Origin of the sequence: Paenibacillus prosopidis, from assembly GCF_003337375.1 — a bacterium.
Classification (GTDB): Bacteria; Bacillota; Bacilli; order Paenibacillales; family Paenibacillaceae; genus Pristimantibacillus; species Pristimantibacillus prosopidis.
Window position 1 is genome coordinate 57,672 of record NZ_QPJD01000008.1, and the last position, 57,671, is coordinate 115,342.

Sequence of the window (57,671 nt, forward strand, 5' to 3'; positions counted from 1 at the left end):
TCCCAGAAAGGCGAGAGGCCAGTCGTCTTCATGGCTTCCTCTTCGGCTGTGAGCGGCTGGTAGCTGCCTGTCGGCAGCATCCGCTCGTTCAGCTCCCAGCGCTTGCCGGTTGTGAGCGTGAACCGATAATCGTCGGATGTGCTGTTCGGCGCGAACGGCGCGTTGATCGCCGTATGGAAAGCGATCATGCAAGGCATAGCGTCCGTTCCTTCATTATGAACGGACACATGCTGAAGCAGTCCAGCGTCGTTTAACGAATAGCGCAGCTTGATCGTAAAGCGGTGCGGCAAATACTTGTAGATCGGATGGTTTTCATCGATCGAAATTTTGAGCGAAACGTAGCTCTCTGTTTTGTTGCTGCCAAAATCCTCGACGCTCCATGCTGCCGTATGAAAAAAGCCGTGCAGATGGTTGCCAGTCTTAGCTTCATTAACAGGGAACGTATACGTTCTACCGTTCCAAGTGAAAGTGCCGTCCTCGTAACGGTTAGGAGGGAATAGAACAGGGATGCCGTGAATACCCGGATTCGCTCTGAAGCCATCCATCTCGCCCGCCGAAGGCTCGCGTAGAAACGTATAGTTGTTTTCTTTATCGCGGAATGCGATAAGGTTGGCACCTACTGCCTGCAGTACCGCAGCTTCATAAGCGCCCCACTGCAGCCAAACGGCTTGCTCGTCATGGAAAGATTGTTCGAATGCTTGTCCTTGCGTAGACATAAAAATCCTCCTAAAAAGTTATGTAGTGCAGCTTGGTTTGTAAGCCTATTCAACCTAAGAATAGCAGGACGCGGCTAAACAAACAACCGCCCTATTCCATATTTAGTGGAAATAAGGCGGTTCGTTGTTCACTATGGTGTAATACGTAAATCCTTATTCATCGACCGTTGCGAGAAAAGCTGCTGGATCACGTATTGCTTACGGCGATTGACCGAAACCTGCTTCGATTCGGAGATGTCCGATCCGAAGTAAATAGTGCCGCCTGCAATCGTTTTGATTTTGCCAATGTTAATGTAACAGTTGGAGCTAATCTGATAGAAGCTGCTTTCATTCGTGAGTTGCTGAAGCTGTTCGGCAGTCATTCTCTTCTTTATATTATAGTTTCTGCCATGGAAGCTTACGAGTCCTTGCATACCGATCTTGAAGTAGAGCACGTCCGACTCCAGCTCGAAATCCTCATATACGTTCCGTTCGCTCATTACAACATTCACCATCTCATTTTCCCCCTTTAGAAATGTGAACAGCATAATTGTTAGCGCTTACATTGTAACATGTCACAATAGGATTTGTGAAGTCTTTTAAAAAAAAAAGTAATTGTTTGCTGAGGCGGCATATGCTATGGTCACTTTAATGCCAAAAAGAAAGAAGGTTGAGGGTTAATGAACATACCAAATGGACAGCCGCCGTTCAGCGGGATCCTGTATGTAGGATCGTACGGAACTGCGGAAGAGCCAACAATTCACGTATGCACCTTCGACGGGAATACAGGCGAGTTAGCCATTATTCAGCGTGTAGCAGGTCTCGAGAACGCTTCATACTTAACGCTCCATCCTAAGGGGCATCGCTTATATGCGGCAAGTGAAACAGAATTGACGGGCGATGCAGGCGGAGGCTCTGTTGCGGCATTCGAGATCGATGGTGCAACAGGTCTGCTTCATACGACTAGTAACCGTTTGCTTACTCATGGCGCTCATCCTTGCTACATTAGTACGGATAATTCAGGTCAGGCTTTGTTCGCGGCTAATTACACTGGGGGAAACGCAGCTTTACTGCCGCTTACGGCGGAAGGGGAACTGGAGGCCGCTGCATCGGTGCAGCAGCATGCAGGCGAGCTGGGCCCGAATACAGCAAGGCAGGATGCGCCGCACGCTCATTGCATTATACCAATGGGCGATTCTGAATTTGTATGTGCAGCAGATTTAGGAATCGATGCGATCGTCATTTACAGGTACGATGCGGATCGCCGCACTTTAAAGCAGCATGCGAGCTGTAAGGTGCATCGCGGCGCCGGACCGCGGCATCTCATCTTTCACCCGCAGCTGCCGGCAGGTTATGTCATGAATGAGCTTGATTCTACGATTACGTTATTAAAAGTTGATACGGAGCTTGGAAAGCTGACGGCTGCTCAATCGATATCGGCGCTCCCGGCAGCTTTTAAGGGTTATAACGATGCGGCTGACATTCACCTTGCGCCGTCAGGACGTTATTTGTACAGCTCGAACCGAGGTCATAACAGCATTGCTGTATTTTCGGTTGACCAATCGAGCGGTGAATTATCGCTTATACAGCATATGGACTGCGGCGGTGAGTCGCCCCGCAACTTTGCCATTACGCCGGATGGCCGTCATTTGCTCGTCGCTCATCAGAAGACGGGAAACATCGTTGTATTTGACGTCAACGTAGAAAGCGGATTGCTAACGTTAACGGACTCTACCCTCCAACTGTCTAGTCCTGTATGCATTAAATTCGCTAGACCCGTATCGCCAGCATAAGCCTTCATAGGAAATGGTGTATATTCGTAGTGAAAGGCAGGTCCTTTTAAAATGTCAACACAACTTTCGACCGTTGGTACGAAGTCGGAGGCTTTGAAAATTGCAACCGTATACGCTATATTAATCGCCATTAGCTCCGTGCATTTGATGAATGATATGATGCAGTCGGTCGTAACGGCTTTGTTTCCGGTTCTTGTTGATTCGCTGCATCTTAGCTTGGCGCAGATTGGCTGGATTGCTTTTACGCTAAATATGACCTCGTCTGTCATGCAGCCTGTAGTTGGCCTGATTTCGGATAAAAGGCCGGCTCCCTGGATGCTCCCGGTTGGCATGGTTTCCAGTATGCTAGGTATGGCGGGGCTTGCTTTTGCTCCGAATTTCTACTTGGTATTGCTTGCGGTTGTATTCGTTGGACTCGGCTCTGCGGTGTTCCATCCGGAAGGCTCGCGTGTCGTTCACCTCGCTGCCGGCAACCGGCGTGCCTTCTCCCAGTCCATTTATCAAGTCGGGGGTAATTTCGGACATATGCTTGGGCCCCTTATGACAATGGTTATCTTTATTCCCTTTGGCCAGAAAGGCGCAATATGGGGGACGTTGCTGGCGGCTGCTGCGATTATTATCCTGATGAAGGTAGTACCGTGGTATAAGGCGCATCTTGCTATTCATGATGGAAAGCTGCAGCAAAAGAAGGCAGCAGGCCATGCTAAAGTTGTACTTGCGCCAAAAGTCGTTGCATTTGCGCTTGCCATCCTGTTTGCGATCGTATTCGCCCGTTCCTGGTATGCCGCGGCTATAGGTAACTATTATCAGTTTTACGTTGAGGATACGTACGGATTAACTATAAAGGCTGCACAGGTTCCATTGTTTTTATTTTTGGCTGCCGGTGTTGCAGGAACGTTCTTCGGGGGAATCATGGCTGACCGGATCGGACGCAAAAAAATGATGCTCATCTCGATTCTCGGCGCTGCTCCGTTTGCCCTTGTGCTGCCACATCTGCCCCTTGCATGGGTGTATCCATTAATCGTATTGCTTGGTTTTATCCTGCAATCGGGATTTTCGGTGAGCGTAGTATACGCGCAGGAGCTCATGCCGGGGAAGGTCGGAACGGCCTCAGGCCTTATTACAGGTCTTGCTTTCGGTATGGGAGGGCTCGGTGCAGTGGTATTAGGATATATGGCGGATGCATATACACTCGGCTTTGTAATGGTTATGTGCAGTGTTTTGCCGTTGATCGGTTTGCTTGCTATCTTACTGCCGAAAGACCGGCGGGAAGCGGCTTAAGGGAATATCGATTAATACTGGCAGCTTTGAGGATTATTCCTTGAAGCTGTTTTTTGTGCGCTCGTTAAAATTGTATTGTAAAATAACAAACAAAAATATATAATGTCTATAAAATAAGCAAACATATTTTAGAGGTGTTTATATATGGAGTTGAATGAACGTTTTTGGTCGTCATCAATAGACGAGCTGAAGCAAGGTTATGTATATGATGAAGCGGCTAGGATGTATTATTGCCTCATTTGCGGTGAAAGCTTCGAAGAAGGGGAAGTATTCCATTTGGAGAAAGCAGGACGCTGGTACGAAGCACGCAAATATGCGGCTTATCATGTACAGCACGCACACGGCTCAATGTTCGATTGCTTGCTCGAGCTCGATAAGAAAGCGACGGGACTAACCGATTTGCAAAAGGAGCTCATTCGCGGCTTTGCCGATAACCTGTCCGACGGTGAGATGATGCAGCTTACGGGTGTTGGCAGTGCATCGACCATTCGAAACCACCGGTTCGTTCTGAAGGAAAAGGCGAAGCAAGCGAGGCTGATTGTTGCCATTATGGAATTGATGGAGCAAGGCGCTGTCACAGCTCCTCGATTCGTGCCCATTCATCGCACAGCAACGCAGGTGGACGATCGGTATGCGATTACGGAGGATGAGTATGCGAGCCTGATTAAGCAATATTTTCCGAATGGACCGGAAGGTCCCCTTGCTTCCTTCCCGCGCAAAGAAAAACGGAAAATCGCTGTGCTGCGGCATATCTCGTCATATTTTCAAAGCGGAAAGATATACAAGGAGAAGGATGTAAACGAACAGCTAAGCCGGTTTTTGGTGGATGATTATGTGACGCTGCGCCGCTATTTGATTGAGTACGGGTATTTGGACCGCAAAGATGATGGCAGCGAGTATTGGGTAAAGGAGCTGGGAGGGGAAACGGGTGAGTTGGATCGGCCAAAGGAACAGAAGCAGGAGCAGAAGCCGGATCAGCAGGAGAGTAAGGTTGAACGAAAGGGTGGGCACAAAATGGAGAAAGCGCAGCGTAAGCAGCTGACGTCGGAGTATCAGGAACGCGAACGGCTAATGGGTGTATTTCAGATTACAAATAAAGTAAATGGACGAATATATATCGGCGGGTCAACCAATTTGGATGCAGTGTGGGGAAAAGAGCAATTTCTTCTAAATATCGAAGGACATACGAACAAGGATCTGCAGAAGGAATGGAAGGAGTACGGCAGTGAAAATTTTACATTTCTCATCCTGGAGACCGTTAAATTTGACCATCAGGTTCGGTATGATTATAAAGATGTTTTTGCTGCAGAAGGCCGTCAGCCGATCGATATGGTTCGCCAGTATAACCGGGAAGTAGCGGCTCTAAAGGAACAATGGCTGGAGAAGCTGCAGCCTTTCGGGGAGAAGGGCTACCATCGTAGGGATGACGAGGTCAAGGAGTAAAAAGTTTTTGGTACAAAAGATTAGTTAAGGGAGAGTGTGTATTGACATGTCAGCTAAAGCAGTGACAGGAGCGGGAGAAAGCTTGCTCCGCAACAAGTTTTTTCAAACGATTTTGTTATCGAACGTATTGTTACAAATCGGGATTTGGGTGCGCAACTTTGCTATTTTGATGTATGTGACCGACAAGACGAACCAGGATCCGTTTGCCATCAGCTTGATGGGCTTCGTAGAGTTTTTGCCGATTTTCGTATTCTCGTTTATCGGAGGAACGTTCGCAGATCGGTGGAAGCCACGGTTAACGATGATCTGGTGTGACTTTTTATCCGCCATATCCGTATTTGTTGTGCTCATTACGTTAGTTTACGGCTCGTGGCATATGGTTTATCTTGCGACGTTTGTATCGGCGATTTTGTCTCAGTTTTCACAGCCTTCCGCGATGAAGCTGTTCAAGCAGCACATTCCGGCCGAACAACTGCAATCTTCCATGGCGATGTTCCAATCGCTTATTGCTATCTTTATGGTGATTGGGCCTTCGCTGGGCGTTATCTCATACCAAAAGTTCGGTATCGAGATTTCTATTGGCGTGATGGGCGTCGCGTTTCTATTGTCCGCTGTCGTCTTATTTCGTATCCCTCGCGACCGCGAGGTGGAACGGACGGAAGCGATGGTTGAGCGCAGGTTTAAACAGGATCTAAAAGATGGACTCATGTATGTATGGCGTAGTCCGGTGCTGAAGTCGCTTGGCGGAGTGTTCGCGCTTGCCGGAACCGCTGTCGGTATTGCCCAGACGTTAGGCTTGTTTATTGTATTGGAGCGGCTAGGTCAGCCTAAAGAGTTTTTGCAGTATTTAATGATGGTTAACGGGATTGCGATGCTCGTCGGCGGCGGGGCGGTTATGGTCATAGCCAAAAAAGTTTCGCCCCAAAAGCTGCTTGCGCTCGGCATACTGCTCAACTCGTTATGTATGGTCGGGACGGGATTATCGACGAGCGTTCCGCTTACGCTAGGGCTGCAGTTTATGGCCGGACTGGGATTTCCTTTGATCCATATCGGCATTAGCACGATAATTTTGCAATGGTCGGAGGAGTCGTTCGTCGGACGGGTGAACGGCGTGCTGAATCCGATGTTTATGGGGATGATGGTCATTATGACGCTAGTTGCCGGTCAGTTAAAACTCGTTTTCCCATTGGTCGGCATTTATAGCGTCGCCGGATTATTCATGTTCCTAGGCTTGCTGCTGCTCATTCCGTTATTTAAGCATAAGCCGCTTATCGTGCAAAGCGAAGGTTAGATTAGGTTAAGTTAAGTTAGTTAGTGAAATGTTAGCGAAGCACACTGGGGGAGATTGACAGATTGGCCGGTGTGAAGTAACATCATTGTAGTTGAAACGAAGTATAGCGAAGCACGCTTATACCCTCGGTAGAGGGAGGGGCGTGCTTTTTTTGTTGTCTCGGTATGCCTTCGGGGGGAGCGGCATGCTGATGAACAGAGGTGGTTTTTGTCGAAAAAATGCAGATCATGGAAATGGAAAGCATGAAAAAAGAAGGGAAAAGGAGCTGCGGGCAAGAAATGGTATAAAGTTCCTGTGAATATTGAATCAAAGCCATATTGCAGGCTTGATATGCGTAACGAGAAAGAAGCAGGGAGTAGGGAGTAGGGAGCAGAGAGCAGGGAGTCGAGGGATTCGCGTGCAGCAGCATGGCTGAGAATAGCGGGAAATAGAAGGGCACGGCACTGAATAGCAGGGTATGGTGGGGAATGATGGGAAGTGGTTGTTAGTTGCAGGAAATGACGGGGATACGCAGGTAATACTCCTTTTATCATGGATTTCATACAGGGTAGGAGAGGTATCGAGATTTTAGGCTAGGTTATATTGGATTTTGTACAGTAAAAACGCCTGTTTTGATGCTTATTGATTCGGATTGGGAGTTAAATCGAGTTCTTTATTGCAAAAATCCAATATAGCCTCTGTAAAAGTGAATTCAAGTAGAAAGTTACTACAAATATCCAATATAACTACACAAAAATTAAATGGGGAGTGGTTTGATATGAAAAAAATAGTACAAGCATTTATGGTAGCAGCGTTGTTGGTGTCTATGTTGGTAACGACGCAGGTGGCTGTTGGTGCGGCAGCTTTTACGGATACGAAGACACACTGGGCAAAAGCAGAAATTGATGCGGCCGCTGCCCAAGGCTGGATCAAAGGATATACCTCTGCGAGCTTTAAGCCGGATGCGGATATTACTCGTGCGGAGTTCTTGAAATCGCTTGTCGCTGCTATGAAGTATAAGCTCGAGGACACAGATACGCCGTTTGAGGATGATAAAGGTTGGTTTCGTGCATATATTGCGACGGGATTGAAGCAGTCAGTTATTAAGATCGGCGAATACAAGGAACTTACTTTCGAACCGAACCGCAAAATAACTCGCGAAGAAATTGCTCGAATGACTCTTCGCGCCGCTGGAAAAGACAAAGAAGGTGTCGCATTTGGATACCTTGCAGTAGCTAAACAGATAAAGATCATGAGTGGCTACCCCGACGGCACGCTTGGCGGCAACAAAAACGCGACTCGTGCAGAGGCGGTTGTCATGATTACAAATACGCTGAATTATATCAATCTGCCTGTCTCTGTAGCTTATCCTAAGTCGGAAAAAGAATTAAATACTTTGATTCATTCACTGCCGAGTTTTAAAGGCAACACTATGATAAGCCGCGGATCTGTAGGCATCAACTCAAAAGGCACGGATGTATTTGAAGATAATACTATATGGATTGAATATGATAGCTCATTAAAACAGACTTTTATCTTCATCTATGAACCAACAGATGCAAACAAGGCTATAGTTAAAGATCTACTAAAATTTTATTATCCTATTTCTTATGAAAAAGCTTATAGCACTTATATTAAAATTAATGGAATGGACTACAAGAATTCAAATATAACTACAAAGTATGATGGACGCACATTTGAGGGATATAAAGGAAATAGTAATAAGACCGTCGGTATAGTGATCGGGGCGTGAAGAAATTGAGAATTAGGTACAAGAAAAACCTTTTAATTTTTGTATCAGTAATGCTTTTGATCTTATCCATACCCTCATATACGAATGCGGCAACGAATTGCCCTGCTCCAGCTGAGTATAGCGCTCTGGCAAAAGAATATATTGAATTCTATAATATTCCACTAACAGATTCAAAAGGACGGGCATTAAATGAGAAGTTTCTTTTAAACCAATCTAACATAGGTTCAAATGTCATCGTGTACGGTTGTCCATCAGATATAGATCCTGAAACGCAAGATTTAAAAAAAGGACAATATCGCTTCCTCGGATGGGATTATGAGGGGAATTTATATCGTAACTGGATGTTTGAAAGTGACTCTAACGTTACAAAGAGTGTAGCCAAAAACTGGGTTAAAGAACCTTGGAAAACAACGACAGGTAGGGCTAAAAATATTGAACCTACATTGTTATCAAAACATCCTGACGCAATAGCTTGGCTAACGGAAATGAAAGATCCATACGGCTATTCAAAAACCTTCTTAGAGAGCTACAACAAGTTAAAAGGTACTAGTTGGACAGGGGAGACACTACTTGATTATGTCATTATCCAGCAAGCACGAACGAAGTTTTCTCCAGGCGTTGTTCAGATGTGGAACATATGGCAGCCTGACGGATCTTGGTGGTATGAAATTTTCACGATTCCAGCGGAACAACTTGCACCACCACCCGAAAAACCCGATCTTCTCATTATTGATCCGCTAGTTGTTCAAAGCGATGCTTGGGTCGGTGACTCTGTTCCTGTCAAAATAACGACAAAAAACCAAGGCAAAGAAAATAGTGGGCCATTTACCGTAGGTATATTAGGCACAAGTATAAAGTCAGAGGTTATATCTAATGTTCCTCCGGGTGCGATTAAAACTGTAACAATTAATGTAACTTCCTCCACAAGTGGAATCAAAAAATTTACTGCTATGACCGACTTCGGGTTAGCGGTTACCGAATCGAAAGAGGACAACAATACCAAACCTTTTCAGATCGCATTTAACAAAAAAAATGAACCAACTACTCCTGTCGCCATCATAAGTCACCTTGAAGGGGATCATCGGACTAAACCTGCGTTAAATATTAAACCGTTAGACGATCCGAAGCTGGATGATCTCCTTTCTTATTCGCCAGGAAAAGAAGCAATTACAGTACGAGAGTGGAAGTTTAAAACTCCTGCAGGAGTAACGTATAATAAAAAACCTGCTGCCAAGGACTTCTCAGCTGAAGGTGATTATCTTGTAGAATTGCGTGTTACGAATAGTGCAAACAAGGTGTCTGAATGGGCTGAGCTTATCATACATGCTGCTGCTGAACCTTTAGAGCCTCCCCCAACTCCTTCAACCCCCGATCTTAAAGCGGATATAGAATTTCAACCACCTGTCATTGTAGCAGGGGAAACGTCTTCTCTAATCAATCACTCAGACGGTCTAACAGGATACACATGGAAATTCTCAGACAATCTTACACAAGTGCTCCCGAACAATACCAATTTCGAATTTATAAATACGACTTACTTGGATCCTGGTAATTATAGTGCTGAATTTACGGCCACTGACGGAGTAGGATCTAAAAGGGATACAGCTGTTCTCCAAGTAATCGATCCTAAACCAGTAGCTGTTGTAGCTGGTATAACACGTGTTATACAAGGAAGAGACCTTGCGTATCCGCACCATCTTTTAAATTCCTATACGCCTCTAGAGAATAGGGGAGTGACAATTGACTTTAGTAAATCTGAAACTAGATATAAAAAGCTTACGGATGCTTCCTATACGGATGGATGGTTTACGAATGCGCCAGCTGATTTAGGCGAGTATAGTATCGAAGGTAAGGTTTACGATTCAACGGGAAGAGTGAGTGATTGGGGAACTCTCATTTTAGAAGTAATTCCTGACGCACCTCCAACAATTGAAGTGATTGCTCCCGAAGAGGCCTACCGCAACAATGGCTTTATGCTTTACATCGATGCCGAAAGCCCCGATGGAGATATACTAAAGACGCTAATTATCGAGGAACGATATGACCAAGATGGTGATGGCAATTTTGATGAAGAATCTTGGATCAAGTTGTACGAAGGTGATTTTAAAACAACTAATGCTCTAAACTATAACAAAGTCGGAAAAAGACAATATCGAGCTTCAGTAACAGAAGATTACGGTATGCAAGGCAATTCTGGCATAGCTTCTACCGACATTTTAAACTATGCCCCTGAAGTTAACTTTAACGCATTCGGTGTTACCCAGCAGCCAGGGCAGGGAGAAGATAGTGGACCGCCTGTCACAAACTATACATCTTCATCCATCTTCCGTTCTTGGACACTTAAAAAGCCATATATGGGAGGCAGCGGAGATAAGCTAGGCTGGAAAGCGGATACGACAACGATTGCGACAAAGAACGCTGTTATGGCTAACTTTGCAGTAGGTTATCCAAACTCAGGAAACGGACCGAATTCACGGACAAAATTCCAACTGGCTTCTGATATAGTAGGCAAACCAACATGGAAGCTAACAAATGGATCTTTAATTAAAACGGTTTTTGCCGGAAGCCGTCTTTACTCCTATTCTCAGACCTATGCTGCACCTACACGAACGTTTCATTTTACTGAACATAACGCGGTTACTGGTGAAATATTAAGAACGTTCTCAATTGTTACCGATGATGTCTTAACCTTTCTAAATGTGGGACCAGACGAAACGTTTTACTTTTCAGATCGAACTAATTATCCATCCAATCTCGATCTTGTGAAAATTGCAGCTTACGATAAATACGGCGTGCGTAAGGATGAAATTTCATTCTACCGCTCAGCCGGCTCACAAGATGCTATAGGGACGAATATTACCTTTACTGAAATTTCTCCAGACGGTCAATCTATGTATATCGGATATAGACAAGCTTATGGCGTAACTGATACTTGGGGAGATTTTAGTATGGAGCTTCGATTCTACAAATATTCCTTAAAGGATAAGTATCTGGTTTGGGAGGTTTCGGGTGAACGTGAGTACCGTGGTTACTATTCAAATATAAATATGACCTATGGTACTAAAGGTGATGTTTATTTTACATATAATTTTCAAGATCGTTATGCTAACAGTCTGCAAAGTCTCAGAGGGTACATCACTCAAGTTAGAGCTAATGGCGTTAAGAGTACGGTTAACTTAGGAGGTGCGGCAGGATTATCTCATGCTTCCGTTTCCGATGATGGGAATTATGTTTTCGTCAATTATGTACAACTGAGTAATAGTGATGAATATGCGAACGTTTTATTACATGCTATTCAAAGTTCAACCTACAGTGACGGCAGCCCCTACTTTCAAACAGCGTATGCTCGAAGCGTCGTTACTTCTCAAGATGATTGGGGACATGGCTATTCTGAAGTGGCTTTAAACGCTAACCCTTTGATTTTTAGTGATACGAATATTTATAGTCAAGGTAGGGTTGTCAGTTCTTATAATCTTTTTTTTAACCGGTGGGGGAATCAAATTGGCACTTGGGTTAATGCAGGGGCTTCAGCAAACGTAGGGAAAATATTTGCAAACTCAAACAGTGAGATCATTTTTCCTGTATTTAATCCTGTAGGTTTAACGAGTTATAGTGATTTCAATGCGCCAAGAAAAGTTACGGCCACTTTGTATAACGCAACGAAACTTAGTGCTATCACGTCTAGTCCCGAAATTGGATTAACGCCAGTAACTTGGCAGGAGTATGCTGCAGATTATGCAACGCCTATTTTGCCTGATGGATCACTATTTGTTTTTTACGATAGGTATGTCATGCCTTTTGTCTCAGCAAGCGGAACAGGCGGGCTAAAAGGGATTAACGCTGATACCGTTGAAATCTTGAATGACGATTGGGGCGGTTTACTCTACGATGCCGGAAGTATAATGAAAAACTATGCATTGGAGTTTAGCGCAAGTATCAACGATGCTAAAAATGCAAAAATCATAGGTGCAGGCTTCCAAATTCAAAATGAGAAGAATATGTACGCTATGGAGTGGAGCAAAGACACATTATCCTTGTATCGTGTAGTAAATGGTGCTAAAACATTGTTGAAATCAGCGCCTATGACGCGTAATGCTTTTACTACGTACCCGGTCAAAGTAGAGTCTGTAAATGGTATTCAGAGGGTTTATGTCAATCACTCGAAAGTTTTAGAGGTTGCTGACAGTACTTACTTAAAGGGCTCTGCTGGGTTAATGTCACTGGGACAGCCTAATACGGCATTCTCCAATGTGAAGAAAACGAATTACGGCGATACTTTCACGGAAGAGACGTATGAATCCGTACTCGTAAATGATCCAATCTTCTATGACAAGCTATTCAAGGATGTTGAGAACGATCCGATGGGTACAGAAGAATGGAGCTACAGCCATAATCCAAATTTCTTTGAAAATCCGGAAGGGCTGAGTACCTTCAGCGGGAAAACGTTTGGAGCAACCGTAAATGCACTTGAGAAAGCAGGCGTGTACGAGATTACCTTCCGTGCAGAAGACAATCCTGGGTTGTCAGCTTATCGGAAATGGTCAGAGCCGGTAAAGAAATTACTGTATGTGCATCGCAGGCCAGTTGCGCAGCCGGACGTTAGATTTACAGGCAAAGTGTTTGCAGAAGGTGAGTCACTTGACTACGAGACCTACGATACGTCTTATGATCCTGATATTGCGCATTTTTTGTCGGACAAGGTATTCCGAACACGTTGGTCTGATGAATCGGCTTGGACAGCAGGTAAGCGACAGTACTATAACCGTCCAGGTGTAGAGCTGATCGTACAAGAGCAAGTCAGAGATATTCATGGCGCTTGGTCATATTGGGGACAGTACATCGTTTATAAAGACGCATTACCTGCAGTGAACCAAACAAAGCCGGTCATGACGATTACTTATCCAAGCGGTACGACTGCAGCTGCTCCAACTGTGCTTGCCACAGAGCCTGCCATTACATGGACGTATTTTGATGCGGAAAAAGATCCGCAGGACATGTTCCGGTTATCCTTAAATTACGCGAATACGAATGAGCTGGCTCTTTATTTGGAACTTGAAGGGTCGGCAATGAATTACACGATGCTGAAAGGCAGCATTATTCCCGGCCGAGTCGTGAAGGTGCAAGGGCAAGTGTATTCCGCAGGCGTTTGGTCTGATCTAAGTAACATTCGCTTTTTTGTGCTGGATCTGCCGCCGGAGACGCATTTACTAACGTTTAACGGTAATGATGCAGCAAATCCCATATTTACGAATAGAAATCGTCCGCAGCTGCGCACGTTTACCGTCGATCCGGAAAATCATCCGATTGCCGCGATTGATTATGAGGTATTTCAAGGCTCAAACGGGGCAAAAGTAATCGATACGAACTCAGCAACAGCATCAGCAAGCTACACATCTGCGGCGCTGGCTGAAGGGCTTCATTACTGGAGAGCCAGAGCGAATGACAGTTATTTGTGGGGCCCGTATTCGGATAACGGATTTTTCTTTGTTGATACGGTTAAGCCCGCCGATGTGGATGAGAAGCTAGAAATTGAACCGACGGCGGTAACGGTAAAATTCAACGGATTTAGCGATGTTGCGCCATCTTCGGGACACGCAACCCGGACCTTTTATTTGCAGAAGGTGAATGCGAACGGCAGTGTAACCAACATCGATTTGAACGGTGACGGTACGGCCGAATACAGTACGTCGCTAGCGCTTAACCGGCAATCCTATCGGGTTGCCGGATTAATACCCGGTCAAGAGTATCGACTGACGGTTCTGGATTACGACATTGCCGGCAACGAGGGGCATTTTACCTATATCTATTTTGTCACCAACCGGCCGCCAACAGCAGATTTCGATTGGTCGCCAAAGCCGTTGTATGAAGAAGATACGGCGACATTTCTGTCGGATGTAGATGATCCAGATGGTGATACACTTTCGATTAAGTATGAAATAACGAGTCCTGCCGGGGAGAAGAGCAGCTTTTCGTATATGTTGGACGCACCTGATTATCCGCCAAGGGGTCCTATTTTGAGGATGGTCAGGGCGGGGACATGGACTATGCAGATGACGGTTAGCGACGATATTGCGGAACCGGTTATCGTGACAAAGACTGTTCAAGTACTCCCTCTCACCGTTATCGGATATGTGAAGCATACGGAGCTTTGGGACCAGCATCGCAAGGATTTTAATACGAAAAAAAGCGGCAATGCAGATTCACCGCGCGGTTATTCTGTTTTCTGGGCCGGCGAGAAGTTTATGCTGGAGGCGGATACAACGGTAACGGGTACGACTACGAGAGCCGAGCGTGTGGAAGTGCAAATGGATACTTATTCTTCTACTCTAGTCGCGATTAATACAGCTCATACGAAATGGAAGGGCGAGATGTGGGACGCCGATTTTGGGCAGCTGGCGAAGGGGAAGATTACCTTTACGTTTACCGCCTATTACAATAATGGAGCTATCAAAATAGATACCGTAGACGTATCGGTAGATGGCCAAACATTGGAAATCGCCGGCGTTCATCGGGTTCAGTGACAGATTCCACGCAGCATAGATTCTTGGAATGGACCAAGTGTTTGCAAGATGTAAAATTTATTGAGGCAAGTTCATTAAATAATGAGCTCAGCCTCATTATTTTTTTTGTATTAAAAAGATCGTGAAAAAGAGTGAGGCAAACCTCACTTCCCATGAAGCCAGGTTCACGGCGAATGAGGTTTGCCTCACTAATTCAGTAATTGGAGCAAATAACGAGCAAATTAGTGAGTTTTACTTCACTAAATAGTGAAGTTGCCTCACTCAGCGCTATGCGGCGGAGTAATCATCAGCAAGCGAAGCTCTCAGCTCTTGATCTTCAAGAAAAACTTGCTTATCGCGTAATACGCAGCACCGCGCACGGCGGACTGATCCTGCAGCTCAGCGAACAGGATTCGCATCCGTTCGCGGTGATACGGCAGCGTGCGCCGGTCAACCGCCGCCTGCACGGCAGGCTCCAGCCATTCGGCGGCGCGGCTCATGCGGTTGCCGATGATAACAACGTTCGGGTTGAACACGTTGACGATATTGGCGATGCCCGCACCTAAAAAATCGCCAATCGACCGGATCAACTCGCGCACGCGCTCATCGCCATTCTCAGCCGATGCGAGCAGCTCCTCCAAGCTGTCGAAGCCGAGCAGCACTGCGCGCTCCAGCAATGCATTTTCCGAAGCATACAGTTCCCAACAGCCAAGGTTGCCGCAGCTGCATGGCTTCCCGTCGTACTCGATCGACAAATGGCCGAGCTCGCCGGAGAAGCCGGAAGCGCCCTTGTACAGCTCTTTATTCAAAATAATTCCGGTTCCGATACCGATCCCGACGCTGACGTATATCTGGTTCGGAATGCCGCGCCCTGCGCCATATTTTTGCTCGCCTTGAGCGCCGGCATTCGCTTCGTTGTCGATGGTGACCGGCAGCCCGAAACGCTCCTCCAGCCGCTGCTGCAGCTCGATCTGCCGCCACTTCAAATTCGGCGCGAACAATATCGTTCCTTTGTCGTCAACAATGCCCGGCACGCCGACTCCAATGCCGACAATGCCATATGGGCTTTCGGGTGCTGCATCCATCAGTCCCTCGATGCATTCCGCAAGCTGCTCGATGGCAAACTCAGCGTCATGCCTTTTCAAACCGCGCTGGTGCTCGGCAATAACGTTACCCTCCAAGTCGACCAGCAAGCCGCGTATATAATTGACGCCGAGATCGATGCCGACCGCATAACCCGCCGTACCATTAAACAGCAGCATAACCGGCTTACGCCCGCCGCTCGATTGTCCCGGTCCGATTTCCAGCACGAGATGACTGTCGATCAAGTCCTGAACGAGGCTGGAGACCGTTGCTTTATTAAGCCCGGTAAGCTCGGATATTTGCGCTCGTGACAACGGAGCATGCTTCAGCACCGACTCGAGTACGATGGAAGTGTTTATTTTTTTGATGAGCGCTAAGTCTCCTGTTGGTCTTAATTTCAAAAGGTAATCCTCCGTCCGGGATGATAATAACTAACATTGTATCATGATTGTCGAATATATGGATTGTTCAAGCCGCATACTGATTACTGCTCAGCATCAGCCAGAAAGTTACAGCTAGTTTAACACAAAAACTTAGTTTGTTTAATAGACAAACTAAGTAGCCTCATGTTATTCTGTGAATATAACACCGTTTACAAAAAACTATCGAATTCCGTGAAGGAGGATTTTGTTTTCTATGAGCTATTTCAAAAACATCAACACAATCCAGTTTGAAGGTAAGGGCTCGGACAATCCGCTGGCATTCAAACATTATGATCCTAACCAAGTGGTTCTAGGCAAAACGATGGAAGAGCACCTGCGCTTCGCGGTTGCTTACTGGCATACTTTTAACGCTGCTGGAGCAGACCCGTTCGGTGCAGGAACTATGGTGCGCGAGTGGGATCAATATAGCGGCCTTGACCGTGCGAAAGCGCGCGTTGAAGCTAATTTCGAATTTATGAACAAATTGAACATTCCTTTCTACGCGTTCCACGATGCGGACATTGCGCCAGAAGGAGAAACGCTTCAAGAAACGAACAAAAACCTTGATATTATCGTTGCAATGCTGAAAGACAACATGAAGCAATCCGGCAAAAAGCTGCTTTGGAACACGGTGAACATGTTCTCGAATCCGCGTTTTGTTCACGGTGCAGGAACGACTTGCAACGCTGACGTATATGCATATGCTGGCGCTCAACTGAAAAAAGGTCTTGAGGTCGGTAAAGAGCTTGGCGCAGAAAACTACGTATTCTGGGGCGGCCGCGAAGGCTATGAGACGCTTCTTAACACGGATATGGGCTTTGAGCTTGATAACCTGGCACGCTTGTACCACATGGCAATTGCTTATGCGAAGGAAATCGGCTTTGACGCACAATTCCTGATTGAGCCGAAACCGAAAGAGCCAACGAAGCACCAATACGACTTTGATGCGGCTACAACCATTGCATTCCTTCAAAAATACGGCTTGAAGGATCACTTCAAGCTTAATCTTGAAGCGAACCATGCTACGCTTGCAGGACACACGTTCGAGCACGAAATCCGTACGGCTGCTATTAACGGCATGCTCGGATCGCTCGATGCGAACCAAGGCGACTTGCTGCTCGGCTGGGATACAGATGAATTTCCGACTGACCTGTACTCGACTACATTGACGATGTTTGAAGTATTGAAAGCTGGCGGCATCGGCCGCGGCGGCGTTAACTTCGACGCGAAAGTCCGTCGCGCCTCGTTCGAAGCGGAAGATCTGTTCCTTGCACACATCGCTGGCATGGACAGCTTCGCTTGGGGTCTTAAAGCTGCAGCTAAATTGATCGACGAGAAAATTCTTGACAACATCGTTGACAACCGTTACCGCAGCTTCAAAGAAGGCATCGGCGCGGAAATCGTGTCCGGCAAAGCGACGCTTGCATTGCTTGAGCAATATGCGCTTCAAAATAACCCGATCAAAAACGAGTCCGGCCGTCAAGAACGTATCCGCCTTATGCTTAGCGAAGTTATTTTCAGCGTTTAAGTCGGGAGGATCTTTGACAATGAGCTATGTAATTGGTATAGATTTAGGAACGAGCGCGGTAAAAGCGCTGCTCGTTGACCGTAACGGCACGGTAGCTGCGGAAGCATCCCGGAGCTACCCGCTGTTCCATGAGCATACCGGCTGGAGTGAGCAAAGGTCGGATGACTGGGTAGACGCCAGCGTTGAAGCGCTGCGCGAGCTTACTTCCACAGCGGGTATTGAAGCGAGCGCAATCGAGGGAATCAGCTTCTCCGGACAGATGCACGGACTTGTACTGCTGGACGGCGAAGGCAACCCGGTTCGTAACGCGATACTATGGAACGACACCCGTACGACAGAGCAATGCCGTGAAATCGAGCGGACGCTTGGCGACAAGCTGCTCAGCGTAACACGCAATCCTGCTTTGGAAGGCTTCACGCTTCCGAAAATCCTTTGGGTTCGCCAATATGAGCCGGAAGCCTTTGTACAGGCTAAGCTGTTCCTATTGCCGAAAGACTATCTGCGTTACCGTCTCACCGGCCAGCTGCACATGGATTATTCCGATGCGGCAGGCACTCTCATGCTGGATGTAGCGGGCAAAGAGTGGAGCGGTGAAGTGCTTGAAGCGTTCGCGCTTCCAGCTAGCTTCTGCCCGCCGCTTATTGAGTCGCATGGCCTTGTGGGAACCGTACTGCCGCAAATTGCGGAGCGCACCGGTTTGCCTGCAACCACGAAGGTGTTTGCAGGTGGCGCCGATAACGCATGCGGAGCGATCGGGTCGGGCATTTTGTCCGAAGGGCTGACGCTTTGCAGCATCGGTACGTCTGGCGTCATTCTCTCCTACGAGAATGACAAAACGAAGGATTTCGCCGGCAAGGTGCATTTTTTCAATCACGGCAAACAGGATTCTTTCTATGCGATGGGCGTTACGCTTGCGGCTGGTTACAGCCTTAGCTGGTTCAAAAAGACGTTCGCGCCGAACGAATCGTTTGACCAAATGCTTGATGGCGTTGGCAAAGTCAAGCCAGGAGCGGGAGGCTTGCTGTTCACTCCTTACCTCGTCGGCGAACGTACGCCGCATGCTGATTCTGCTATTCGCGCAAGCTTCATTGGCGTGGACGGCTCACATGAGCGAATTCACTTTGCACGCGCGGTAATGGAAGGCATCACCTTCTCCTTGAATGAGTCGGTCGATATGTTCCGCCGCGCCGGCAAGACAGTCGATACGATCATTTCGATCGGCGGAGGCGCGCAAAATCCGGTTTGGCTGCAAATGCAGGCCGATATTTTCAATGCCACGGTCGTCGCGCTGGAAAATGAACAAGGGCCTGGTCTAGGAGCAGCCATGCTCGCGGCCTATGGCTCCGGCTGGTTCGATAGCCTTGAATCATGTGCGGACAAATTCGTGAAGCATGCGGATTCGTACTCCCCGCAGCCTGAAGCTGCAGCTGCCTACGAAGGCATTTTCAAGATTTACCAACAGGTGTATGAGCAAACACGCGGATTGAATGAGGCGCTCGCGCCATACCGCGGTTAAGATGATGTTAGATATAATGACATAAAAAAGGAGCAGCTTTACCGCTTAAAGCTGCTCCAAATCGATTCAGGCCGTACCCCCAGCTCTCCGGCGATCAATTCAGCCGTTAGACGCTGGGGCTTTTTAATTTTACCGTTACGTATTTTAGATATGGTCGTGAGTGAAATGAGCGTAGATTGAGCGAGCGAGGTTACTGAAATATTTTTGCTGAGCATAAGCATTCGAAGCTTGTAAGAGGGATCTTCCTCTTGGGTGTTCATTAGCAGGTTCGTCAGGATAACGACGAAGTTTTTGAAGCTGCGGTTGCCATTATAAAAAGGCTGAATAACAGCGTCGGTATGATAATAATGGTCTCCGAGCTTAAGCTGGAAGTCGATGGCTTCTGCTGTCCGGTTATTTTTGGCATATTCAAAAATGCTTCCCAGCTTACTGCGCTCCTGATCCGCGGCAAGGTCGATGATAGACAGATTCAAGTACGAGGAGGCGGGCTGCGGAACGGGTGCATAATAGTGCTTTAAGGTCATAATGTTATAGCGTTCATTCACGATGGCGGAAACCATGATTTTGTTGTGAACAATATATTCGTCAATCCACTTTGCTTCACGAAGGTCTTTGCAAATAATGACGTACATCGTTTGATCGCCGAGCTGCAGCTTCCGGCAGGATACGCGAACGGCGGCCGGTGTTGATGCTTTCGTTACAAGCTTGCATTCTAGCGCAGGAGAGAATGCGTGATCGTCTGCGAGCTGATTAACGACTTCTGTAAAGGATAGATCCGCTTCCAAAGGTGACATGATCGTCGATGGATCCAGCTGCGTAAGATCGGATTTCTTAAAGCCTGAGAAAGTAGAGAAAGCTTGATTGACATCGCGGATAAACCAACGGGATTCGTCGCTTTCAACGATAAGCATTGGATCAGAAAGTAAATAAAATAAATGATTCACCGATGACACCGTCCTATCCGTTTGCGTACACCAAACATGTATATCACCTATTATGTCATAAAAACTAACATAAAAACATAGATAATTATGAAAAAATGGTGTCTGCAAAATAAAAGTTATTGGATAACATGATTTTCGGTAAAATTGGCACACTATAACAAAAAGGTTGAAAGGGTGATTTACATTGGCTGATAATTCCGCAATATTGTTTGATTTCAATGATGCCCAAAGCGCAGCGCTTGCTTGCGAGACGCTGCAGCAGCTTGGGTTCGATACGGTTCTGCATGATGGGAGCAGACGCATGCACGTACATATAGAGGGAAGCGATTTGACCTCGGCGCTCGAAATTGCGCAGGCGCATGGAGGACAGCTTGTCGAGCAAGCTCCAATCACATCTGGATCCGCGATGGACAGCGCATACGCGTTAAATGCGATTTCAATCCCTGCTCATCTTGTGAATGAAGATTGGCCATCTTCCTATGGATGGTCGTTGGAGCAGCCTGAGGGGCTGCACAACCGGGATGAAGATGCTGATTTTAGCGATGAGTTCCTGCCCGATCCAGGCACATATGATCATTTTTCAGGAGATGTCCGAGCTTAAATGAAACGGCCATAAATGTGAAGAGGCTGTCCAGTAGTCATGCGACTATTGCGACAGCCTCTTTGTATTAGTGAAGAACGGCATTTAATCCTGCTGTGTAGCCTGTTGAGAAGGCAGCGGTAATATTGTAGCCTCCCGTATAACCATGTATGTCCAGTATTTCTCCGCAGAAGAAGAGGCCGTTCATTAGTTTGGATTCCATCGTCTTCGGGTCGATTTCCTTTAAGTTGACGCCTCCGCCTGTTACAAATGCGTCTTCTATGGATAGTGTGCCGTAAACACGAATCGGAAATCGCTTAATTAATTGGGATAGGATTAACCAATCCTGCTTTGGAATATTGTCAAAGGTAAGACCTTCTGCTAGTCCTGATTTCTGAAGAAGAATCGGAATGAGTTTTTCGGGCAAATAGGCTTTCAACACATTTTTAATCGCTTTTTTTGGTTCCTGTTCCGTAAGCTTTAACGTTTCAATGTAAACCTCGTCTTTGCTCTTTTCCGGCATTAAATCGACCGCTACTTCAATATTGCCGGTACCAAACTGTTTTAATGCTTTCACTACAAACTGGCTGCATCGTAATGCAATGGGCCCGGAGATGCCGAAATGTGTAAAAATCATATCGCCTTGGTGCTCGATTATTTTTTTACCTTTCGGGCTCCATACCGAGAGCGCTACATCCCGAAGCGAGACACCCTGCAGCTCCTTACTCGTTATAAAAGGCTCGTTGGATGTTAAAGGGACCTCTGTCGGGAAGAGCTCCGTTATCGTGTGACCAGCTTGTACTGCCCAGGCATAGCCATCCCCGGTTGAGCCGGTCTGAGGTACGGATTTTCCGCCGGAGGCTACAATAACGCTTCTGCTGTTGATCACGTCTCCTGATTTCAAACGTACGCCAACGACCTTTCCGTTATCATATCGAATCTGATCGACGGGAGCGTTTAAAATAATTTTAACACCCTGCTTCCGGACCTGATTAACAAGCGTATCTACAACCGTTTTAGCCTTATCGGATACAGGGAACATGCGTCCGTTATCTTCTTCCTTAAGCGAGATCCCAAGGTTCTCAAAAAACGAGATAATATCCTTGTTGTTGAAGTTGGAGAAGGAGCTGTGAAGAAAACGGCCGTTTCCGGGTATGTGCTTGATCAGCTCGTCAATGTCTTTGTTGTTTGTGACGTTGCATCTGCCTCCGCCGGAAATGCCGAGCTTTCGTCCCAATTTATTGCCTTTGTCCAAAAGAAGCACGCTTGCTCCATCTCTGCTTGCGGCAATACTGGCCATTAAGCCCGCAGAACCGCCGCCAATTACAATTACATCATATTGCATCGCTTTCCACCTGCTATATTATTAGTATTAATATGATACCACAAAAGAAAGGCGGAATTCTTATGCGGCGAGAGGAATGGAAGTTGACTGGTGACAAAGGAACGGATTTGTTCATCCGGGAATGGAAGCCGGATGCGCGTGACGTGCGGGCCGCTATCTGCTTAGTGCACGGGATGGGGGAGCATGGCGACCGCTATCAGCATGTTGCTGCTCAATTCACGGAGGCTGGCTTTGCGTTGATCGCGCTCGACCAGCACGGACACGGCCGTTCTTCTGGCAAACGCGGCCACCTGCTTTCACTGGATGCAGCAGCAAGCGATGCTGCTTTAATCATTGAAGAAGCGGGAAAAAGAAAACCCGGCGTACCGGTATTTTTGTACGGTCATAGCATGGGCGGCAACGTGGCATTGAACTGTGCGTTACGTTTGCGCCCGGGTATTAGAGGACTCATTCTCACGAGCCCATGGCTAAGGCTGGCGTTTAGTCCGCACCCGTTAAAGGAGTGGATTGGGCGCAAAATAGCTGCCATTCTGCCCGAGCTGCAGCAATCGACCGGCTTAAACCCGGCAGAGTTATTCCGTCCAGGCTATGCAAAGGCTGCTCCCATCGTGGAAGATCCCTTATGCCATACGAAAATTACACTTCATACTTACAATGAAATTGCAGCAGGAGGGGAGTGGGCGCTTGCGCATGCGGACAGTCTTCATGTGCCGCTGCTGCTTATGCATGGCTCCTCCGATCGGATCACATCGCTCGAGGCAAGCCGTTTGTTGGCGGAACGGCTGGGCGAGCGTTGTGAATGGAGAGTCTGGGAGGGAGGCTATCACGAGCTTCACAATGACGTGGAGGGTGAACAAGCCATTAACGAAGTAATAGATTGGCTTGAACGGCAATTGTAAAATGTGGATGTTTGTGTTTTAATCGGAATGATAGCTCTGGCGCAATTAGGGGGAATCGATCGTCTTGCTTAAGGAATTGGTGTTACAATTTATCGTGTCTTTATTGCCGGTTTTCGCTTTCCAGTTCTGGCATGACAAAGACCAGGGATGGAAAGGGATGTCTGTTTTTATGGGCATTTTTTTCGGTGCATCGATGGTATTGTGTATGCTGGCCGCACCGACCGTACTGGGATATGAAATCGACTTTCGGCTCATTCCTTATATGTTAGGTTCCTTGTATGGCGGCTTGCCTGCTCTAGCCGTATTGACCGCTATATATGCTGCAATGCGAATTCCAATGCTTGATAGTGCATGGGAAACGGTAAGCTTCATCTTGTTCATCATCGGTTTTGTTCCGCTAATGCTGCTCGCGATACGTCCGTTTGGGCGGGCCTCCGTGCAACGTAAGCAACGGAACGGCTTGCTGTTCATGTGCATGCTCATGCTCTACTCCATCGTTTCAATTAGCGGCCTTCTCTCCGCAAGAGAAGAGCCGTGGTCTTTTCTCATGGTGCTAACGCTTGTTCTATATGTTTCAGCTATCCTGACGGCAACATGGCTGTCCATATACATGATAGAAAGCGTGAAGGAGAAGCGGCTTCTCCATGATGAGGTAAGGCGTATATCGGCTAATTATCGCGACGAAGTCGAGAAGCTGCAGCAGTTTATAGATGAAACTACCTTTGCGGTTATTGTTGTCGATAGAGATGGACGAATTACTCATTATAATGAAATGGCCACGAAGCTATTATTTCTGCGGGCGGAGTACAGAGGAGAGCGTAAGCTTCTTGGCGCGTCCTTTCCGGCCGTGTTTCAGCCCGGTCAAGGCGATGCTAACGTTAACATGCTGTTTCAAGCGCTAAAAGGTACGCGAGCTTCGCTGGTTCCTTTCGTTGATGAGGAGAAGATGCTGCTAACAACAACCTTTTCACTGCGAAATGCATTTAACGATGAGATTACGGGAGCTGCGATCATCGTTCATGACATTACCGAAATAAACCATCTGCGTGATGAGGTTGGCCGTATGGAGAGGCTTAGCCTTGTCGGTCAAATGGCGGCGAGCATTACGCATGAAATTCGCAATCCGATGGCGGTTATCCGCGGATTTGTTCAGCTCATTCAGGAGCGCAGCCCGAAAAGCCAACATGAATATTTTCGGATTGTGATGGAGGAGCTCGACCGCGCCAATATGATTATTAGCGATTTTTTGTCACTGGCTCAGAACAGAGAACTGACCATGGAGCTTTCGTCACTGCACGATATCATTGAAGAGCTGATTCCGCTGCTGAATGCCGATGCGAATTTGCGGGGCCAAACGATTAAAGTAAGCTTCTGCAATGATCTGCCTCTAATTATGCTGAATAATAGAGAGATCAAGCAGCTGTTACTTAATATTGCCCGCAACGGCATGGAAGCGATGGGAGATAAGGGTGTGCTGCGGGTTAGCACGAGCTTCAATAAGGACAAAGTCGAGCTTCGCATAGCCGATGAGGGAGTCGGAATTCCGGCGGAGAAAATGAAGCATTTATTCGAGCCGTTTTTTACGACGAAGACGCAAGGGACTGGGCTTGGGCTTCCACTTTGCATAAGTATCGCTGAACGTCATAACGGGCGTATTGACGTGGAATCCCGGGAAGGCGAAGGTACGACATTTATTGTAACCTTTTACTTTGCGAAATCGGCGGCTGACATAAAAAGTGCCTAAAGCAAGACTGCAGATGAACTCATTTGCGGTCTTTTTGTTTAAAGCATGGATAGTTGAAGCTGAAAGAAAGAGGAGATAGTGGATGCAAATAAGAATGTTACAAGCAGACGAACAGCCGCCAATGAAATTGCTTTTGTTAGCGGACCCTTCAGAGAAGCTCGTTCAGGAGTACCTTAAGCGGGGTCAATGCTTTGTCGCTGAAGCAGAAGAAACAATTATAGGGGAGTACGTTTTATTGCCGACAAGACCCGAGACCGTCGAGATCGTCAACATAGCAGTGGATGAAAGCTGTCAGGGCAAAGGGATAGGGAAGCAGCTGGTCAACCATGCCATTCAGCAAGCAAAGCTGCTCGGCTTCAAAACGATTGAAATAGGGACTGGAAATTCAGGAGTAGGACAGCTTGCGCTTTATCAAAAATGCGGGTTCAGAATGACGGGCATAGACAGGGACTTTTTTATACGGCATTACAGTGAAGAAATTTTTGAAAATGGGATACAAGTGGTGGATATGGTTCGCTTATCTCAAGATATTTAAGTATAGGTATGGCAGTCTTGAACTTGCTTTCACGTTCAGGACTGCCGTTTTTTTTTTGGCTTATTCTAAAAAATGACTGTCATACCGACTGTACGCACGCGCTTCCCTTTTAGATTTAGAGGCAGAGTGCTTGCTCGCCTGCTTCATAAATTTCCGATTGTTCGCTTGCTCTTTGCGTGCCAGATGAGCAAGCTCTTTTTCGGTTTTCTTATAGTTGGCATAGCGGCGAGTATCGAGTGTCCCCTCCTCAATAGCTTGCTTTACCGCGCAGCCAGCTTCGGATTCATGGGAGCAATTGTGAAAACGGCATTTTGCGGCAAGCGTTATGATATCTGCAAATGTGGTTTCCCAGCCGTCTGCCGCATCCCAAAGCTGCAGCTCCCGCATGCCCGGAGTATCCATCATAATCGCGCCAGACGGTAAAATAAATAATTCGCGATGTGTCGTCGTATGTCTGCCTCTTGCGTCGCTCTCCCGGATAGCCTGCACATCCTGCAGATGGTCATCGGCTAACCAATTCAGCAGCGTTGACTTGCCGACTCCCGATGAACCTGCGATGGCAACCGTGTATCCGGGAAGCAGATAGGGAGTAAGCTCCTCCTTGCCTTTGTTAAGAAACGCACTTACTGCATGAACAGGTACGCCTGGAGCGATTGCCTCGACTAGTGCTATATTTTTCTCTGGATTACTGCACAAGTCAGATTTGGTCAGCAGGACAACCGGCAGCGCACCGCTTTCCCATACCGCAATAAGGTAGCGTTCAATTTTCCGGATATTAAAGTCCTGATTGAGCGCGTTGGTAATAAAAATGGCGTTCATATTCGATGCTATGACCTGTTCATCAATAACATTTCCGGCTTCCTTGCGGGTCATGGAGGAAATGCGCGGCAGCAATGCATGTATGGATGCCCGCTGTTCTCCTTCAAGGAGGTGGACCAATACCCAATCCCCAACCGCAGGAAATTCACTCCGGCTCCCGGCTTCGAATTCATACCTTCCGGTTACTTCAGCAATCCGTTCTCCTGATTCCGTTATAATCCGGTACTGTTTCGAAAATTGTGCCACAATCCGTGCGGGCTCTAAGCTCTTGTTTGTTTGTTGAATCTTTTGCTGCAAAGCCTTATTCCAATTATCGTTCCATCCGTATTTCGTTAAATGCGGATATTTATTATTTTCCAATGTAAGAAAACCCCTTAATCTTGTCATTTTTGAACAACAAAAAAACCGCCAGCCATTTGCTGCGGTCTACATGATGTGCATCCTTCCAGCCTTATGGGATGGAAATCGGAAATCGCACAAAAAAATAGCCGCAAGAAACCTATGCGGTCCCTTGCGGAATGCAATCAAAAAATAGTGCTCCTGCCGAGCGCTACTATTGATTGGAGGATGCTACCCGTTCCGTAGAGACCGATGAAAATGGAGCAAAGCTTATAAGTAAGATGCGCATAGTACATCAGCCTCCTTTACGTAAAATATACTCGTATTATATGTATATCGAAGCGTTGTGTCAATAATTTCTAAATTTGCAACATAACGAAGACGGCAGCGGCGCATACTACCGTTGGAAGACTTTTATATTGGAAGGGAGGTACTAACTTTGACACAACCTAATGAGGAAAAAGGACGTTCCCTACAACAAGCGAAGCAAGCCTCGCAAGACGTGGCGGGGAAAGGCAAGGCGCCAGAGTCCGAAGGCTTTGATAAAAAGCTGGATGGACCTAATCGTCCGTCTACATAGTACGGGGGTGATCGCGTGACAGAACAGGACCATGAACGCAAGCGCAAGCCGCATGTCGACGATCCGGCACTCGATCCGTATGAAATTGAATTTTTGCCCCGGTTTCGGGAAGGACGGGGAAGCCGCGCTCCCTTTATTAATGAGCATGGCGTCGTCATCGGGGATCACGAATATGAATCGCCGAACTCGCCTTTGTCACAGTGGAGCGAGGATACCGACCCGGCCGTTATGGCCGGCGACGAGTGGGTGCATCCGTTCAAGGACGTCGGCTTTCAGACGGCTGAAAACCGTGATATTTTTGAGAAGGGATTGCCTCCACAAGGCGGTATATTTATGCATCGGGACAAAAATACCGCTTATGGGGTTGGCGATCCGGACGATTCGTCGGATTTGACGGAAAAAGGGCAACCGGAGTAACGTACTCCGGTTGCTTTATTTTGATTACGGACGGTATAATAGTAGCTAAAATAAAGTAATTAGAGGAGTGTGTTTCGATGTCGATGTCATTCGAACGATACATGTTAGATATGGTACAGCCAATGCGCGACGATCTTACCCGGATTGGTATTCAAGAGCTTCGTACAGCGGAAGAGGTTGAGGAAAATTTGCCAAAAGCAAGCGGTACTGCGCTTGTAGTTGTAAACTCGGTTTGCGGCTGCGCAGCCGGCCAATGTCGCCCTGGCGTGGCAGAAGCGCTTCAGCACGATATATTGCCTGATCACCTTTATACTGTATTTGCAGGACAGGACAAAGAAGCGACTGCGAAAGCACGCGAATATTTTGCGCCATACCCGCCGTCTTCGCCTTCCATCGCTTTGATGAAGGACGGCGAACTTGTACACTTTATCGAACGGCACCAGATCGAAAATCGTTCCGCAGCTGAAATTGCAGCCGATCTGACCGATGCCTTCGATCGGTTCTGCCGATAGTCGGGACGGTACCTATGAGCTTACAAAGTGAAATCATTGAAAGGCTTGGCGTAAAGCCGATGATCGATCCTGAAGCGGAAGTCCGCAGACGGGTAGACTTCTTGAAGCAATACGTGACCCAGTCGGGTACGACGGGGCTGCTTATCGCGATTAGCGGCGGCATTGACAGCGCGGTAGCGACTGGCCTTTGCAAGCGTGCGACGGATGAGCTTAGCGCCGAGACAGGCCGCGAGTATATGACGCTCGGCGTGTTTCAGCCGTATGGCGATCAAGCAGACATTGCGGACAGCTATGCTGTTGCAGAAGCGTTCCAGTTGACTCATAAGGTAGAGACGAATATCGCGGAAGCGGTTGACGAAATTGCCCTTGAGGTTGAGCATGGCTTCAAAGCGCTTGGCATTCCGCGCCATTTGAGCCGCGGGGGCAAAGGCAACGTGAAAGCGAGAACGCGGATGGTTACGCAATATGCGCTCGCATTCGATCTTAATCTGCTTGTAGTCGGCACGGACCATGCATCCGAGGCGATTACCGGTTTTTACACGAAGTGGGGCGATGGCGCTGTAGACATTACTCCGCTAAGCACGCTTAACAAGCGTCAGGTTCGCCAGATTGCCTCCTACATCGGCGTTCCGCAAAGCGTGCTCGACAAAGCGCCGACTGCCGGGCTATGGGAAGGTCAAACCGACGAGGCAGAGCTTGGCATCACATACGCCGACAACAGCGACTACCTCGAAGGCAAAGAAATCGCGGCGGAAGTTCGCGAGAAGCTGGAGAAGCAATATTTGAAAACCGAGCACAAACGAGCCCCGATTCCGGGTATTTAGAAAATAAGCCTCCATTCGCTTTGAACCGTCAGGTATCAAGGGAATGCAGGCTTTTTTCTTTAGTTTATATAAACCCAAGCTTTTTTAAATAAACTATAACCTTTGAGGCGCTCTCCTCTGCCGTTTCATTATCCGTCTCGATGGTCAGATCCGGCTGCACCGGCTCCTCAAATGGGTCGGATATACCCGTAAACTGTATGATTTCACCGTTTATCGTTTTTTCATATAAGCCTTTCACGTCCCTGCTTATGCATTGTTCAAGCGGGCATTTGACGTAAACTTCGAGATACGTCCCGATTTCCGTCCGGCAATAGTCGCGCATTTCCTGATAGGGCGATATAAATGAAGCGAGCACGAGTACGCCATTGCGGTTCAGCAATTTGCAAATATAAGCGATTCTTCGGATATGAGTCATCCGATCCTCTCTGGATACCCCAAATTAGAAGAAAAATGACGCCGGATCTCGTCCCCGTCCAGCAGCTCCAGCTTCAAGTCCGTATGTTTTAATTGTTGTTCCAACAGCCGGCAAATCGTTGTTTACCGGCTCCTGACAAGCCTGTAAACCAATCCGTTACGCCTTCTTGCAATAAAACACCTCTCAAGATCCCAAACGAGTCAGAGTGTCATGTAAAGAAGTGACAAAGGAGCAGGTCCGATTGCTCCTTTGTCGATTTCAATTAAGCTATAACGAATCCGGTTAAGTTAACTGGCCCTAAAATAGTTGCGCCTCCCGTGCCGGATAATTCTGCTGTCAAAAAGTAGAATTGCGTAGTGCCTACAATAAAAGCCGGCTGGGATAAATCGGTATGAACGCTTGAAAAGTTACGATCTGTTGACCCTAAACCGCCAAGACCGGCAATTTGGGCATCAGTCGTTTGAAAAATAACAGCTCCGGTTGGGCTTCCGCGGCGAATCCGGAAAATAATGACTGGCAACACTGGTAATGCAGATACATTAGACTGCCATCCGACATTTGAATGAAATACAGTATGATGGGTGGTTGCCCCAATACTGAGAGTTATTGAGGTTAAGAAAACTTCAACACCTGGCGTCATGTTGATTGGTAATGCAAACGTTCCCCTTGCGGCTTCATTGGCACGAAAGTCAAAAATAGTTGCTGCCATTTCACTAAAAATTAACAGAATGAAAGAAAGTTGTTGTGAAGGATTAAACGAAAAAGCGGGTGTGACAGCTTGAAAGTTAAAATTTCCTATATCATCGCAGTTTTCATCGTTATGGTTATTGGCTTATGCTCAAGAACCTACGCCGCTTCCTTGCCTGTATTTGTTGCTGAGCATTTTGGCGATGCGCTGTGGGCGAGTATGATTTACTTTGGCGTACGGGCAGTATGGAGTGACAAAAGCTTTATTTGGGCGGGACTAATTAGTGTTGTATTTTGTTTTGGTATCGAGTTTAGCCAGTTCTATCAAGCGGACTGGATAAAGGGCATAAGAAGCACTAAGCTAGGCTCGTTGGTTTTAGGGAGGGGGTTTTTGACGGTAGATTTGGTAAGGTACAGTGCAGGGATATTGTTATCTTTGATGGTTGATTGGTATTTCCGTAAGCGTCTGGCGGGCAGGTGATATGCTGGGAACAATGACTTGCGGTTTCGTGGGGCTTGAGTAGAGGGCGGTTGTTGCGATATAGAGGTAAAAAATGGAGTTACTCCTCAGAATTTAGGTTTTTTGCTATAAATAGCGGTACTTTTATGTCTTATTCGACTGTTTCAGGTAGGATAATACCTTTTTCAAGAGGGCTAACGCCATTATTTTCCGCTAATTTCGCTAGCGCCTCACGTTATACTCGAATAAGACCTTCTATTACCGCTATTTATCAACAACGCTGCAGCCGGGCTAAGGCAGCCCCGAAGTTAATCGGCAGCCTGAGCTGCCAATCTTTTATTGCTGTCCATACCAAACTAAGAAGGCTTCTGCCACCGCAGTGCCTGCGGCGCCATTCGGATGAGGATCATCCTTCGAGCTCATGAATTCCGGTTTGACGAGCCGGTCGTCCGGGGCAGCTTGTCCGAGCACCTTGGCAATATCGAAAACACCGGTTACGCCGCTCGGTGAACTTATACGAATCCAATTGTTAACGGTACGCCAAACCTTTTCCTGTTCTCCTGAAAAGTTAAATGCGGGCAGCGTACATAACCATATGACTCTGTCCGGGTTGCTGCTTTTCAACTGATTAATAATGGACGTTAAATCGGCAATGAGTTGTTCGGCGCTGCGGTTAGCGGTACCGACATCATTAACGCCTAAGCAAATAACGATCTCATCACCTTGCTTGGCCTTTGACAACCATGCGCTGTCGTTAACCAAATCGTAGGCTCTCGCCCACCCGCTGCCAATATTCCATGTACCAACATCAGGCCCTAAGCCATTTGCAATTTTGGAAGACCAGAACGTATAGCCATCCTGCTCGGTGCGCACGCCCTGCGTGATAGAGTCGCCTAGAAATACGACCTTCTTCGAAACGGCCCTTTCATAAGCGATCAAGGAAGGCAGTACCTGCCTGTTGCCTGCGGCGGCAAAAGCTTCTGCGGATGCTTGACCAGCGCGGTCACCGGCAGCTTCATAGGCGCTTGCCAGCAGCGTCTCGGTATTAAAAGGCAGCCCTTCCTCGCTGCCATTCAACGTTATCGCCCATGTGAACGCTAGAAAGTGATTATCAGGAATATGAACAGACACTGCATCACTCCAAAATTTTTCTCCGCGCGATACTTCTCTCGAGGCCGATCCCTCGAAGGTAACGGGACGCTCGGAGCCCAAAATGATGCTGCCGTCAGGGAGCGTTCCCCCATCCGCTACAAAACAGGACTCAATCCGCCAATTGCCGCCTGCGTCATTCGCTTTCGATTCCGAACCGTCCGACCAGGTTGAATCTACTGCGTTGCTATGCCAAAACTTTAATTGAAGCTGACCATACTCCCGCGGCCTTATGTATGTTCTAAATGTAATCGTTGTCTTTTGCTCCAAGCGAAGCATAAAATTTGTTGCGGTTGATAGAGTTGTAACCGAGGTATATCCGTTCATCATTGATCTCCACTCCTCCAAAAATGCTCTTATCGCTTATGGCGGTAAGACTTGTTTCTCTCAAACTATCACTTTTTCAATTAGAAGACAACGGCAGAGGTTTCCTCAGCATATGAAATTATATATGATAGGAAGAAATAGATGTAATTTAAGGAGACTTGTTGAATGAGCTTTCAAGATAGAAAAAACGAGATCATATGCAAGGTCGCCATACTTGCCGAACGGCAACCCCTTCTCAGCAGCCGGTTATGGTTTCATAACGATATCCGGGACAACTTTTATTATGCGTCCTATTTGTTCGCAGCGGCAGTGAATGAACCGGATCGCTTGCCCTTTGAGCCGGATGCAGCCAAAAAGACAGCAGCAGCTGTTTTATTAGAGGTGCTTCAGCTACAAGATCAGAATCCGAACAGCGAAACCTATGGGCATTGGCCTTTAAATTTGGAGCCTTCTCCCCGGCAGGCTAAGCCTCATGTGCTGCCCGTAGAATTAATGGGAAGCTTAATGGCCTTTTTTGCAGCCAATTACAAGTCCCATTTCGATAAGTATCTCACAGCGGCATTTGACGCGGCGCTAACCCATATTTACCGCAGCAACTTCTATCGTGTACCGATGCATCACTTCAATCATCATGAAGCCAAGTATACGGCTGCTAAGCTGATATTTGGCCAGTTGTTCGAAGATGCTGAGCTGTTTGAAGACGGTCGAAGCAGCCTTCAGCGGACGTTAGCTCATATTCAAAAACAAGGGATGTCCGAATATGGCTGCTTGCCTTGGTTTTGGCATTGGGTACAAGCCTTCACCTGTGCATGGCAGATGACGGACGATGCTTCCGTGAATAAAACGCTCGGAGAAATGCTTGATTTTCTCTGGAACGAGAGAGCCGCATTTTATTTAAAAGGAACATGGGCCGGAACGCATTCCCGCGGCCTGAGGCACGATATACCTTTGGACGGAAACGTATTGCATGACTATGTTCAATTTGGAGATTTCAAGCTTCCTGAAGAGATGCCCCGCACGGAATACGCAGGCTTTTTGTATTACGCGGCGCCAGAGACAGCACGCCATACTGCTCTAAATCGCAATGAGCCGACTGAAGTGAAAAAAACGATAACGAAGCCGGCTGGCGCAGATACAATTAAGCTTCACAGCTATGCATACATCACCGCGGATTTTGCGGCAGGCGGGATGTGGGAACGGCACGAGGAGTTTGATAATGAGCAGCATCGCTGGGATTTCACGTTTCCATTAGGCCGGCAAGCAGGCATTAATCAAGCCTATTTTTTCCATCCGTCAGGTGCGTATTCGAATGATGATCCACGACATCAAAGCGGGCACACGGAAGTGCTGTATCACAAAAATACGATAATGGCGCTATATCCGATTCCGGAAGACAAGCCAAACCAAATAGTCGGCGTTTTGCCGAAAACGGACTGGCAGCAGGAACAAAATGTACTTTTGGGGCAGATCGGTCACGTATATTGTGCCGTATATTTGATGCAGCCTTACCAAGTGGAACTACTGAACGATCGCTGCACAGTTACAAGCAGGGGCTCACGGAACGGCGTAGTAATGGAAGTGATGAGCGACACAGCGGCAGCACGGTTAGGCTTGAACAGCTTCGAGGCATTCGCCGCTGAGGCGAAACGTAATCACCCTGTTTGGTCGTCCGATGAATCGTTTTCCGTACAGTATACAACCTTAGAGCAAGCCAAGCTTCGTATCAGCATCGATCGTTATGGTAACCCGGATAAACGGATTAACGAACGGCCGATTAATTTTACCGGATATTCGCTCTAAAGCTTGTCACACATCTTTCACAGTGCTATAGCTCGATCGAGTCATGTGCGTACAGCCACCCATTGATACAATTTGGACAGTTAATCCAAATCAATGGAGGTTGTTTTGATGGCATTACGCACAAAAATCGCAGGCGCAGCATTGGCTGCCGTATTAACATTAGGCGCTGCGGTCCCCGTATTCGCGCATGACGGCTGGACTCAGACAAGCTCGCCAATCGTGGCGGCAGGACAAGTATCTTATGTGGAGCTTATGCTCGGCAATCACTCGAATGAGCACAAGAGCTATCGGATTGCCGGACAATTTCCAGTCGACAACTCGAAGGTATATGTGACGACGCCGGCTGGCGTAAAATCTGACATTACAGGCACACGCTTCTACACAGGCGAGGCAGCTACGGAAACAGAGCCTGCCGTGAACAATTATTTTATCTCTTCGTTTAAGTCGGCCGTACCGGGCGCTTATATCGTATCAGCAGAGGGTGATTCAGTATTCAAGAGTTCTGCAGCAGCTAGCCGTACGCTTAGAAGCGCAAAATCGTTCGTAGCGATTAGCGACATTCCGGTTATTGACCGTGTTAAAGCGCTAAAGGGCTTCTCCAAGCAAGTAAGCACGGACCGCGCAGAACTGGTTCCGCAATTCAATCCAGCTGCGGTAACGCCATCCGAGAACGTGTCGATTCAGCTGTTTTTGAAAGGCAAGCCGCTGGCTGACACCAGCGTAGACATCATTCGACGGAGCAATTCGGAAGCTACAGAGCTGAAAACGGACGCGAACGGAATCGTATCCTTCACGACGGGCGCTGCCGATTATTACTTGGTCCGTGCTAAGCCGGGTACAACGGAGGCGAAAGTAGGAGAATACGCAAAGACAAATTATGAAGCAACCATGACGTTCACCGTTCAAAATAAATCGCCGAGGCTTCCGGGTGTTGCATCGTCAGTCAAGCCGCATATTTACGTGAACGGAAATGTCGTTGCCGCAGACAGCTTGACTGTTCTGAATGGTACAACGAAGGTGGATGCAGCATTCATTCGCAAATATGTCGATGCTGCGTATACAGGTAAAGGTCTTGTATCCCTTCGTTCTGCAGCAGAAGCTGCAGACGCGGCTGTAGAATATTTCCCTGCAGTCGGCGAAACCCGGGCAGCGGTTGCTGTCTACACAAAATAACGGCTGCTTATGAAGAAACAAATACGCTGTATAGCGTTACTTATTATGATATGGGCATGCTTGCCGGGCTTCGTCTCGGCGCATGCCTATATTTTGCAATCGACACCTTTGCAGAATGCGGAGCTGACCGATTCCCCGTCCACCATTAGAATTAAATTCACAGAGAAAATCGATACGAAGCTCAGCACCATTACGCTTCATAATAGCGCCGACGGCAGCAGTATACCAGGCACGCTCAGCAGTGAAGGCGATGTCACGCTCCTCTATACGATTCCAAAGCTGGATAAAGGAGTCTACAAGGTAAGCTGGCAGGTGCTTTCGTTGGATACGCATATTACGGACGGCTCCTTCCGATTTGCTGTAGGAATGAAGCTGGAGCAGACGAAGCCGGACGAGACGATTTCGCTCGATGGCGATCCGGGCCAGCCAGGCAATTCGGCCGGTAGTGATAGCGGAGCGACTGCTTCGCCCAAACCGGGCGGCAGTCAGACGACGAAGCCATCGGCAATAGCAAAACCCAAGCCGAGCTCAAGCCCAAGCCCAAGCCCAAGCGCGGGACAGACTGCTGCCGGATCGGAGACAATGCCTTCACCGACACCAAAGCCAACGTTGGTTAATGATACGGGGAATGTTGAAAGCTCGCCTACTTCTTCGACGGATAAGGCTGCAAGCGAGTCAGGAGATGCTGACTCAGCGTTAGACGAGGATAATGGTTTGGCAGCGGGTGCTTCGGGAGGGCCGAAAGCAACCGATAACATAGGCAGCTTGGGCGCAGGTAGGACATCCGTGGATGAGTCCATTACAACGCAAGAAGAGGTGGATGAAGCGGCATTGACTGAATTATCAGCCCCTGACGAAGGCGGGTATAGTCATGCGGAAGGCGAACACAATCACGCGGGCGGAAACGGCTTAATGATCACGCTTCGCGTGTTCGATATTTTTACAGGAGCATTGCTCGCGGGCATTTTGTTTTTCCGGTATGTCATTTGGAGAGAACATGAAGCTGCCGCACCGTTTGGCTTCTCGCTGATGGCAGAACGAATCGTCATTGGAACGGCTTCGCTTATTTGGATCGGTTCGGGATTAATCCGGTTATCGATGCTCTCGGAGCATTTCGGCGGTTTGTCGCTCTACACGGTGGCAACTGGAACGGTGCTAGGAAAAGTCGCCTCGCTAAGGCCGGCAGGGGCGCTGTTCCTGCTTTTGCTGGCTTTCGCGCCTGTTCGTGAGCGGCTGTGGGCCAATCGGATAAAACTTGCTGCTGCGGCAGCGCTAATCGTTACTTTCCCGCTGACAGGACATGCTTATGCTTCTGTATCGGATGCGGCAGCCGCTGTCATTGCGCATACGGTTCACATGGGCGCCGCCGCTATTTGGTTCGGTGGCTTAGCGGGACTGCTGTCCCTCACTTTCGACCGGGAGGCTGTCACTCGATTAAACCGAATTGCGGAACGCTTCTCGGTTTGGGCACTGCCTAGTATGGCGCTTATCCTCGTCAGCGGGATATGGCTCTCGATTACCCGGCTTTCTTCATGGGGGCAGCTGGTAACAACGGAATATGGGCGGCTGATTTTAGCAAAATCAGGCTTCATGCTGCTCGTTCTCGTTATTGCCGCGCTTCATAAGCTGCTGTTCATGCCGAGAATCGCCCAAGCGGCCGCGAATCAGCCGCAGATGCGGGCAGCTTCTCGCGGACTGATGCTTGGTATTCGATTCGAAGTGCTTCTAGCCGTCTTATTGTTCGTTCTGGCTGGCTGGTTATCTTCAACCCCGCCGCCCCCCGACGCCGCATCGCAGCCTGGCGCGGAGCCGGTTTACTGGCATGTGATGGGTGATCAAGCACATATGAGCATGCGAATTTCTGACGATGAAGCTTCCGGTGAACAGGCAGCACGGCTTGATGTCTGGCTCCCCGAAGGCATGGGAGCGCCGGTCTCAGCTATTGCAAAAGTTACCGTTAAAAGCGGCGGGCAAGTATCAATCCCGCTGGACCTGCAGCCGGCAGCTGCTGAATTATATGAATACCCGGGCTTTACGAAGTATACGTATCTTGCGAAGGGAGTATTTATCGACGAAACGAAGGAAAGCCTGATTACGATTGACTTAAGTGATGAAGAAGGTAATAGCTTTCATTACGAACATGCTGTAGGCCGTTAAAAATAGCAAGCCGCTGAATAAACCTGGACGAAATGCTTGACTTCATCTGTTCATTCTGCTAATCTCACCTTCATGAAAAGGCGGGGGTAAGCATGATCATCGGCATCGGCCATGATTTAACGGATATAAAACGGGTAGCTAAAGTGTTGGACGGCCGTTTGGGTGGACGTTTTTTGAAAAGGGTGCTGTCGCCCCGTGAACAAGAGCTCGCGGTACAATATGCCGGCGAACGGCTGCATCAATTTACTGCAGGACGGTTTGCGGCGAAGGAAGCGGTCGCGAAAGCCTTTGGCTGCGGGATCGGCAATGTAATGGGCTTTACGGATATTGATATTGTCCCGGGAAGCTGCGGTAAGCCGGAGTGCAGCTTGTCGGAGGAAGCTTGGAGCCGCCTCGGCCATAGTCCCGATAAGGTGCGTATTCATGTAACGATTTCGCATGAGCGTACATTGGCTTCCGCTTTTGCCGTTGCAGAAAGGATAACGTTGTAACCTTTAGCCAATACTTGGAATGTAATATACCAGGTGTAGTCGAGAGGGGATGGCGGCGGTGAACGAGCAGCGGCAGCAGAAGGCGAAGCGTCGTTTCAAGACGGGACAGTGGGTTCAATATGACGGCCTGTATTCGGACGATTGGGGCGGCGATCTCATGCTGGTTCAGGGCGACCTGTTTCCGGCCCATCCTCAAATGGGCGATACGCATTGGACTTATGCCGGTCAATCTGCGCTCCATTTCACGAAGCCTCCGAAAAGAAAAGGCAACTATATTGACTACTAGCGTGCTGGAGACTTTTTTGACATTTATGCACCTGAAGCTATCCTGTATAAATACAGAAACTTCTCAATTTTTCGCTCAAAATGAGCACTATCCTGGATTTATCCAAAGTAGAAGGACCAATTAACTCCCAACTTAGGCTAAAACGGCACTTTTAGAGCCTTTATACTGGATGAAATCCAATATAGGTGCTCTTTCGGTTAGAAAGTGACATCTTTATTGGACAAAACCCATTATAGCCAGCCCAAAATGAAGATATGATGCTATGTTCGAAATCCAGAGAAGCGTAAAAAAAGCAGCTGACAGTATGTCGGCTGCTTTTTTGTGCTCCTATTTCTTACCGGCCAGCCACTCGGCAAGTCCTGCAATTTCCTCCGCTGAAAGACGATCCTTGAAGTCCGGCATGGAGCCTTCTCCTTGCTCAATTTGCCGGATAATATCCGAATTGCTCATTCGTGCGCCAACCTTCTGCAGGTTCGTATTCGGACCTACTCTTCCTTGAAGCTCGGAGCCGTGACAGCTGACGCAGTTTGCTTTGTATACCGCAACAACCTGGGTCGGTCCATTAAGCGCATCTCCACCCGCTGAGCCCCCGCCGCAGCCAGCAAGAGCAAGCAGCACTCCGGCAGCAGCAGCCAATTTCATCCCGGTATGTATCATACGTGCGTAAGACATTCATAAAACCTCCTCTAATTATTTCTTAATATTGAATTTTATTGTACTTATTTGAGGGCATTCACAGTACGTCCATATGAATTTATGACGTTAGTTCGTATAATAGAGTTGCTGGACAACAGCTAGCAGAGGACATGAATAACATTATAGCGCAGTATAACTTACAGGAGATCTTCATGAAACCGACAATAGAAAGTATTTTGCAAAATCAATTGAACCGCATTCACGCCGAAGTCATCATGACGGCTTATTCGGAAAGTATTCCAGGCTGGTCCGTTCAAAAATCAGAGCCGGACTTTTACCGCTTCTGCTACACGGATAAAGGACAAGGCTGGTTAGATATACAAAATGTCAGTTACACCATTCAACCAGGCACTCTTTTTTTGCTTCCTGCTGGTTCGCATCAGTCGTTCGGGACGGATGGGGATGAGCCGTTCGGGCGCTTCTGGTGTCATTTCCGTTTAGAGCTTGGCGAGATTCAGTTTCTGAATTCGCTGCAGCTGCCGGCTTTCGTTCACGTACAGGACGAGCAGATGATGAAGCAGCTTTTTTCTAAAATGATCGCGCTGCAAACTTGCGACTCCATCACGAGGGAGCTAAGGCTTAAGTCCGTTTTGTTAGAATTGCTTGCTTTCTATTTGGATGCTACCCACGTTCAGAAAGACTTTTTGAGCGATCAGGGATTCGGCGTCAAATGGAATGAAGTACTTTCGTATATCGAGTCGAATTTGCATACGAACATCCATATTGAGGAGCTTGCCAAGCTTGCCTTTCTGCATCCGAATTATTTCATTTCGTCATTCAAAAACATAATGGGCTGCTCGCCGATTCAATATGTGACCAATCGGCGAATGGCAGCCGCCAAACAGCTGCTTACGGACACGACGCTGCCTGTTGCTGCTGTCGCTGCGCATGTTGGCATGCAAAATCATTATCTGTCGCGACTGTTCAAACGATATACAGGCATCACGCCGGTTCAATATCGTCGAATCGCAAAGCAAGGAGCTGGTCAAACGACGGAAAATACAGGGACAACTAGCGAGGAGGAAAACAGCTAATGGAGCATAAGGATGTTAAAATCTATTTCAGCAGCGAGCTCCTTTCCTGGTACCGGCTCATTAAACGTGATCTGCCATGGCGGATGAACCGTGATCCGTATCGGGTATGGGTATCGGAAATCATGCTGCAGCAAACCCGTGTCGATACGGTCATTCCGTATTACAACACATTCATGAGCAAGTTTCCGACCGTTCAGGCGCTCGCGGAAGCGCCCGAGTCGGAGGTTCTCAAATGCTGGGAAGGGCTTGGCTATTACTCGCGGGCACGTAATTTACAAGCGGGTGCCAAGGAGGTAGTCGAGCGCTACGGAGGTATCGTCCCTGACGATAAAGCATCTGTAGCTGGTTTAAAGGGAGTCGGACCCTATACGACTGGCGCCATTATGAGCATAGCGTTCAACCGGCCGGAGCCTGCGGTGGATGGAAATGTCATGCGCGTGCTGTCCCGTTATTTTTGCTTGGAGGAGGACATCGCTAAGCCGGCAACGCGAGTTAGGATCGAGAAGCTCGCGGCCTCGCTCATTCCGGAAGGAGCTGCGGGTGATTTTAACCAGGCGCTGATGGAGCTGGGAGCGCTCGTATGCACGCCAAAGTCGCCAAGCTGTCTGCCGTGCCCGGTTATGGAGCATTGCGCAGCCCGACTTGATGGCAGGGAATCGGAGCTTCCTATTAAGACGAAAGCGAAGCCGCCGCGTCCGGAGCTGAGGGCTGCTGCTATCGTTTTGGGAAGTGGAGTCAATGCGGGCAAGGTGCTTGTAAGGCAACGTCCTGATACCGGGCTGCTTGCGCAGATGTGGGAGCTGCCGCATTTGCTGCTTCCGGCGGATAAGGCTGACTGGTTGGATGAGAAGGCGCCTAAGGAACAGGGTGAATTAGCGGAGCTGATCGGAAGGATGCTCGAGGAGGATACGGGGCTGCTTATTCGTCCGCGCCGCTGGTTTATGGATGCCGATCATGTGTTCAGCCATATCCATTGGAAAATGCGCTTTTACTTGGCTGACTTGGGCGATGAGTCTGGCGCTTACGCGCCCGCTGCTGAAGAGACGGTCGGCATAGCTGCTGAAGCAGAGGCTATTTATTCCGTGAACGCGGCTGCTGCTTCTGAGTACAAAGCGGGTGAAATGCCGTCCGTATACCGGTGGATTGATAAAGAGGATATGGAAAAATTACCGTTTCCGAATTTATTTTTGCGCATTTTGAAAGAATTTTGGGAATAAATGAACCTAGAGCGGGGGAAAAGCGAATGAGCGGTATGCTGGAGCTGCTTTTGCAGCACAAGATTGTAGCTATTTTAAGGGGAATCGAAGATCATCATGCAGATGATACAGCTCAGGCTTTAATAGACGGCGGCATTCATATGATGGAAATTACAATGAACACGGAAGGCGCGGCGGTCATGATCGAGCGGTGGCGCACGAAGTTTGACGGTAAGGCTGCGGTAGGTGCCGGAACGGTGACCGATGTCGTGCTTGCCGAGCAAGCGGTTGCTGCCGGAGCGCAGTTTCTCATTTCACCTAACTTGGATGAGGAAGTAATCGCTTATGGGCGTGAGCGCGGCTTGTCCGTATGGCCTGGCGTCATGACGCCGACGGAAATCGTAAAGGCATGGAAGGCAGGGGCCGATGCTGTGAAAATTTTTCCGATGGGTACCCTTGGCGTCGGTTATTTGCAAGAAATTCGCGGTCCGTTGAATGACATTCCGATGATGGCAACCGGCGGCGTAGATTTACATAATATAGCTGACTATTTTAAAGCTGGAGCAAATGCGGTCGGTATGGGAGGCAAGCTCGTTAACTTGGAATGGGTGCGGGAAGGCAAGTTTGATCAGGTGACGGAGCGTGCGCGGCAGTTTACAGATGCTGTGAAAGATTTATAGAGCAGGGGGAAAAAACGTGGGAATTAAAGGCTGGCTTTGGGTCGGCGCAATCATAGTTGTTCTGCTCGCGGCGCTTGTATGGCGAATTGGCGTACGAAGTCAGAATCCGCGTAAGCTTACGAACGGTGAGGCTCCTGACGTTGATACGCAGTGGCAATCCTTGTCGTTCACGAGCGGCGGCTCTAAGCTGGAAGGCTGGCTGCTGCAGCCTGCTCCAGGTACAGCAGCAGCATCGCCCGGCAGTCTTATCCCTCTCGTTGTAGTGGCGCACGGCTGGGGCTCCAACCGGACGAGAGTGCTTCGTTATGCCAGACCGCTTTATAAAGCAGGCTTCGCCGTATTTATGTACGATTCCCGCAGTCATGGCGACAGCGAGTCGATTAAAGCGCCGTCCGCTTTTATGTTTCGCGATGATGTAATGGCCGCGGTCGAAACGGCTCGCCAGCTTCCCGGCATAGATCCGGATAAGATAGCGGTGCTGGGACATTCGCTCGGCGGCTTTGGCGCACTGCTTGCACTCGATAAAGGGATGGAAGTATGCGCGGTAATAACCGACTCCATGCCGGTTCGCTTCGAGACGATGATGAGGGCTGAGCTGAAGCGCAAAAAAATTCCGGCGTTTCCGCTAGCGTATCTCATTCCGCCAATTTGGCTTATTCGCGCCCGTATTTCGCAGGCGCAGTTCCGTGCGGCAAATATTCCTGCTATATTGTCGAAGCGAGCAGGGAACGCCGAATCAGGCCGTGTACCCGTATTAATGATTCACTCGAACGGTGACGATTTCATAAGCGCAGAAGATTTGAGACAGCTGAAGGAGCAATTGCCTGAGGGGACGATAGACATGCTGTTCGTGTCAACTAAAGGGCACAGCGCGTCGGAGCAGGAACCTGCATTCTGGGAGCGGGTTATTCCTTTCTTGCAAGCATCTTTAAATTTACCTGCCAAAAAAGTAGCCTACGGCACGAAGCCGCAGGCTGTCAGAGAGAATATATAATAAAGGGGGGTCATGTTCTAATTATATAAGCACAAGATGAAATCAAGCTGAGAGTAATATTACAGTTTGATTACAAGGTTGTACCAAAATGATTTAAGAGCATAAATTATGGTGAGAGAAAATAAAGTTCTTTAATTGAAAATAAAGTTGTTTAACGGTTGCATATTGTACCGTATACGACGACTTGGATCAATGGATTAGAGTTTTCAAATTGGCAGCAAAGCAACTTAAGTGAATATGGATGCGACCCTAATTAATTGGGGTCGTTTTTCTATCTGTATTCTGCTACTAAATGGGAGGAAGAAGGTGGTGTGAGAAAATAAAGTTCTATGTTTCGATTTTCTACCCGATTCCGTGTTCCTGAGGCCAGAGACTATTGCACAAAATACCTGATTATGTACATATGTCCGCCATTGAGCTAAACGGGTAGTATAGTGGAGGAACGATTCGTAGTAAGAGGGGCTGAAGAAATGAGTAAGCATGACGATCTGTTCCAAGATTTGAAACAGATAAGGGATACCTGGGCAAGTGTGGACTACCTCGGTCCAAGTGCTGTTATACCTGAATGGTCAGAACTAAAGGGTGAGTATGAAACATTACGAAATACCCTCAAGAAGGGGTAGTACCAGCGTAGCTGACACTGCCCGCAAACGCATGGTATAAAATGGAATAAGCCCGAAGTGTATTGAATCGGGTTTATTCCATTGATGCTATTTCGCGGTCCCGCATAACATTACGAAAATATATGCTATGGAAAGTTCGCCGTGACAACCTAAAAGTTACAACATTTCTAACCGTTTGTCCGATCCGCTTTATTTCATCGTGTCTGAAATGAAGAACTTGATTACGTACGTCATCGAGTACTTCGAGAATATATCTCTCTCCAAGCAGGAAGTGCGGAGACATTTCGGCGCAATTACCAGTATATTCGTTGAAGAACGGACATTGCCAAAGTGGTGCATCTGACATAGAATTATATAAATGAATACGGCCCAAATGCTGCTTCGGAACACGACGCTTCCGATCAACAGGGTGGCCGTCAAAGTGGGCTACTCCAACTATTCTAGCTTTACTCAAGCCAATAAAATGGCGTCACTTCGATTGAGGACAGGAATTAAACATAACCATAACCGTCACGGACCAGTCCGTCCTGATTCAAGGATGTTGAGGACATTTGCTAGACACGAAGCTCCTATCTGCCCGCAGACAACCTTGAAGAATCAGGATAAGAAGGAAACTTATTAGAGGAGAGGCGAATGAGTAAAATTTGGCTTCGAAAGATGATCTGGTCATACATCCCGCTCTTTCTGATCGTTTTTTCTTTTTTACTTTTCGTTTTTCTTCGAGTAATCGTGGACCAGAATCGAAAGAATGCGAAAGAGTCCAGCGAGGTATTCACCGCCCAACTGCTGCAGTCGGTCAATGTTTCCTTGAAAACGGTGGATCACATGGTGATCCGCGAGCTTCTGAACAGCAAGGTGCTGGCCAGTTATTTCGAAGACAGCGGAACCGGCAACGTTTATTTAAACTATGAGGTTCTGGAGCGTCTCAACGAATTGAAGCAGGAAGTGCCGTTGATCGATTCCTTCTATTTGTACCGTTACAGTGACAGAACCATTCTTTCGGGAAATATGCGGAAAAACATCGATATATTCGAAGACCGGGCATTCGCACGGTCCGTTTCCGGTTTCCATAACGGACCTCTTTGGACCGATATGCGGGAGTATCGTGAACTCTCTTTCCAGAACACAAAGCGTGTCGTCAGTCTCGTTCATGAGGTTCCGGTTAGCTCCGGATCGAAAGGGATTATTGTGGTTAATATCGATACTTCTTCCATTCGGGCAACCGTGTCCTCTCTTTACGACGAATCCAATACTTATGTGAATATTTTTGGCCGGAACCGGCAACCGATTTATATCGGTAATTTGGAACCGGACCGCAAAGTAATGGCCAGCTTAACGTCTGATTACACCGGCTGGACTGTAGAAAGCGGGATGAACAGTGGACTGCTGGCCCGGTCAACATCGGTATTCTCCAGCGTTTGGTTTGCAGTCGGCGTACTTGTGTTTGTCGGCGGGCTTATACTCACCATCTACATTACACGAGCGAACTATAAGCCTCTTGAAGAGCTAGTGGTTAAGCTGAACCATTCGCTGTTCGACGGAAACGGCTCAGCAGGCAGCGTATCACTCGATGAGTTTGCCTTTATTGAATCCGCTATCAATAATTTTGCAGCACAGTCGAAGCTTGTCGAGAGGGAATTCAGTGAAGCGGCCATCCTGAAACGCAAACATGTCTTCAGTATTCTGATCCACGGCAATTACGAGAATGGAGAATTGTCGGAGACTCCTTTCGAGGGCTTGCAATTGCCGACATTCAATACGCTGAAGACGATTGTGATCGAAGTCGACAATGCGGAGCAGGCATTCTTTACATACAGCGGCCGGGACCGCTCGCTATTCAAATTCGTCGTCAGCAGTGTTGTCAACGAAATGATACAGCAGCCGGGTACATCCGTCTGGCTGGAATGGACATCTCCTACCCATTTGTCCGCTGTTATTTTCCAGAATGATCAGAAGGACCTCACTTCCGTCTATGAATCGATTGTCGACTGGATTGCCAAAAATCTCACGTTCACCGTTACCATTGGAGTCGGTCGTGCGACATCCCGTCTTGAAGATATTCGGTCTTCCTATGAAGAGGCTTGCTCGATACTGCATTTCAAGGCCGTGCTTGGTACGAACCGGATCATCCGCTACTCGGACGCCGAGCACCAGCAGCGGAAAAATGAGCATGAGCATCTCCGTGTGATTCACGAAATCTCGTCCGCCTTCCGCCTTGGAGAGGAACAGTGGAAGACTCTATATTGGAAGCTCTTCAACAATATTCGCGCAGACAAACCTAGAAAAGCCGAGATCGTCAAGCTAATCGATTATTTGTTCGCATACCTGGGACTTCATCACTCGAACGGGTCCAAGGAGGAAAACCAGATTGTCAAGCAGGCGCTCGAAGACGTCCGCGTCAAGATGGAGACGTTCGATACGCTGAACGAACTGAGCCAGACGCTGTTCGCGGTGCTGGACGAATGCAGCAGACAGCTCCAGGAATTACGCTCGCCGCGAGCCTACTATAACTTATTGCAGGACATCAAGGAGTGCATAGAGAACGAGTACGCGAACCCGAATTTGTCGCTTGATTTCCTGAGTGATAAATTTTCTGTTAATTCCAAATACCTAAGCAGATTATTCAAAGAAACATTCGGCGAAAATTTCCTTGACTTCCTGGCTTCCTTAAGGATTGGCAAAGCAAAGGAGCTGCTGATCCACAGCGAGGTTCCGATCCAGGAGGTGGGCGAGAAAGTGGGATACCCCAATTCCGCGACCTTCCGCCGCGTATTCCGAAAGATGGAGGGACTGCCGCCGCAGGATTATCGCAGTCGAATGCAAGAGTAGGAACTCGCTTGCTTGCCGCCTGATGCGGCTCAAGCTTGCCCGGAGGGTGGACAATGGTCAGAAGTCGAACGATTGTATTATCCGTGACGATTACGGCTGCGATCGCGCTGATAAGCTTAATGTTATGGGTCATCTATGAGAGAGGCCTTCCGGCCGGCGGATCCCTCAATCGCGGCGCAGAGACGGTCATCCGCAAGCCGGGTGAATTCCCCATCGCCGACACGCGTGTGAAGCTGGAGGTATTGGTGGGCTCCGACCTTACGAAAGAGGAATTGGACAATAATTGGTTCACGAAATATGTGGAACAAAAGCTCGGCATTGATCTCCAGTTTGTCATTGCCAAAGAGAGCGAGCTGGACAAAGTGGAAGACGTGTTGTTTGCAAGCGGGGACTACCCGCCGATCATTCTCGACGGCAGTCTTACACCCGATGAACAGGTGCGATATGGACAAAGGGGCATCTTTCGTCCGCTGAACGGCTTAATCGACCAATATGGCGACCGTCTGAAGGAAATTTTCCGCCAGAATCCGGGTTTGAAGAAGTCGATTACGGCTCCCGACGGCAATATTTACGCGCTCCCATCCGTCAATGAATGCCTCCATTGCTGGTATGCGCAGAAGCTGTGGATCAATACCTCCTGGCTGAATAAGCTGAATTTGCAAATGCCAAGGACGACGGAGGAGCTCTACCATGTGCTTCGCGCCTTTAAGCTGAAGGATCCGAATGGCAACGGGCTCCAGGACGAGATTCCGCTCAGCGGAGCCGTGAACAGCTGGCATACGGAAATCACGGGATTTTTGATGAGCGCCTTTATTTATAACACCGACACGAATTACTTCTATGTGCATGACGGCACTGTCGGAATAGCTGCCATCCAGCCGGAATGGCGGGAAGGGCTTGCCTATATCCGCAAGCTGTTCCGCGAGGGATTGATCGACCCGGAAGTGTTCACCCAATCCATTGACGGGCTAGTGGAGACGGCATCCCGCAAGGATAATGTGCTTGGCGCGGTCACGTCGGGATATGCCCGGATGGTTTTCAACAGCAGCGCCGGCTACCGGAGCGGCAATTACGAGGCTGTCCCGCCCTTGATCGGTCCTTCCGGCTATCAGGCTGCCGGGTTCTTCAGCTCATTCGACCGCGCGGTCTTTGCCGTCACCGATAAAGCAACGGCTGCCGAGGCGGCTGCCGCTCTACGGTTGGCCGACTTCCTCATGACGGAAGAGGCGACGATCCGCAATGAGTGGGGACCCGAGAATAAGTGGTGGCGGAAAGGACGGCCGGGGGAATACGACGAGCACGGAAGGCCGGCAAAATATCGGCTGGATCCCGAATTTTCCAGTTCGTCCGCGGCGAACGATGTCTGGGCTCAGATGGGCCTGCTCTATCGGGATCGGGACCTACGGGAGTCGTGGGCCGTGTCAGCGGATCCGAATTCGTTCGTAGACTACGAGCATCGGCTCTATGTGGAGACGCTGCGGAAGTATGCAGGCAAGGAACCGGATGAGGTCTATCCCGACTATATCTTCATGGATACCACTGCCTCCGAGGAAGCCGCCCGATTGATGGCTCCAATCGACGAATATATTCGAACAAACCTGGTTCAGTTCATTACAGGCGTGAAGGATACGGATGCCGATTGGGACGATTATGTGGACGGGCTGAAGCAGTTGAAACTCGACCGGTACATGGAGATCCATCAGAACGCTTACAATGCCTTTAAACGAAAACAATAACAGGCCTTGGTTCAGAAATCCCTCTGAATCAAGGCTTTTTTTTGTTTGAAGAATACTGATCGGTGTGCGAAAGATGAGCGGTTCCTTGAATGTATACGCATGAAAACGCTTTTTAGAAATGTGCTCTGCAGTAGATTTCTGTTCGTTGACGGTCTCGGCTGGAGTTCGCTATTGTTAGGCCAGTCAGATTGAGAATCTACTGCGAGGAAAGGGCGTGGTCGGGCAGATGGAAACAACTCGTGTTATGGATGTGCGCGGCGAATACAAGAGAAGCGGATTGCCGTCCGTCAGACGGATGTGGAAAGGGATCAAGCGGCATTGGCAGCTGTACCTGCTCATTATTGCTCCAATGGCCTACATTGTGATCTTTAAGTACATTCCCATGTACGGCGCGCAAATTGCGTTTCGGGATTACAGCGTCATTAAAGGATTTACAGGAAGTGATTTTGTAGGACTGAAGCACTTTCAATCGTTCTTTCAATCGCCAAACTTCTGGCTGCTGATCAAGAACACACTCGGAATCAGCTTGTACTCGTTGGCCATCGGCTTTCCTGCTCCGATTATTCTGGCGCTGGCCCTTAATGAGATCAAGAGCGTGAAGTTCAAGAAGACCGTCCAGATGGTAACCTTCGCTCCCTATTTCATCTCGACCGTTGTTATGGTTTCTATGATCATTATTTTCCTCTCCCCGCGGCTCGGCTTCGTGGATTACATTGTTCGCGGGCTCGGTGTCGAGTCCATTAACTTCATGGGCACGCCGGGTTATTTCAAGAGCATCTATGTCTTCTCCAACGTCTGGCAGGGAATCGGATACGGTGCCGTCATTTACCTGGCTGCCCTTGCCGGCATTAATCCCGAGCTGTACGAAGCGGCAAAGGTGGACGGCGCTTCACGATTTCAGAAGATGCGGCACGTCGATATGCCGGGCATAGCTCCGGCGGCAATCATCCTGCTGATTCTAAGCGTCGGCCAGATTATGAACGTCGGTTTCGAGAAGATTTACCTGATGCAGAATCCGCTGAACGTCAGCACTTCGGAAGTCATATCCACTTATGTGTATAAGATGGGTCTGCTCGGAGCGAACTTTAGCTTCTCGTCTGCCATCGACCTGTTCAACTCCGTTATCAACCTGATTCTTCTCATTACCGTCAATTCGATTGCCAAACGCATTTCCGAAAGTAGTCTGTGGTAAAGGAGCAACGATATCCATGAACCGTGTAACCGCAATACGCGAATCGGTCGGCGACCGTATTTTCCTTGGGCTAATCTACATCTTTCTCTTCTGTGTGCTTGCCGTGGTCATTTATCCGCTCATTTTCATCCTCAGCTCCTCGTTCAGTTCGCCACAGGCTGTCACCAGCGGACGAGTCTGGCTGTGGCCGGTCGACTTCAGTCTGATGGGTTATAAGGTAATCTTCTCTAATCCGGCCATTCTGACCGGTTATATGAACTCGTTCATCTATACCGTGTTTGGTGTCACGATAAACATTGTCATGACTGTGGCAATCGCCTATCCGCTGTCGAAGTCGACGTTCGTGGGGCGCAATGTGATCATGATGATTCTCGTCTTCACCATCCTGTTCAGCGGCGGGCTGATTCCGACGTATCTCACAGTCAAGGCGGTCGGCATTCTGGATACAAGGTGGGCCATGGTTTTGCCCGGAGCGCTGGCAGTCTTTCAGGTCATCGTCGCGCGTACGTTTTTCCAGTCTACCATTCCTAAGGAACTTGGCGAAGCAGCGGAGCTTGACGGATGCTCGGATATCGGGTTTCTGTGGCGAGTCGTCCTGCCGCTCTCGAAGGCCATCCTCGCCGTACTGATATTGTTCTACGCGGTAGGCAACTGGAATGCTTACTTCGACGCGCTGATCTATTTAAAGTCACCTGAACTGTATCCGCTTCAGATCATTTTGCGCAACATCCTTATACTCAATTCCATTGACGCCTCTTCCCTCGTGGACGCCAATCAGATGGCCGCAAGACAGGGGCTGCGCGATCTATTGAAATTTTCGCTTATCGTGGTCGCGACGGTCCCCATTCTGTGTATCTATCCGTTCGTCCAGAAGTTTTTCGTCCAAGGGATCATGATCGGCTCTATCAAAGGATAGCCGGCAGTAATCGCACGAAGGGTGGTGAGGCCGGAAGCTGGTAGGAAAAATGACAACAAGCAGAATAACGGTTCAAAGAACGGCCTAAGCAAAGGAAAAAGAGGAGGAGTCATCTTGGAACAGAAACGGAAAATCGGAATGGCCGTCAGCCTCGTGCTGATCGTTGCCCTGCTCCTGAGCGCATGCAGCGGGGGCAACAACAAGGCGGGAAATACCGGTAGCGGCGGAGCCGCCAACGCGGAAGGTGATCAGACGCAGGGAAGCAACGGCCCGGTTACGCTGGATGTATTCCTGTCGTTATCTCCCCGCGTCGAGAATATTAATACAAATGCCGTTACCAAGTATATCGAGGATAAGCTGAATATCAAATTCAAATTTGACGCTGCGCCGAGTGCGAGCGCAGGGGATAAGAAGAAATTGATTATGGCAAGCGGCGATTACCCGTCCGTGTTCCTTTCCGGCGATTTCACGCAGTCCGAACAGATCGATTACGGCCAGCAGGGAGTGCTGCTGCCGCTTAACGATCTGATCGATCAATACGGCAATGAGATCAAAAAAGCGTTCGAGGATGATCCCGATCTCAAAGCGGCCATTACGGCTCCGGACGGCAACATTTATGCGCTTCCGCACGTGAATGATTGCTTCCATTGTTGGTATTCCCAGAAAGCATGGATCAACAAGGCATGGTTAGACAAGCTTGGATTGGCTATGCCAAAAACGACGGACGACTTCTATAACGTACTCAAGGCATTTAAGACGGGGGACCCGAACGGCAACGGCAAGGCCGATGAAATTCCCTATGCCGGCGCCATTGGAACGTGGCATGGCGTTCCTTCAAACTTCCTGATGAACGCGTTTATTTATGACAATGACGAAGACTTCTTCTTCATGAAGGACGGCAAGGTTGATCTGGCCGCCAATAAGCCGGAATGGAGACAAGGTCTCGAATATGTGAATAAGCTGTACAGCGAGGGACTCATCGATAAGGAATCGTTCACGCAAAACAGTGACGCGCTTACGCAGGTAGCCAATCAAGAGGGCGATAACGTGCTGGGCGCCATCGCCGGCGGTATTCCGAGTCTGTATTACAGCCTTGCAGCCGACCAAACGCGCCACAAAGACTTTGTAACTATTCCTCCTCTGACGGGTCCGAACGGCGTCGCTTATACGGCTTACTTGAAATCGTATGGCAACGGGCAATTCGCCATTACAAACAAGGCGTCCAAGGAACAACAGATTGCGGCGTTCAAGATGGCGGACTACATGTGGTCCGAGGATCATGCGATCACGAACGAATACGGATTGGAAGGTAAGTACTGGGAGAAGGCGCCTGCGGGAACTGTCGATGTCCGTGCCAGACCGGCGAAGTATATGCTTAAGCCTGAGTATTTCAACATGGTTTCCTCTACAACGAATAATGACACGTGGGATCAAATGGGCATCACACGCCGGACGCGCGATATCCGCGAATCCTGGGTTGCTCCGAAAGATCCGATGACGCAGGAAGGGTATGAGTACAGACTGTTCCTCGAAACGAAGAACAACTACGAGAACAAGCAGCCGGAAGTAACCTTCCCGCTCGGCATATTCATGGAAACTGCGGATGCTACGGAAATTAACCAATTGAAGCCGCAAATCAATGATTACATCCGCTCGAATATGGCGCAGTTCATAACCGGATCGAAGAAGCTGACGGACAAAGAGTGGGACGCGTACGTGAAGGGCTTCGATGGCTTGAATCTGAAGCGCTATCTGGAAATTTACCAGAACGCGTACGACAAAATGGCAAAGTAACGGAGTTAATGAAGGTAAGCGGTAGTCAGGCGAGGCTGCCGCTTATTCATCTGAAGACGGCGTCAAGTCGAATTTCGCCAATTGACGGAGCAGCTTTACCCGGTAAACCGTGACAACCATTGAGGAGGTTTTTCGTTTACTGAAGACAGAAATTGCCAAGGGTCCCAACCTTTGATTCACTGAGGACGTTCGAATGCCCGGACTGGTCCCGGGACGCCAAGCTTGGCATCTGGTCGCACTGGGGTGCTCAATCCGTCCCGATGTACGGAGACTGTTACGCGCGCAACCTTTACGTCGAAGACTCGGAACAGTACCGCTATCACATTCGGCACAACGGACATCCGTCGCAATTCGGCTACAAAGACATCGTGCAGCTGTGAAAAGCCGAGAAGTTCGATCCCGATTATGCAGCGATTAAAGAACTTTATTTTCATTTATACATCACCATTGTTTGGGGTTGACTGGTCCATTAACGAACTTTAACTTAAAATGGAGCTGGATGGGCCGTAAAAATATCACGTCAAATCAACAACGCGATTAAACAACTTTATTTTGTCTCACCATAAATAGAATTGGGTGAGAGAAAATAAAGTTCTTTACTCAACTCACCAGTTGATCAAAAAAAGTTTTTTAATTAGTTCTCACGTAAGCCCTAATAAGGGTTGTATAAGACGAATTAAATGCAAACAGTCCTTTTTAAAATGGCCGCTTTTTGTCCTAGCTTGGGCCTTGCTTGATTCAGGGGCGTAATCCTTAAGGATTAACTCATTTTTTGAACAAATGCGCAGGGGTTAAGGCGGGGGATTGAGTTTTACGTATGCCGATAATTTATCAGCCTCTAATCGATTAGAGACTACCGGTATTACTGGAATTAGTTGGAGATGTGCTCGAGTCGCTTCCGCCGGTAGAGATTATGAACTTATCAAAAGCGAGTATCGCTTTTTTAAATGCTTGTGAAAGCTTCCACAGACTATCCCCGGAAACAACTTCGTATATGATAGGAATCCTTAATTTCTGACCAACTACTATTAAATCCGATTGTAAGCCGTTAATAAGTTTAAGATCTTCTACAGAAGTCCTATAGGTATTTGCGATTTTCCATAAATAATCCCCTGATTTCAACTCATATATATTTCTCGGATTATTAACTGCATGAGCATTAGGTATATTCATTAGACGTGCATAATTGGCGTTCCGCAGTGCATGATAATTACAAAACAAGGATTTAATTTACAAAGGAGTACTTATTATGAAACTGAGGAGTTTTTATTCGCTCTTTTTTTTATGTTTGCTCTTATCCGGATGTAGCGACCAAAGTGTGGAGCCAGCGCCGATCCCGAAATACAAGAAGCAGGCAGTCAAACATAACATTTCACAAGCTAGCGTGAAAGCCAGCAATGTCCCAATTCATGATTTTTACCTTTCACCCCAATATTCGAACCCCCGGACCCAGAAAGTCACACATGTGATGATTCACTTTATTTCGAATGCCATACAGAAACCACAAGACCCTTATGATGTAAAAGATGTGTATCGCATTTTTCTTACCACCGGAACCTCGGCTAATTACATGATTGGACGGAACGGAGAAATTTACCGATTGGTGAGTGAAGACCGCGTCGCTTTTCACGCTGGAAAAGGGAGTCTTCCAGGATTCCCAGAGTATCAAAACAAAATGAATGAGTATTCGATTGGAATTGAGATGCTAGCGATTGGAACACGGGATGAGATGCTGCCTGTCATGCCTGGAAAAACGTATGATTTGATAGCCCCTTCTATTATCGGATATACCGATGTTCAGTATCGCTCTCTAAATCGCTTATTGGATGAGATTCTCAAACGCCACCCTGCTATTCAACGGGACAGAAAACATATTGTCGGCCATAACGAGTATGCTCCGGGAAGAAAAACGGATCCTGGGAAGCTATTTGATTGGTCACGCATCAATATTAGTCAGACTAATCGTGGAATCCATACCATTCAAAAAGGAGAATCAATATGGCTTATAGCTCAAAAATACGGCACATCCATACAATCCATCGCAAAATGGAACAAGATTGATCCAAACGAACCTTTACAAGTCGGACAACAATTGAAAATCCCAAACTATACAGTAAGGTGATATTGTGGAAAATAGCGCAAAAATTTGGTGTAAGTACACAGACGATTATCAAAAATAAAAATCAAAATCCGAGCGTTTACCTAAAGTCGGGTAAAAGTTAATGATCCCTCAATAATGCTTAGAGCAGCACGTGATTGTAATTGCTGCTCCTTTTTTTGTTGTTTTATTTATTGCGAAATGATTTGATTTCTCGGCAAGGTATATTTCCGTGGCTTGCCTGTTTGTATGTTTCCTCGAACAAATCATAAAATTGGTTCAATCAGCTAAACACTTTGGAATTAATTCAAATTAGGGTCAAGGGTTCTACTTGACCTTGTTTTTTCCGTAACAGCATGTCCATCTACGAATATTTCCATGTCAAATCATCCAAAATAGAAGGAAAATGATCTGCATGGAGGTGCCTTAGTGCTGAAAATGAAAAGATGTTATACACCAATCATAATCGCCCTTTCTATTCTTTCCGCATGTTCCAATGCTGGTCAAGAGCAATATACGCGCACTCAAAACGCGCCTTCCGGATTTGAAATACAATCCGCCGATGGGATAGAGCCGAGTGTTGCCGGCAACATGAATGCGCTGGCGGGAGGTTCGGAGACGACGGAACGCGTTCTTCGCCCGATTAGCAATTACGAGCTTCAGAAGAAATTCCCGAATATTCTTGTGCTGCGCGGTTCCTTGCAGAAAAATCGCATAGCGCTGACGTTTGACGATGGTCCTGACCGCCGTTTCACCCCGCAAGTGCTGGATGTTCTTAAGAAGCATAATGTGAAAGCGACATTCTTCCTGATGGGCTCCAGAGTAGAGGGTCATCCAGATATAACGAGAAGAATTCATCAGGAAGGTCATTCTATAGGTAACCATACGTATTGGCATCCAAAACTGTGGCAGGAAAGCATTGACCGCATGAGGTGGGAGGTTACGCAAACAGACGCAGCAATTCAAAAAGTGGTAGGGTATTCGCCGAAGCTCTTTCGTGCACCGTACGGGGGGGTGAATGATCAGCTTCTAACGGAATTTGGGAAAATGAATTTCAGCGTCATCGGCTGGTCTGTCGATTCCATGGATTGGACGCAGATCGATTCCGCTACCGTGCAGAAAAATGTTTTGAGTAATTTGCATCCGGGCGCCGTCGTTCTTATGCACAGCGGCGGTCACTGGACGCAGGACCTCTCAGGGATGGTCCAGGCGGTGGACGCACTTATCCCCCGATTAAAGAGAGAAGGCGCGGAGTTTGTTACGATTCCGCAAATGTTTAATCTGCCGGAAAGGAAATAAAAATATTTCGAAAGCGTCAAAAAAATGAAAATCAGAGCAATTCGAAGCTATCCTATGAAAACGAAAAAACGGCCCTGTCGCAATCGATGCGAACAGCGGCCGTTTTTTTGAATTGTTCCACGGAAGGAAAATCGGCGCTCACGACCGAATTCGGAGAAATATCAAGGTGTCTCCTTTAGAAATGTCTAGCCTACATTTGATCTCTCCTTGAAATATATTACCGGCAGCCCTAGGCAGAATACTAGAATATTCATACAAGTTTAATGCGAAATGTAAATAAAATCTCTGGAACACGAATGAATGAAGTATTATTATTTGAGCTCAGTTCCAGGATCAACAAACCGGTGAAAGAGGAATTTGGATACATCCTTTCCGAATCGGTATGAAATCTTACAAGGTCAAGTTAGCGAGTAAAAGCACGTCTTTAATAAAGTCGTCCAGAAGCAAATGATAAGTAGAGTTTGGAGTAGTGATTTAAGGATAATATAATATAGAATGATTAATAAAATGGACATAATGCTTTCTGGGAGGTCCTTACCGTGAATGCTCTGTTGCCACATATATCGAGGAATTCCTTACGCTTCAAGTTGACAGCTTTGGTCATGGCTATTATTTTGCCCATACTTGCTTTGTTGCTATATAACACCTTTTATGCCATTGACGTCGTTAGGGATCAGGTTGCACAATCGAATAAAAATTTGATTTCCCTCTATATGGGACAGATCGATGACCGCCTTGATGATGTTGATAATTATTTAATCAGTCTTGCGGCTAGCAATCTGGATTTGCACAACATATCGGACAATCGTTCTCCGAAAGAGGAACTGTTAAGTCAAATCCGGCTGTCCAGAAAATTGTCCGATGATGTGCTGGTCTATAAAACGATTGACTCTTTGTTTATATATATGGGAAAGGATGATTTGCTGGAAGGCATTAACCTAAGCGCTTCTTATAATCAGAGAGAAGCGGTGCGTGATTATTTAAAGCATTACCTTAATTCAACTGATCAGCTTTCCAAAGATTGGAGTATCCAAAAACTTGGCGATGAATATTATTTGTTACGTATACTAGCTACTGAACATGCCTATGTAGGTGCATGGGTAGATATCAATCAGTTGCTGATGCCTTTAAAGCTAATAAATCTCGGTGAGAAAGGCGTTTCTTTGATGGTGACGGATAAAGGTATACCGACGATTCATGCGGAGCTTGTAAATGAGAATCGTATCAATTTGAATAGAAACTTCGAAAGTTATTATATGTCCGGGGATAAAAATCGTTTTCTGGTCGTAGGCGAGCACTCAATGAAGGGGAATTTCAGCTTGTTAGCGCTCATTCCAGATGAACAGATATTAGAAAACTTGCCTTATTTGCAGCAAATTGTCACTTTTATCTCTCTGGGATCCATCTTACTGCTGCCAGTTTTCCTCATTATGCTGCGCAAAACGGTCCTGCGTCCGCTCAACCGAATCATCTCAGCAATGAAGTTGATTGGAGAAGGGAACTTGAACATTCGCATACAGCCTCACCGTACAAGTGACGAGTATCAGGTCGTAAACAATTCGTTTAATAATATGATGAGTCAGATTGAGGAACTGCGTATTAGCGTTTATGAAGAACAGATCAATAAGCAAAAAGCAGAGCTGCAGCATCTGCAGTTACAAATCAATCCTCATTTTTTTATGAATTCACTAAACATCATTTATACGCTTGCCCGTTCGGGTAAGACGAAGGTGATCGAGGAGATAACACTCTGCTTGGTTCAATATTTCAGATATATGTTCAGAAGCAATCTATCGGTCGTGCCGCTCCAGGATGAGCTGAAGCATGTTCGGAATTATTTGCGAATTCAGGAACTACGGTCGCCAACTGGACTTATTCCGTCCATTGAAGTTTATGACAACGTTGCGGATGTTTTTGTCCCGCCTCTTCTTATCCAGTCATTTGTGGAAAATACGATTAAACATGCCGTAACATTGGATACACCCGTATACTTGTTCATTGACATTCGGATGGATCATAGCGAAGTAGCATCGAGAGTGCATATTAAAATTAGAGATACGGGTGAAGGCTTTTCCCAGGAAATGCTTCAACGGCTTAGAGGAAATGAACCGATTCGAGACGATCAGGGCGAGCATATTGGCATTCGTAATATTCAACAGAGGCTTTATCTTCTATATGATGGACAAGCAGATATCATATTTTACAATGGAAATCCTTCCGGAGCCATCATTGAAATTTATTTGCCGCTCGAACAAAACAACTTGAAGAAGGTGAATAATGGATGAATCTGCTAATCGTAGATGACGAGAGTATTGTAATTGACAGCCTTATATCCGATATTAATTGGTCTAAGCTGGGTATTACAGGTGTGTACACAGCATTCAACATTCGACAAGCGAAGGAACTCTTCGAAGGTACGGCCGTTGATATTATGCTATGTGATATCGAAATGCCGCAAGGAAGCGGATTGGATCTGCTTGAATGGGTGAGGGAACATTCGGAGACAACGGAATCAATTATTATGACTTGCCATGCTGACTTCCATTTCGCCAAACGGGCGATGAAGCTCGGCAGCTTGGATTATATATTGAAGCCCCTTCCGTATGAGGAGCTTGAGATAGTCGTAGCGAAGGCAGCAGATAAAATTATTAAAGATAAAGAAACCGCCAACCTGGGCGAGAAGTGGTTTCGTCATCAATCCATATTGATGGAGCGATTTTGGATTGATGTATTGAATCGTTCTATTTCTTTGCAAGCTTCTCATATCGAAAAAATTGCAACGGAACGCGGTATACCGTTTTGTGCATTAGATAAATT

The 57,671-nt window shown here is 47.6% G+C and carries 46 protein-coding genes and 1 pseudogene (2 of these 47 cut by a window edge); 37 read left to right on the plus strand and 10 right to left on the minus strand.

All coding sequences use genetic code 11. From position 1 onward, the window contains the following. Both DFP97_RS13900 and DFP97_RS13905 read right to left on the minus strand, forming a co-directional pair. Positions 1-716, minus strand: partial view of an aldose 1-epimerase gene (locus DFP97_RS13900; RefSeq protein ID WP_114380736.1) — the 5' portion only. The gene continues 283 nt to the left of window position 1, outside the view; the window shows 716 of its 999 coding nt (coding positions 1-716); the start codon lies at positions 714-716; its stop codon lies off the left edge, out of view. Positions 717-847: 131 nt separating this feature from the next. After that, positions 848-1,210, minus strand: a complete 363-nt coding sequence (locus DFP97_RS13905) for a LytTR family transcriptional regulator DNA-binding domain-containing protein (RefSeq protein WP_114380738.1) — start codon at positions 1,208-1,210, stop codon at positions 848-850. 165 nt (positions 1,211-1,375) lie between these two features. Here DFP97_RS13905 and DFP97_RS13910 point away from each other — a divergent pair, with 165 nt between their 5' ends. The 6 genes from DFP97_RS13910 to DFP97_RS13935 all read left to right on the plus strand — a co-directional run bounded on the left by DFP97_RS13910 (position 1,376) and on the right by DFP97_RS13935 (position 14,756). Further along, the gene (locus DFP97_RS13910) at positions 1,376-2,488 is read left to right on the plus strand and encodes a lactonase family protein (RefSeq protein WP_114380740.1); all 1,113 of its coding nucleotides are present in this window, start codon (positions 1,376-1,378) and stop codon (positions 2,486-2,488) included. Between the two features lie 51 nt (positions 2,489-2,539). Beyond that, positions 2,540-3,769, plus strand: coding sequence for an MFS transporter (locus DFP97_RS13915; RefSeq protein ID WP_114380741.1), 1,230 nt, complete (start codon positions 2,540-2,542; stop codon positions 3,767-3,769). Between the two features lie 144 nt (positions 3,770-3,913). Further along, on the plus strand, positions 3,914-5,212 hold the full coding sequence (locus DFP97_RS32125; protein ID WP_114380743.1) for a DUF2087 domain-containing protein: 1,299 nt from the start codon (positions 3,914-3,916) through the stop codon (positions 5,210-5,212). 46 nt (positions 5,213-5,258) lie between these two features. Next, positions 5,259-6,503: an MFS transporter gene (locus DFP97_RS13925; RefSeq protein WP_114380745.1), complete on the plus strand. Its 1,245-nt coding sequence runs from the start codon at positions 5,259-5,261 to the stop codon at positions 6,501-6,503. 757 nt (positions 6,504-7,260) lie between these two features. Continuing rightward, on the plus strand, positions 7,261-8,235 hold the full coding sequence (locus DFP97_RS13930) for an S-layer homology domain-containing protein (protein ID WP_114380746.1): 975 nt from the start codon (positions 7,261-7,263) through the stop codon (positions 8,233-8,235). A gap of 50 nt (positions 8,236-8,285) precedes the next feature. Next, on the plus strand, positions 8,286-14,756 hold the full coding sequence (locus DFP97_RS13935) for an Athe_2463 domain-containing protein (protein WP_425453526.1): 6,471 nt from the start codon (positions 8,286-8,288) through the stop codon (positions 14,754-14,756). A gap of 302 nt (positions 14,757-15,058) precedes the next feature. Here DFP97_RS13935 and DFP97_RS13940 read toward each other — a convergent pair whose 3' ends face one another. After that, on the minus strand, positions 15,059-16,219 hold the full coding sequence (locus tag DFP97_RS13940) for an ROK family protein (RefSeq protein WP_114380749.1): 1,161 nt from the start codon (positions 16,217-16,219) through the stop codon (positions 15,059-15,061). A 235-nt stretch (positions 16,220-16,454) separates the two neighbouring features. On the opposite strand from DFP97_RS13940, the gene xylA reads away from it, so the two are divergent. Next, entirely contained in the window at positions 16,455-17,768 is a 1,314-nt protein-coding gene (gene xylA, locus DFP97_RS13945) for a xylose isomerase (RefSeq protein WP_114380751.1), read from the plus strand. Between the two features lie 19 nt (positions 17,769-17,787). Then, a complete protein-coding gene (gene xylB, locus DFP97_RS13950; protein ID WP_114380753.1) occupies positions 17,788-19,284 on the plus strand; it encodes a xylulokinase in 1,497 nt (498 codons plus the stop codon). Between the two features lie 38 nt (positions 19,285-19,322). On the opposite strand, the gene DFP97_RS13955 is transcribed toward xylB, so the two are convergent. Further along, positions 19,323-20,228 carry a helix-turn-helix domain-containing protein gene (locus DFP97_RS13955; RefSeq protein ID WP_181873517.1) on the minus strand — a complete coding sequence of 302 codons (906 nt, stop codon included), beginning with the start codon at positions 20,226-20,228 and terminating at the stop codon, positions 19,323-19,325. Positions 20,229-20,412: 184 nt separating this feature from the next. Here DFP97_RS13955 and DFP97_RS13960 point away from each other — a divergent pair, with 184 nt between their 5' ends. Next, positions 20,413-20,829 carry a hypothetical protein gene (locus DFP97_RS13960; RefSeq protein ID WP_114381002.1) on the plus strand — a complete coding sequence of 139 codons (417 nt, stop codon included), beginning with the start codon at positions 20,413-20,415 and terminating at the stop codon, positions 20,827-20,829. Between the two features lie 67 nt (positions 20,830-20,896). Here the strand turns inward: DFP97_RS13960 and DFP97_RS13965 are convergent, their stop codons facing one another. After that, positions 20,897-22,153 carry a BaiN/RdsA family NAD(P)/FAD-dependent oxidoreductase gene (locus tag DFP97_RS13965; RefSeq protein WP_114380757.1) on the minus strand — a complete coding sequence of 419 codons (1,257 nt, stop codon included), beginning with the start codon at positions 22,151-22,153 and terminating at the stop codon, positions 20,897-20,899. A 62-nt stretch (positions 22,154-22,215) separates the two neighbouring features. Between DFP97_RS13965 and DFP97_RS13970 the strand changes: the two genes are divergently transcribed. The 3 genes from DFP97_RS13970 (at position 22,216) to DFP97_RS13980 (ending at position 25,331) form a co-directional block, all read left to right on the plus strand. After that, positions 22,216-23,052, plus strand: a complete 837-nt coding sequence (locus DFP97_RS13970; RefSeq protein ID WP_181873518.1) for an alpha/beta hydrolase — start codon at positions 22,216-22,218, stop codon at positions 23,050-23,052. 64 nt (positions 23,053-23,116) lie between these two features. After that, entirely contained in the window at positions 23,117-24,796 is a 1,680-nt protein-coding gene (locus DFP97_RS13975; RefSeq protein ID WP_114380761.1) for an ATP-binding protein, read from the plus strand. 82 nt (positions 24,797-24,878) lie between these two features. Next, positions 24,879-25,331, plus strand: coding sequence for a GNAT family N-acetyltransferase (locus DFP97_RS13980; RefSeq protein ID WP_114380762.1), 453 nt, complete (start codon positions 24,879-24,881; stop codon positions 25,329-25,331). A 60-nt stretch (positions 25,332-25,391) separates the two neighbouring features. Here the strand turns inward: DFP97_RS13980 and rsgA are convergent, their stop codons facing one another. Then, a complete protein-coding gene (rsgA, locus tag DFP97_RS13985; protein ID WP_114380764.1) occupies positions 25,392-26,537 on the minus strand; it encodes a ribosome small subunit-dependent GTPase A in 1,146 nt (381 codons plus the stop codon). A gap of 391 nt (positions 26,538-26,928) precedes the next feature. On the opposite strand from rsgA, the gene DFP97_RS30750 reads away from it, so the two are divergent. The 4 genes from DFP97_RS30750 to nadE all read left to right on the plus strand — a co-directional run bounded on the left by DFP97_RS30750 (position 26,929) and on the right by nadE (position 28,822). Beyond that, positions 26,929-27,069: a hypothetical protein gene (locus DFP97_RS30750; protein ID WP_181873534.1), complete on the plus strand. Its 141-nt coding sequence runs from the start codon at positions 26,929-26,931 to the stop codon at positions 27,067-27,069. 15 nt (positions 27,070-27,084) lie between these two features. After that, complete coding sequence (locus tag DFP97_RS13990; protein WP_114380766.1) at positions 27,085-27,486, plus strand: DUF3905 domain-containing protein; 402 nt, start codon at positions 27,085-27,087, stop codon at positions 27,484-27,486. Positions 27,487-27,563: 77 nt separating this feature from the next. Beyond that, positions 27,564-27,998 (plus strand): BrxA/BrxB family bacilliredoxin, encoded by a 435-nt coding sequence (locus DFP97_RS13995; protein ID WP_114380768.1) that lies wholly within the window; start codon positions 27,564-27,566, stop codon positions 27,996-27,998. 14 nt (positions 27,999-28,012) lie between these two features. Next, complete coding sequence (nadE, locus tag DFP97_RS14000) at positions 28,013-28,822, plus strand: ammonia-dependent NAD(+) synthetase (protein WP_114380770.1); 810 nt, start codon at positions 28,013-28,015, stop codon at positions 28,820-28,822. 64 nt (positions 28,823-28,886) lie between these two features. Here the strand turns inward: nadE and cysC are convergent. Beyond that, positions 28,887-29,341 (minus strand): annotated as a pseudogene (gene cysC / locus DFP97_RS14005) (adenylyl-sulfate kinase). Between the two features lie 158 nt (positions 29,342-29,499). Beyond that, on the minus strand, positions 29,500-29,946 hold the full coding sequence (locus tag DFP97_RS30425) for a hypothetical protein (RefSeq protein ID WP_147275056.1): 447 nt from the start codon (positions 29,944-29,946) through the stop codon (positions 29,500-29,502). 69 nt (positions 29,947-30,015) lie between these two features. Here DFP97_RS30425 and DFP97_RS14015 point away from each other — a divergent pair, with 69 nt between their 5' ends. Continuing rightward, entirely contained in the window at positions 30,016-30,405 is a 390-nt protein-coding gene (locus DFP97_RS14015; protein ID WP_245976224.1) for a ribosomal maturation YjgA family protein, read from the plus strand. A gap of 315 nt (positions 30,406-30,720) precedes the next feature. Here DFP97_RS14015 and DFP97_RS14020 read toward each other — a convergent pair whose 3' ends face one another. Next, positions 30,721-31,863, minus strand: coding sequence for an SGNH/GDSL hydrolase family protein (locus tag DFP97_RS14020; protein ID WP_114380773.1), 1,143 nt, complete (start codon positions 31,861-31,863; stop codon positions 30,721-30,723). A gap of 162 nt (positions 31,864-32,025) precedes the next feature. Here DFP97_RS14020 and DFP97_RS14025 point away from each other — a divergent pair, with 162 nt between their 5' ends. From DFP97_RS14025 to DFP97_RS14045, 5 genes are all read left to right on the plus strand, one after another. Next, positions 32,026-33,660, plus strand: coding sequence for a hypothetical protein (locus DFP97_RS14025; RefSeq protein WP_114380775.1), 1,635 nt, complete (start codon positions 32,026-32,028; stop codon positions 33,658-33,660). Between the two features lie 108 nt (positions 33,661-33,768). Then, entirely contained in the window at positions 33,769-34,833 is a 1,065-nt protein-coding gene (locus DFP97_RS14030) for a DUF4198 domain-containing protein (RefSeq protein ID WP_114380777.1), read from the plus strand. A gap of 9 nt (positions 34,834-34,842) precedes the next feature. Then, complete coding sequence (locus DFP97_RS14035) at positions 34,843-36,990, plus strand: copper resistance CopC/CopD family protein (RefSeq protein WP_114380779.1); 2,148 nt, start codon at positions 34,843-34,845, stop codon at positions 36,988-36,990. A 92-nt stretch (positions 36,991-37,082) separates the two neighbouring features. Continuing rightward, on the plus strand, positions 37,083-37,481 hold the full coding sequence (gene acpS / locus DFP97_RS14040; RefSeq protein ID WP_114380781.1) for a holo-ACP synthase: 399 nt from the start codon (positions 37,083-37,085) through the stop codon (positions 37,479-37,481). A gap of 58 nt (positions 37,482-37,539) precedes the next feature. Next, a complete protein-coding gene (locus tag DFP97_RS14045) occupies positions 37,540-37,767 on the plus strand; it encodes a hypothetical protein (protein ID WP_147275057.1) in 228 nt (75 codons plus the stop codon). A gap of 327 nt (positions 37,768-38,094) precedes the next feature. Here DFP97_RS14045 and DFP97_RS14050 read toward each other — a convergent pair whose 3' ends face one another. Next, complete coding sequence (locus DFP97_RS14050; protein WP_245976225.1) at positions 38,095-38,439, minus strand: c-type cytochrome; 345 nt, start codon at positions 38,437-38,439, stop codon at positions 38,095-38,097. Positions 38,440-38,615: 176 nt separating this feature from the next. Here DFP97_RS14050 and DFP97_RS14055 point away from each other — a divergent pair, with 176 nt between their 5' ends. The 15 genes from DFP97_RS14055 to DFP97_RS14125 form a co-directional block, all read left to right on the plus strand. Further along, positions 38,616-39,497 carry an AraC family transcriptional regulator gene (locus tag DFP97_RS14055; protein ID WP_181873519.1) on the plus strand — a complete coding sequence of 294 codons (882 nt, stop codon included), beginning with the start codon at positions 38,616-38,618 and terminating at the stop codon, positions 39,495-39,497. Further along, positions 39,497-40,714 carry an A/G-specific adenine glycosylase gene (gene mutY, locus DFP97_RS14060; RefSeq protein ID WP_114380786.1) on the plus strand — a complete coding sequence of 406 codons (1,218 nt, stop codon included), beginning with the start codon at positions 39,497-39,499 and terminating at the stop codon, positions 40,712-40,714. The genes DFP97_RS14055 and mutY overlap by 1 nt, the downstream gene beginning before the upstream one ends. 26 nt (positions 40,715-40,740) lie before the next feature. Beyond that, on the plus strand, positions 40,741-41,373 hold the full coding sequence (locus DFP97_RS14065) for a bifunctional 4-hydroxy-2-oxoglutarate aldolase/2-dehydro-3-deoxy-phosphogluconate aldolase (protein WP_114380788.1): 633 nt from the start codon (positions 40,741-40,743) through the stop codon (positions 41,371-41,373). A gap of 16 nt (positions 41,374-41,389) precedes the next feature. Continuing rightward, the gene (locus DFP97_RS14070) at positions 41,390-42,367 is read left to right on the plus strand and encodes an alpha/beta hydrolase (RefSeq protein WP_181873520.1); all 978 of its coding nucleotides are present in this window, start codon (positions 41,390-41,392) and stop codon (positions 42,365-42,367) included. Between the two features lie 470 nt (positions 42,368-42,837). After that, positions 42,838-42,990 (plus strand): hypothetical protein, encoded by a 153-nt coding sequence (locus tag DFP97_RS30755; protein ID WP_181873521.1) that lies wholly within the window; start codon positions 42,838-42,840, stop codon positions 42,988-42,990. A gap of 633 nt (positions 42,991-43,623) precedes the next feature. After that, positions 43,624-45,819, plus strand: coding sequence for a helix-turn-helix domain-containing protein (locus DFP97_RS14075; RefSeq protein ID WP_114380791.1), 2,196 nt, complete (start codon positions 43,624-43,626; stop codon positions 45,817-45,819). A gap of 53 nt (positions 45,820-45,872) precedes the next feature. Beyond that, entirely contained in the window at positions 45,873-47,555 is a 1,683-nt protein-coding gene (locus tag DFP97_RS14080) for an extracellular solute-binding protein (protein ID WP_114380792.1), read from the plus strand. A gap of 244 nt (positions 47,556-47,799) precedes the next feature. Next, on the plus strand, positions 47,800-48,747 hold the full coding sequence (locus DFP97_RS14085) for an ABC transporter permease (protein ID WP_425453527.1): 948 nt from the start codon (positions 47,800-47,802) through the stop codon (positions 48,745-48,747). 16 nt (positions 48,748-48,763) lie between these two features. Beyond that, entirely contained in the window at positions 48,764-49,663 is a 900-nt protein-coding gene (locus DFP97_RS14090; RefSeq protein ID WP_114380794.1) for a carbohydrate ABC transporter permease, read from the plus strand. 114 nt (positions 49,664-49,777) lie between these two features. Beyond that, positions 49,778-51,457, plus strand: a complete 1,680-nt coding sequence (locus tag DFP97_RS14095) for an ABC transporter substrate-binding protein (RefSeq protein ID WP_245976227.1) — start codon at positions 49,778-49,780, stop codon at positions 51,455-51,457. 152 nt (positions 51,458-51,609) lie between these two features. Continuing rightward, positions 51,610-51,837, plus strand: coding sequence for an alpha-L-fucosidase (locus DFP97_RS14100; RefSeq protein WP_245976229.1), 228 nt, complete (start codon positions 51,610-51,612; stop codon positions 51,835-51,837). Positions 51,838-52,706: 869 nt separating this feature from the next. After that, positions 52,707-53,579 carry an N-acetylmuramoyl-L-alanine amidase gene (locus tag DFP97_RS14110; protein ID WP_181873522.1) on the plus strand — a complete coding sequence of 291 codons (873 nt, stop codon included), beginning with the start codon at positions 52,707-52,709 and terminating at the stop codon, positions 53,577-53,579. 414 nt (positions 53,580-53,993) lie between these two features. After that, on the plus strand, positions 53,994-54,854 hold the full coding sequence (locus DFP97_RS14115) for a polysaccharide deacetylase family protein (RefSeq protein ID WP_245976259.1): 861 nt from the start codon (positions 53,994-53,996) through the stop codon (positions 54,852-54,854). A 539-nt stretch (positions 54,855-55,393) separates the two neighbouring features. Beyond that, positions 55,394-57,139 (plus strand): sensor histidine kinase, encoded by a 1,746-nt coding sequence (locus DFP97_RS14120; RefSeq protein ID WP_245976231.1) that lies wholly within the window; start codon positions 55,394-55,396, stop codon positions 57,137-57,139. After that, positions 57,136-57,671, plus strand: the 5' end (the start) of a protein-coding gene (locus tag DFP97_RS14125; RefSeq protein ID WP_114380800.1) for a response regulator transcription factor. Its footprint extends 1,048 nt past the window's final position; 536 of the gene's 1,584 nt are visible here — the first part of the coding sequence; the start codon lies at positions 57,136-57,138; its stop codon lies beyond the right edge, outside the window. Before DFP97_RS14120 ends, DFP97_RS14125 begins: the two co-directional genes overlap by 4 nt.

Bases quoted from the DNA above. Each gene is read 5' to 3' on its own strand.
- DFP97_RS14090 (WP_114380794.1), top strand. From the start codon at position 48,764: ATGAACCGTGTAACCGCAATACGCGAATCGGTCGGCGACCGTATTTTC.
- DFP97_RS14085 (WP_425453527.1), top strand. From the start codon at position 47,800: ATGGATGTGCGCGGCGAATACAAGAGAAGCGGATTGCCGTCCGTCAGA.
- mutY (WP_114380786.1), top strand. From the start codon at position 39,497: ATGGAGCATAAGGATGTTAAAATCTATTTCAGCAGCGAGCTCCTTTCC.
- DFP97_RS14055 (WP_181873519.1), top strand. From the start codon at position 38,616: ATGAAACCGACAATAGAAAGTATTTTGCAAAATCAATTGAACCGCATT.
- DFP97_RS13970 (WP_181873518.1), top strand. From the start codon at position 22,216: ATGCGGCGAGAGGAATGGAAGTTGACTGGTGACAAAGGAACGGATTTG.
- DFP97_RS13965 (WP_114380757.1), bottom strand. From the start codon at position 22,153: ATGCAATATGATGTAATTGTAATTGGCGGCGGTTCTGCGGGCTTAATG.
- DFP97_RS13925 (WP_114380745.1), top strand. From the start codon at position 5,259: ATGTCAGCTAAAGCAGTGACAGGAGCGGGAGAAAGCTTGCTCCGCAAC.
- DFP97_RS13930 (WP_114380746.1), top strand. From the start codon at position 7,261: ATGAAAAAAATAGTACAAGCATTTATGGTAGCAGCGTTGTTGGTGTCT.
- DFP97_RS13915 (WP_114380741.1), top strand. From the start codon at position 2,540: ATGTCAACACAACTTTCGACCGTTGGTACGAAGTCGGAGGCTTTGAAA.
- rsgA (WP_114380764.1), bottom strand. From the start codon at position 26,537: ATGACAAGATTAAGGGGTTTTCTTACATTGGAAAATAATAAATATCCG.
- DFP97_RS14025 (WP_114380775.1), top strand. From the start codon at position 32,026: ATGAGCTTTCAAGATAGAAAAAACGAGATCATATGCAAGGTCGCCATA.
- nadE (WP_114380770.1), top strand. From the start codon at position 28,013: ATGAGCTTACAAAGTGAAATCATTGAAAGGCTTGGCGTAAAGCCGATG.
- acpS (WP_114380781.1), top strand. From the start codon at position 37,083: ATGATCATCGGCATCGGCCATGATTTAACGGATATAAAACGGGTAGCT.
- DFP97_RS14110 (WP_181873522.1), top strand. From the start codon at position 52,707: ATGAAACTGAGGAGTTTTTATTCGCTCTTTTTTTTATGTTTGCTCTTA.
- DFP97_RS14020 (WP_114380773.1), bottom strand. From the start codon at position 31,863: ATGATGAACGGATATACCTCGGTTACAACTCTATCAACCGCAACAAAT.
- DFP97_RS13935 (WP_425453526.1), top strand. From the start codon at position 8,286: ATGCTTTTGATCTTATCCATACCCTCATATACGAATGCGGCAACGAAT.
- DFP97_RS13905 (WP_114380738.1), bottom strand. From the start codon at position 1,210: ATGGTGAATGTTGTAATGAGCGAACGGAACGTATATGAGGATTTCGAG.
- DFP97_RS30755 (WP_181873521.1), top strand. From the start codon at position 42,838: ATGAGTAAGCATGACGATCTGTTCCAAGATTTGAAACAGATAAGGGAT.
- DFP97_RS14035 (WP_114380779.1), top strand. From the start codon at position 34,843: ATGAAGAAACAAATACGCTGTATAGCGTTACTTATTATGATATGGGCA.
- xylA (WP_114380751.1), top strand. From the start codon at position 16,455: ATGAGCTATTTCAAAAACATCAACACAATCCAGTTTGAAGGTAAGGGC.
- DFP97_RS32125 (WP_114380743.1), top strand. From the start codon at position 3,914: ATGGAGTTGAATGAACGTTTTTGGTCGTCATCAATAGACGAGCTGAAG.
- DFP97_RS14065 (WP_114380788.1), top strand. From the start codon at position 40,741: ATGAGCGGTATGCTGGAGCTGCTTTTGCAGCACAAGATTGTAGCTATT.
- DFP97_RS13980 (WP_114380762.1), top strand. From the start codon at position 24,879: ATGCAAATAAGAATGTTACAAGCAGACGAACAGCCGCCAATGAAATTG.
- DFP97_RS14075 (WP_114380791.1), top strand. From the start codon at position 43,624: ATGAGTAAAATTTGGCTTCGAAAGATGATCTGGTCATACATCCCGCTC.
- DFP97_RS14080 (WP_114380792.1), top strand. From the start codon at position 45,873: ATGGTCAGAAGTCGAACGATTGTATTATCCGTGACGATTACGGCTGCG.
- DFP97_RS13910 (WP_114380740.1), top strand. From the start codon at position 1,376: ATGAACATACCAAATGGACAGCCGCCGTTCAGCGGGATCCTGTATGTA.
- DFP97_RS30425 (WP_147275056.1), bottom strand. From the start codon at position 29,946: ATGGCAGCAACTATTTTTGACTTTCGTGCCAATGAAGCCGCAAGGGGA.
- DFP97_RS14115 (WP_245976259.1), top strand. From the start codon at position 53,994: ATGAAAAGATGTTATACACCAATCATAATCGCCCTTTCTATTCTTTCC.
- DFP97_RS13995 (WP_114380768.1), top strand. From the start codon at position 27,564: ATGTCGATGTCATTCGAACGATACATGTTAGATATGGTACAGCCAATG.
- DFP97_RS14030 (WP_114380777.1), top strand. From the start codon at position 33,769: ATGGCATTACGCACAAAAATCGCAGGCGCAGCATTGGCTGCCGTATTA.
- DFP97_RS14050 (WP_245976225.1), bottom strand. From the start codon at position 38,439: ATGTCTTACGCACGTATGATACATACCGGGATGAAATTGGCTGCTGCT.
- xylB (WP_114380753.1), top strand. From the start codon at position 17,788: ATGAGCTATGTAATTGGTATAGATTTAGGAACGAGCGCGGTAAAAGCG.